63 protein-coding genes (2 of these 63 running past the window's edge) are annotated in these 53701 nt (G+C 63.8%); 41 read left to right on the plus strand and 22 right to left on the minus strand.

Annotated features, from left to right (window positions below; translation table 11 throughout):
• Positions 1–612, minus strand: the start of a protein-coding gene (mutS, locus tag D7325_RS01430) for a DNA mismatch repair protein MutS (protein WP_120993358.1). Its footprint begins 1956 nt before the window's first position; 612 of the gene's 2568 nt are visible here — the first part of the coding sequence; its start codon is at positions 610–612; its stop codon lies beyond the left edge, outside the window.
• A gap of 343 nt (positions 613–955) precedes the next feature.
• On the opposite strand from mutS, the gene D7325_RS19240 reads away from it, so the two are divergent.
• The 5 genes from D7325_RS19240 to recX all read left to right on the plus strand — a co-directional run bounded on the left by D7325_RS19240 (position 956) and on the right by recX (position 3710).
• Positions 956–1273, plus strand: coding sequence for a ZIP family metal transporter (locus D7325_RS19240; RefSeq protein WP_245961986.1), 318 nt, complete (start codon positions 956–958; stop codon positions 1271–1273).
• Positions 1274–1519, plus strand: coding sequence for a ZIP family metal transporter (locus D7325_RS19245; RefSeq protein WP_245961987.1), 246 nt, complete (start codon positions 1274–1276; stop codon positions 1517–1519).
• A 95-nt stretch (positions 1520–1614) separates the two neighbouring features.
• Complete coding sequence (locus tag D7325_RS01440; protein ID WP_120993359.1) at positions 1615–2115, plus strand: CinA family protein; 501 nt, start codon at positions 1615–1617, stop codon at positions 2113–2115.
• Between the two features lie 83 nt (positions 2116–2198).
• The gene (gene recA / locus D7325_RS01445; RefSeq protein WP_120993360.1) at positions 2199–3254 is read left to right on the plus strand and encodes a recombinase RecA; all 1056 of its coding nucleotides are present in this window, start codon (positions 2199–2201) and stop codon (positions 3252–3254) included.
• Between the two features lie 3 nt (positions 3255–3257).
• Positions 3258–3710, plus strand: coding sequence for a recombination regulator RecX (gene recX / locus D7325_RS01450; protein ID WP_120993361.1), 453 nt, complete (start codon positions 3258–3260; stop codon positions 3708–3710).
• A gap of 128 nt (positions 3711–3838) precedes the next feature.
• Here the strand turns inward: recX and D7325_RS01455 are convergent, their stop codons facing one another.
• Positions 3839–4909 (minus strand): LOG family protein, encoded by a 1071-nt coding sequence (locus D7325_RS01455; protein WP_120993362.1) that lies wholly within the window; start codon positions 4907–4909, stop codon positions 3839–3841.
• Between the two features lie 344 nt (positions 4910–5253).
• Complete coding sequence (locus D7325_RS01460) at positions 5254–5655, minus strand: PA3611 family quorum-sensing-regulated virulence factor (RefSeq protein ID WP_120993364.1); 402 nt, start codon at positions 5653–5655, stop codon at positions 5254–5256.
• 123 nt (positions 5656–5778) lie between these two features.
• Here D7325_RS01460 and D7325_RS01465 point away from each other — a divergent pair, with 123 nt between their 5' ends.
• Positions 5779–6510: a tRNA-uridine aminocarboxypropyltransferase gene (locus D7325_RS01465; protein ID WP_120993366.1), complete on the plus strand. Its 732-nt coding sequence runs from the start codon at positions 5779–5781 to the stop codon at positions 6508–6510.
• Here the strand turns inward: D7325_RS01465 and D7325_RS01470 are convergent.
• On the minus strand, positions 6493–7431 hold the full coding sequence (locus tag D7325_RS01470; protein ID WP_120993368.1) for a DMT family transporter: 939 nt from the start codon (positions 7429–7431) through the stop codon (positions 6493–6495). The two genes, D7325_RS01465 and D7325_RS01470, sit on opposite strands and share 18 nt — an antisense overlap.
• Before the next feature lie 221 nt (positions 7432–7652).
• Here D7325_RS01470 and erdR point away from each other — a divergent pair, with 221 nt between their 5' ends.
• On the plus strand, positions 7653–8300 hold the full coding sequence (gene erdR, locus D7325_RS01475) for a response regulator transcription factor ErdR (RefSeq protein WP_120993370.1): 648 nt from the start codon (positions 7653–7655) through the stop codon (positions 8298–8300).
• Positions 8301–8302: 2 nt separating this feature from the next.
• Here the strand turns inward: erdR and D7325_RS01480 are convergent, their stop codons facing one another.
• Entirely contained in the window at positions 8303–9229 is a 927-nt protein-coding gene (locus tag D7325_RS01480; protein ID WP_120993372.1) for a LysR family transcriptional regulator, read from the minus strand.
• A 117-nt stretch (positions 9230–9346) separates the two neighbouring features.
• Between D7325_RS01480 and fpr the strand changes: the two genes are divergently transcribed.
• Positions 9347–10123 carry a ferredoxin-NADP reductase gene (gene fpr / locus D7325_RS01485; protein WP_120993374.1) on the plus strand — a complete coding sequence of 259 codons (777 nt, stop codon included), beginning with the start codon at positions 9347–9349 and terminating at the stop codon, positions 10121–10123.
• Between the two features lie 57 nt (positions 10124–10180).
• Here the strand turns inward: fpr and D7325_RS01490 are convergent, their stop codons facing one another.
• Positions 10181–10669 (minus strand): YchJ family protein, encoded by a 489-nt coding sequence (locus D7325_RS01490; RefSeq protein WP_120993376.1) that lies wholly within the window; start codon positions 10667–10669, stop codon positions 10181–10183.
• Between the two features lie 5 nt (positions 10670–10674).
• Complete coding sequence (locus D7325_RS01495; protein WP_120993377.1) at positions 10675–11172, minus strand: DUF6231 family protein; 498 nt, start codon at positions 11170–11172, stop codon at positions 10675–10677.
• Positions 11173–11301: 129 nt separating this feature from the next.
• Here D7325_RS01495 and D7325_RS01500 point away from each other — a divergent pair, with 129 nt between their 5' ends.
• Positions 11302–11949, plus strand: a complete 648-nt coding sequence (locus D7325_RS01500) for an OmpA family protein (RefSeq protein ID WP_162987979.1) — start codon at positions 11302–11304, stop codon at positions 11947–11949.
• A gap of 45 nt (positions 11950–11994) precedes the next feature.
• On the opposite strand, the gene D7325_RS01505 is transcribed toward D7325_RS01500, so the two are convergent.
• Complete coding sequence (locus D7325_RS01505; protein WP_120993381.1) at positions 11995–12459, minus strand: CopD family protein; 465 nt, start codon at positions 12457–12459, stop codon at positions 11995–11997.
• Between the two features lie 83 nt (positions 12460–12542).
• Here D7325_RS01505 and dinG point away from each other — a divergent pair, with 83 nt between their 5' ends.
• The 4 genes from dinG to pdxH all read left to right on the plus strand — a co-directional run bounded on the left by dinG (position 12543) and on the right by pdxH (position 17443).
• Positions 12543–14687 (plus strand): ATP-dependent DNA helicase DinG, encoded by a 2145-nt coding sequence (gene dinG / locus D7325_RS01510; RefSeq protein ID WP_120993383.1) that lies wholly within the window; start codon positions 12543–12545, stop codon positions 14685–14687.
• 103 nt (positions 14688–14790) lie between these two features.
• On the plus strand, positions 14791–15939 hold the full coding sequence (locus D7325_RS01515) for a serine hydrolase domain-containing protein (RefSeq protein ID WP_120994100.1): 1149 nt from the start codon (positions 14791–14793) through the stop codon (positions 15937–15939).
• 135 nt (positions 15940–16074) lie between these two features.
• A complete protein-coding gene (locus D7325_RS01520; RefSeq protein WP_120993385.1) occupies positions 16075–16707 on the plus strand; it encodes an OmpA family protein in 633 nt (210 codons plus the stop codon).
• Positions 16708–16795: 88 nt separating this feature from the next.
• Positions 16796–17443, plus strand: coding sequence for a pyridoxamine 5'-phosphate oxidase (gene pdxH / locus D7325_RS01525; RefSeq protein WP_120993387.1), 648 nt, complete (start codon positions 16796–16798; stop codon positions 17441–17443).
• On the opposite strand, the gene D7325_RS01530 is transcribed toward pdxH, so the two are convergent.
• The gene (locus D7325_RS01530) at positions 17440–17685 is read right to left on the minus strand and encodes a hypothetical protein (RefSeq protein WP_120993388.1); all 246 of its coding nucleotides are present in this window, start codon (positions 17683–17685) and stop codon (positions 17440–17442) included. The two genes, pdxH and D7325_RS01530, sit on opposite strands and share 4 nt — an antisense overlap.
• Before the next feature lie 150 nt (positions 17686–17835).
• Between D7325_RS01530 and D7325_RS01535 the strand changes: the two genes are divergently transcribed.
• The 8 genes from D7325_RS01535 (at position 17836) to D7325_RS01570 (ending at position 25137) form a co-directional block, all read left to right on the plus strand.
• Complete coding sequence (locus D7325_RS01535) at positions 17836–18297, plus strand: outer membrane lipoprotein (protein ID WP_120993390.1); 462 nt, start codon at positions 17836–17838, stop codon at positions 18295–18297.
• Between the two features lie 192 nt (positions 18298–18489).
• On the plus strand, positions 18490–21288 hold the full coding sequence (locus D7325_RS01540) for a monovalent cation/H+ antiporter subunit A (RefSeq protein WP_120993392.1): 2799 nt from the start codon (positions 18490–18492) through the stop codon (positions 21286–21288).
• Entirely contained in the window at positions 21288–21617 is a 330-nt protein-coding gene (locus D7325_RS01545; RefSeq protein WP_120993394.1) for a Na+/H+ antiporter subunit C, read from the plus strand. Before D7325_RS01540 ends, D7325_RS01545 begins: the two co-directional genes overlap by 1 nt.
• Entirely contained in the window at positions 21614–23113 is a 1500-nt protein-coding gene (locus D7325_RS01550) for a monovalent cation/H+ antiporter subunit D (RefSeq protein ID WP_120993396.1), read from the plus strand. The genes D7325_RS01545 and D7325_RS01550 overlap by 4 nt, the downstream gene beginning before the upstream one ends.
• Positions 23110–23610: a Na+/H+ antiporter subunit E gene (locus D7325_RS01555; RefSeq protein WP_177431767.1), complete on the plus strand. Its 501-nt coding sequence runs from the start codon at positions 23110–23112 to the stop codon at positions 23608–23610. The genes D7325_RS01550 and D7325_RS01555 overlap by 4 nt, the downstream gene beginning before the upstream one ends.
• The gene (locus D7325_RS01560) at positions 23595–23864 is read left to right on the plus strand and encodes a K+/H+ antiporter subunit F (RefSeq protein ID WP_120993398.1); all 270 of its coding nucleotides are present in this window, start codon (positions 23595–23597) and stop codon (positions 23862–23864) included. Before D7325_RS01555 ends, D7325_RS01560 begins: the two co-directional genes overlap by 16 nt.
• A 12-nt stretch (positions 23865–23876) precedes the next feature.
• The gene (locus tag D7325_RS01565; protein ID WP_120993399.1) at positions 23877–24206 is read left to right on the plus strand and encodes a Na+/H+ antiporter subunit G; all 330 of its coding nucleotides are present in this window, start codon (positions 23877–23879) and stop codon (positions 24204–24206) included.
• Between the two features lie 19 nt (positions 24207–24225).
• On the plus strand, positions 24226–25137 hold the full coding sequence (locus D7325_RS01570; protein WP_120993401.1) for a DMT family transporter: 912 nt from the start codon (positions 24226–24228) through the stop codon (positions 25135–25137).
• A gap of 14 nt (positions 25138–25151) precedes the next feature.
• On the opposite strand, the gene D7325_RS01575 is transcribed toward D7325_RS01570, so the two are convergent.
• From D7325_RS01575 to purM, 4 genes are read right to left on the minus strand one after another with little or no spacing between them, the layout of a single operon-like run.
• Positions 25152–25820: a hypothetical protein gene (locus D7325_RS01575; protein ID WP_120993403.1), complete on the minus strand. Its 669-nt coding sequence runs from the start codon at positions 25818–25820 to the stop codon at positions 25152–25154.
• A complete protein-coding gene (locus tag D7325_RS01580) occupies positions 25820–26530 on the minus strand; it encodes a DUF3108 domain-containing protein (protein ID WP_120993406.1) in 711 nt (236 codons plus the stop codon). Before D7325_RS01580 ends, D7325_RS01575 begins: the two co-directional genes overlap by 1 nt.
• Positions 26531–26538: 8 nt before the next feature.
• Positions 26539–27186: a phosphoribosylglycinamide formyltransferase gene (gene purN, locus D7325_RS01585; protein ID WP_120993408.1), complete on the minus strand. Its 648-nt coding sequence runs from the start codon at positions 27184–27186 to the stop codon at positions 26539–26541.
• Positions 27183–28244, minus strand: coding sequence for a phosphoribosylformylglycinamidine cyclo-ligase (purM, locus tag D7325_RS01590; RefSeq protein WP_120993409.1), 1062 nt, complete (start codon positions 28242–28244; stop codon positions 27183–27185). The genes purN and purM overlap by 4 nt, the downstream gene beginning before the upstream one ends.
• A gap of 320 nt (positions 28245–28564) precedes the next feature.
• Between purM and D7325_RS01595 the strand changes: the two genes are divergently transcribed.
• Genes D7325_RS01595 through hda form a run of 4 tightly spaced genes read left to right on the plus strand, consistent with a single transcriptional unit; the run spans position 28565 to position 32005 of the window.
• A complete protein-coding gene (locus D7325_RS01595; RefSeq protein WP_120993411.1) occupies positions 28565–29638 on the plus strand; it encodes a DUF2066 domain-containing protein in 1074 nt (357 codons plus the stop codon).
• A gap of 35 nt (positions 29639–29673) precedes the next feature.
• Positions 29674–30222 carry a CDP-alcohol phosphatidyltransferase family protein gene (locus D7325_RS01600; RefSeq protein WP_120993412.1) on the plus strand — a complete coding sequence of 183 codons (549 nt, stop codon included), beginning with the start codon at positions 29674–29676 and terminating at the stop codon, positions 30220–30222.
• Positions 30213–31304, plus strand: a complete 1092-nt coding sequence (locus D7325_RS01605) for an AI-2E family transporter (protein ID WP_120993414.1) — start codon at positions 30213–30215, stop codon at positions 31302–31304. Before D7325_RS01600 ends, D7325_RS01605 begins: the two co-directional genes overlap by 10 nt.
• Positions 31301–32005, plus strand: coding sequence for a DnaA regulatory inactivator Hda (hda, locus tag D7325_RS01610; RefSeq protein WP_120993416.1), 705 nt, complete (start codon positions 31301–31303; stop codon positions 32003–32005). The genes D7325_RS01605 and hda overlap by 4 nt, the downstream gene beginning before the upstream one ends.
• Before the next feature lie 3 nt (positions 32006–32008).
• Here the strand turns inward: hda and D7325_RS01615 are convergent, their stop codons facing one another.
• The 3 genes from D7325_RS01615 to arsC are packed head-to-tail and all read right to left on the minus strand — an operon-like array spanning position 32009 to position 33364.
• The gene (locus D7325_RS01615; protein WP_120993418.1) at positions 32009–32416 is read right to left on the minus strand and encodes a DUF2069 domain-containing protein; all 408 of its coding nucleotides are present in this window, start codon (positions 32414–32416) and stop codon (positions 32009–32011) included.
• Complete coding sequence (wrbA, locus tag D7325_RS01620; RefSeq protein WP_120993420.1) at positions 32409–33014, minus strand: NAD(P)H:quinone oxidoreductase; 606 nt, start codon at positions 33012–33014, stop codon at positions 32409–32411. The genes D7325_RS01615 and wrbA overlap by 8 nt, the downstream gene beginning before the upstream one ends.
• A complete protein-coding gene (gene arsC / locus D7325_RS01625) occupies positions 33011–33364 on the minus strand; it encodes an arsenate reductase (glutaredoxin) (RefSeq protein WP_120993422.1) in 354 nt (117 codons plus the stop codon). Before arsC ends, wrbA begins: the two co-directional genes overlap by 4 nt.
• A gap of 161 nt (positions 33365–33525) precedes the next feature.
• On the opposite strand from arsC, the gene D7325_RS01630 reads away from it, so the two are divergent.
• The 4 genes from D7325_RS01630 (at position 33526) to D7325_RS01645 (ending at position 37820) form a co-directional block, all read left to right on the plus strand.
• Positions 33526–34746 carry a virulence factor BrkB family protein gene (locus D7325_RS01630; RefSeq protein ID WP_120993424.1) on the plus strand — a complete coding sequence of 407 codons (1221 nt, stop codon included), beginning with the start codon at positions 33526–33528 and terminating at the stop codon, positions 34744–34746.
• A gap of 255 nt (positions 34747–35001) precedes the next feature.
• Complete coding sequence (locus D7325_RS01635; protein WP_120993426.1) at positions 35002–36546, plus strand: catalase; 1545 nt, start codon at positions 35002–35004, stop codon at positions 36544–36546.
• 75 nt (positions 36547–36621) lie between these two features.
• Positions 36622–37173, plus strand: a complete 552-nt coding sequence (locus D7325_RS01640; RefSeq protein WP_120993428.1) for an ankyrin repeat domain-containing protein — start codon at positions 36622–36624, stop codon at positions 37171–37173.
• A 191-nt stretch (positions 37174–37364) separates the two neighbouring features.
• Positions 37365–37820, plus strand: a complete 456-nt coding sequence (locus D7325_RS01645; protein ID WP_120993430.1) for a TlpA family protein disulfide reductase — start codon at positions 37365–37367, stop codon at positions 37818–37820.
• Positions 37821–37827: 7 nt separating this feature from the next.
• Here D7325_RS01645 and D7325_RS01650 read toward each other — a convergent pair whose 3' ends face one another.
• The 4 genes from D7325_RS01650 to D7325_RS01665 all read right to left on the minus strand — a co-directional run bounded on the left by D7325_RS01650 (position 37828) and on the right by D7325_RS01665 (position 42494).
• Positions 37828–38400: a transglycosylase SLT domain-containing protein gene (locus D7325_RS01650; protein WP_120993432.1), complete on the minus strand. Its 573-nt coding sequence runs from the start codon at positions 38398–38400 to the stop codon at positions 37828–37830.
• Positions 38401–38403: 3 nt separating this feature from the next.
• Positions 38404–39360: a hypothetical protein gene (locus D7325_RS01655; protein ID WP_120993434.1), complete on the minus strand. Its 957-nt coding sequence runs from the start codon at positions 39358–39360 to the stop codon at positions 38404–38406.
• Positions 39361–39368: 8 nt separating this feature from the next.
• Positions 39369–41084: a proline--tRNA ligase gene (locus D7325_RS01660; protein ID WP_120993436.1), complete on the minus strand. Its 1716-nt coding sequence runs from the start codon at positions 41082–41084 to the stop codon at positions 39369–39371.
• A gap of 147 nt (positions 41085–41231) precedes the next feature.
• Complete coding sequence (locus D7325_RS01665) at positions 41232–42494, minus strand: OprD family porin (protein ID WP_120993437.1); 1263 nt, start codon at positions 42492–42494, stop codon at positions 41232–41234.
• Positions 42495–42826: 332 nt separating this feature from the next.
• Between D7325_RS01665 and D7325_RS01670 the strand changes: the two genes are divergently transcribed.
• Complete coding sequence (locus tag D7325_RS01670; protein WP_120993439.1) at positions 42827–43246, plus strand: HIT domain-containing protein; 420 nt, start codon at positions 42827–42829, stop codon at positions 43244–43246.
• Positions 43237–43449 (plus strand): SlyX family protein, encoded by a 213-nt coding sequence (locus tag D7325_RS01675; protein ID WP_177431768.1) that lies wholly within the window; start codon positions 43237–43239, stop codon positions 43447–43449. The genes D7325_RS01670 and D7325_RS01675 overlap by 10 nt, the downstream gene beginning before the upstream one ends.
• On the opposite strand, the gene D7325_RS19345 is transcribed toward D7325_RS01675, so the two are convergent.
• Together D7325_RS19345 and D7325_RS01685 are read right to left on the minus strand one after the other, a co-directional pair.
• On the minus strand, positions 43450–44052 hold the full coding sequence (locus D7325_RS19345; RefSeq protein WP_120993441.1) for a cold-shock protein: 603 nt from the start codon (positions 44050–44052) through the stop codon (positions 43450–43452). It abuts the gene before it with no gap.
• A gap of 349 nt (positions 44053–44401) precedes the next feature.
• The gene (locus D7325_RS01685) at positions 44402–44872 is read right to left on the minus strand and encodes a Dps family protein (protein WP_120994106.1); all 471 of its coding nucleotides are present in this window, start codon (positions 44870–44872) and stop codon (positions 44402–44404) included.
• A gap of 244 nt (positions 44873–45116) precedes the next feature.
• On the opposite strand from D7325_RS01685, the gene aspS reads away from it, so the two are divergent.
• The 10 genes from aspS to tolB form a co-directional block, all read left to right on the plus strand.
• Positions 45117–46892 carry an aspartate--tRNA ligase gene (gene aspS / locus D7325_RS01690; RefSeq protein ID WP_120993443.1) on the plus strand — a complete coding sequence of 592 codons (1776 nt, stop codon included), beginning with the start codon at positions 45117–45119 and terminating at the stop codon, positions 46890–46892.
• A gap of 89 nt (positions 46893–46981) precedes the next feature.
• Positions 46982–47725, plus strand: a complete 744-nt coding sequence (locus D7325_RS01695) for a YebC/PmpR family DNA-binding transcriptional regulator (RefSeq protein ID WP_120993445.1) — start codon at positions 46982–46984, stop codon at positions 47723–47725.
• Between the two features lie 67 nt (positions 47726–47792).
• Positions 47793–48317, plus strand: a complete 525-nt coding sequence (gene ruvC, locus D7325_RS01700; RefSeq protein WP_120993447.1) for a crossover junction endodeoxyribonuclease RuvC — start codon at positions 47793–47795, stop codon at positions 48315–48317.
• Between the two features lie 102 nt (positions 48318–48419).
• Positions 48420–49025 carry a Holliday junction branch migration protein RuvA gene (ruvA, locus tag D7325_RS01705; protein WP_120993449.1) on the plus strand — a complete coding sequence of 202 codons (606 nt, stop codon included), beginning with the start codon at positions 48420–48422 and terminating at the stop codon, positions 49023–49025.
• Positions 49026–50075: a Holliday junction branch migration DNA helicase RuvB gene (ruvB, locus tag D7325_RS01710; protein WP_120993451.1), complete on the plus strand. Its 1050-nt coding sequence runs from the start codon at positions 49026–49028 to the stop codon at positions 50073–50075.
• A 53-nt stretch (positions 50076–50128) separates the two neighbouring features.
• On the plus strand, positions 50129–50572 hold the full coding sequence (gene ybgC / locus D7325_RS01715) for a tol-pal system-associated acyl-CoA thioesterase (RefSeq protein WP_120993453.1): 444 nt from the start codon (positions 50129–50131) through the stop codon (positions 50570–50572).
• Between the two features lie 2 nt (positions 50573–50574).
• Positions 50575–51267: a protein TolQ gene (gene tolQ / locus D7325_RS01720; RefSeq protein WP_120993455.1), complete on the plus strand. Its 693-nt coding sequence runs from the start codon at positions 50575–50577 to the stop codon at positions 51265–51267.
• 11 nt (positions 51268–51278) lie between these two features.
• On the plus strand, positions 51279–51731 hold the full coding sequence (gene tolR / locus D7325_RS01725) for a protein TolR (RefSeq protein WP_120993457.1): 453 nt from the start codon (positions 51279–51281) through the stop codon (positions 51729–51731).
• Positions 51728–52729, plus strand: a complete 1002-nt coding sequence (gene tolA / locus D7325_RS01730; protein WP_425452237.1) for a cell envelope integrity protein TolA — start codon at positions 51728–51730, stop codon at positions 52727–52729. Before tolR ends, tolA begins: the two co-directional genes overlap by 4 nt.
• Positions 52726–53701, plus strand: the 5' portion of a protein-coding gene (tolB, locus tag D7325_RS01735; RefSeq protein ID WP_120993459.1) for a Tol-Pal system beta propeller repeat protein TolB. Its footprint extends 323 nt past the window's final position; only the first 976 of its 1299 coding nucleotides appear in the window; it begins with the start codon at positions 52726–52728; its stop codon lies off the right edge, out of view. The genes tolA and tolB overlap by 4 nt, the downstream gene beginning before the upstream one ends.

Below are 53701 nucleotides of genomic sequence, written 5' to 3' on the forward strand. Positions count from 1 at the left end.
GTCGCGGTCGAAATCCCAGGGCGCACGCCGCCGGACGCCGCGGCGCTTGTCGAGCGGCAAGCCCCGCGGCCAGTCATCCGGAATGAGCAGCTCCGCCGGGTTGAGTCGCTCGATCTCGGCCAGCAGGGTCTCCCAGCCCTTGAGTTCCTGGACGCTGAAACGGCCGCTGGTGATGTCCAGCACCGACAGACCGAACAGCCGCTCGTCGCCCAGCACAGCGGTGATCAGGTTGTCGCGACGCTCGTCGAGCAGGGCTTCATCGCTGACCGTGCCCGGCGTGATGATGCGCACCACCTGACGCTCCACCGGTCCCTTGCTGGTGGCCGGATCGCCGATCTGCTCGCAGATCACCACGGACTCGCCGAGCTTCACCAGCCGAGCCAGATACCCCTCCGCCGAATGGAACGGAATGCCCGCCATCGGAATCGCCTTGCCAGCCGATTGGCCGCGAGCGGTCAGGGTGATATCGAGCAGCGCGGCAGCGCGTTTGGCGTCTTCGTAGAAGAGTTCGTAGAAGTCGCCCATGCGGTAGAACATCAGCTGGTCCGGGTGCTCGCGCTTGAGCGCCCAGTATTGCTGCATCATCGGGGTGTGCTGGGAAAGGTCGTCCATTCGGAGAGGCGGGCCGGTTCGGAAAAGTCGCCAATACTACCTGCCCGGACCGCTGTTTTCTCCCATCGTCGGACACGCCTGTCGGTGGCGGCGAACATCTGGCTGCCCTGCGTTTCGTACCTCCTATATGGCGTATGCAGGCTTGCTCGGAGGCGGGAGACGGCGCAGTGGTTGGTTGCGGGTTTGTGTGGGACGTTCGCAGGCGGTGCGCTTCTGGTCGGCGCGATCCTTGGTTATCGGCTGCGCGTACCGGGACGGCTGGTCGCTGCGATCATGGCGTTCGGCAGCGGTGTGCTGATCTCGGCCTTGGCCTTCGAACTGGTTGGCGAGGCGAACGAACCCGGTGGCGGCAACCGCCACCGGGTTTCTGGCGGGTGCATCGATCTACACGCTGGCGAATCTCTATCTGGCGCGACGAGGTGCCCGGCGCCGCAAGCGTTCGGATGACCAGCCGTCGGAAGCGCAACAGACCGGCAGTGGGTTGTCGATTGCGCTCGGTGCCTTGCTCGATGGCATCCCGGAGTCGATGGTGATCGGGCTTGGACTGCTGGACGGCGGGGCGGTGAGCGGTGTCATGGTTGCGGCGATTTTTCTTTCGAATCTGCCCGAGGGGCTGGCGAGTGCCGTGGGCATGAAGCGCGCAGGCCGCTCCGCGCGCTAGGTGCTGGGTGTCTGGGGCGGGATCGCGTTGGCGTCTGGTTTGGCGGCTATAGCGGGAAACCTGCTGTTCGCCGGCAGCTCACCCCAAATCATCGCGGTGACCACGGCCCTGGCCGCCGGTGCGATCCTGGCGATGCTGGTCGATACCATGATTCCCGAAGCCTTCGAGCGGGCTCACAATGCCGCCGGATTGATCACGGCAGTGGGCTTTCTGGTGGCGTTCGCGCTCAGCAGGATCGGGGGCTGAGGCCCGCCATGTGGCCTGGCGAGGCGCTCCTGCCGACCGGGCCTTCCATGTCCGGGCGAATCCGCTAGGGTTTAGCCTCTTCGAGGAGCATCACGATGGACGAAACCACGAGGTTGGCCGAACAACTGGGCGACCGGCTGCGACGGCAAGGCGAGCAGGTGACGACCGCCGAGTCCTGCACGGGCGGGGGCATCGCCGAGGCGATCACCCGGGTGGCCGGAAGTTCGGCCTGGTTCGAAGCCGGCTACGTCACCTATTCGAATGAACAGAAGATGCGGCAGCTCGGCGTGGGCGGCGGCCTGTTCGCCACCGTTGGCGCGGTCAGCCGCGAAGTGGTCGAAGCGATGGCGCGCGGTGCGTTGCAGCACAGCGGGGCACGCTATGCCGTGGCGGTCAGCGGCATCGCCGGGCCGGGCGGCGGCTCGCCAGACAAGCCGGTCGGAACGGTCTGGCTGGCCTGGGCGGACGGCTCTACCCTCCACGCCGAGCGTTGCCGGTTCGCTGGCGATCGCCAGGAGGTGCGCCAGCGCAGCGTCGAGCGGGCACTGCGTGGATTGATCCGATTGACGGCCGGAGAAAATCCGCTCGAGGGCTAGGCGCCGGCGGAATGCCTATGCTCTAATACTGTCTACTTATACAGTTGTTGCGGCCCTGTGGCCCTTGATCAGTGAGGAAACCAATGGACGAGAACAAGAAGCGCGCCTTGGCCGCGGCCCTGGGTCAGATCGAACGTCAGTTCGGCAAGGGTGCGGTCATGCGGATGGGCGATCATGAGCGTCCCGCTATCCCGGCCATTTCCACCGGCTCGCTGGGGCTCGACATCGCGCTCGGTATCGGTGGGCTGCCGAAGGGCCGCATCGTCGAGATCTACGGTCCCGAATCCTCCGGCAAGACCACCATGACGCTGTCGGTGATCGCCGAAGCCCAGAAGCAGGGCGCCACCTGTGCCTTCGTCGATGCCGAACATGCGCTCGATCCGGACTACGCCGGCAAGCTCGGCGTCAATGTCGACGATCTGCTCGTCTCCCAGCCGGATACCGGCGAGCAGGCGCTGGAAATCACCGACATGCTCGTGCGCTCCAACGCGGTCGACGTGATCATCGTCGACTCGGTGGCAGCACTGGTACCGAAGGCCGAGATCGAAGGCGAGATGGGCGATGCCCACGTCGGCCTGCAAGCGCGACTGATGTCGCAGGCCTTGCGCAAGATCACCGGCAACATCAAGAACGCCAACTGCCTGGTCATCTTCATCAACCAGATCCGCATGAAGATCGGCGTCATGTTCGGCAGCCCGGAAACCACCACTGGTGGTAACGCACTGAAGTTCTATGCCTCCGTTCGCCTGGATATCCGCCGTACAGGCGCGGTGAAGGAAGGCGATGAAGTGGTGGGTAGCGAAACCCGCGTCAAGGTGGTGAAGAACAAGGTGGCACCGCCTTTCCGTCAAGCCGAGTTCCAGATTCTCTATGGCAAGGGCATCTACCGGAATGGCGAGATCATCGATCTCGGCGTCCAGGAAGGCCTCGTCGAGAAATCGGGTGCCTGGTACAGCTACCAGGGCAGCAAGATCGGTCAGGGCAAGGCCAACGCGGCCAAGTACCTCGAAGACAACCCCGAAGTGGCTCGTACCATCGAGAACCAGATTCGCGAAAGACTGCTCGTCACTTCAGGTCCTAGCGGCAAGAGCACGGCCAATGCGGCCGTTGTCGACGACATGGCGGACGCCGATCTCTAAGCGATGCCTGCCGTGCTGGACAGCGAGAGCGATATTCGGCGGGCCGCGATGGACCTCCTGGCCCGTCGCGAGCACAGCCGATACGAGTTACAGCGCAAGCTGATCCAGCGCGGCGCCTCACCCGAACACATCGAGACAGCGCTTGACCGACTGGCTGAAGAGGGTTTGCTTTCTGATAGCCGGTACGTGGAAAGCTACGTACGCAGTCGCGCCAATGCAGGCTTTGGCCCGGTTCGCATTCGAGAAGAGCTGCGGCAGCGGGGTATTGCCAGGGACGCTGCAGAGCAGGCGCTTCGCGAGAGCGGCTTCGATTGGGATGAAACGCTGCACCAACTCTGGCAGCGCAAGTTCGCTGGCGAATACCCAGGCGATGCGCGCGAGCATGGTCGCCAAGGGCGCTTCCTGGCTACCCGGGGCTTCTCGATGGAGGCCATAGGGCGGCTGTTGCGTAGATAGGTGCCAGGGTGGCATGACGACCGCAGCTGCGGTTGGCCCTGGCTGGGGTTGCTCGATTACGACTGTCTTCGGCAGGGGCCGGCATTCCTGACGGCCTGCCGGCTAGTCCGCCTTTCTGTTCCAGGGCGTTAACGAAGGCTGCTCGGCTCATTCAGGAAGTCGACGAGTTCCCGCAGTCGACCGTGGTCCCGTCCATTGAAAACGAACTTCAACCGTGGCAGTGGCAGTAGCTCTGGCTCGTCTTGCTCCGTTTCGCCGTTCGGCTGCTGTTCGAAGCTTCCGGTCAGGCACAGATCGGCGAAATGCTCACTGATGTGAGCGAGGGCTGCCTCGCTCAGGGCCTTGTTCATGCGGATGACGAACAGATCCTTCAACCAGCGGGTCGAGTGGAAGTTGCGATAGAAGTCTGCAATTTCCCGCGCCGCTTCGTCGGCGTTGGTCACCAGGCGCATGAGGCGCATGTCGCTTGGCAGGATGTAGCGGTTCTGCTCGAGTTGACGGTGGATGAAGGTGAGCGCCTCCTCCCAGTAGGTGCCGCCGGGCTCGTCCAGCAGGACGATCGGAACCAGAGGGCTTTTGCCGGTCTGTATCAGCGTCAGGACTTCCATGGCTTCGTCCAGCGTGCCGAAGCCACCGGGGCAAAGCACGAGCGCGTCCGCCTCCTTGATGAAAAACAGCTTGCGCACGAAGAAAAAGTGGAACGACAACAGATGGTCGGAGCCATCGACGGTCGGGTTCGCATGCTGCTCGAACGGCAGCGTGATGTTCAGACCAATGCTGTTGTCCAGGCCCGAGCCTTCATGCGCCGCTGCCATGATGCCGCCTCCGGCACCGGTGATGACCATGAAGTCGTAGTGGGCAAGGGTCGCGCCCAGCTGGCGTGCCTGGGCATAGAGCGGGTGCTCGATCGGCGTGCGCGCCGAGCCGAATACGGTGACCTTGCGACGACGCTTGAACTGTTCGAGCCGTGCGAAGGCGGCTTCCATCTCGCGCATCGTCTGGAGCAAGATCTTGGCGTCCCAGCGGCTGCGGTCCGCTTGCGCCATGCGCATGACGGTAATGAGCATTTCCCGGTACAACGGCAGGTTGGCACTGTTACTGGGAACGACCAGGTTCGCCAGTTCATCGACCTTGGCGGCAAGGTCGGCACCGCTGGTCTTGAAATGCCGGGCCAGATAATCATCCGGTTCGAAAGACATACCACTTCTCCTTGGTTTCGCCGCCAACACGCGGTTCGCTGGTCGGGCGTTCGCCGACCTTGCTGGCGGAACAACGTCCCGACCGTCCCGTGGCAGATTGCCTCATTTTCGAAGGGAACGCCTGCCTCTCATGGCGGGGCGGAAAGACTCAGAGTGCATCCGGCCCGCCAGGTTCCGCCGCATGGGCAACGGCGGGCGCATCGTTCATGCGTCGGCCTGGCCGGCTGATCGGAAGCCAGGCTGAGCGTTGCCGGCTGGCGCGATCGAGTCTGGGACGCAGATGACCAGGAGCAGAAGGCGCGATGCCATCGTTGGCAGAAGGCGATCGTCCAGCCCCTGGCCGCTCATTCGCCGGTGCAATCGGCCGTTTCGAATCGCTCGCTGGTGATCGGCCGGTTGCTTTCATATTCCTTGAAGTCGTAGCGCAACGTGGCACCGCGCGCGAGCAACTGGCGATAGCCCTGGTTAGTGCATACGCTGCGCGTCAGCTGTTCGCGGACCAGCGTGGGGTTGTCGCGCATTTTGGCCGCGTGCCTTGGCTGGACATCGATGTGATTGACCAGCTCGTCACCTTCGACCGTGTAGCCGCGGTCGAGCAGGTTTTCGTTGATCGCTCGTGGCGTGCCTTCGCTGCTTTGGCGGGCAACCTGTTCGAGGGTTTGCCGCAGCTCGAAGTCCTTGAGCGATTGCGCCTGGAGCGGCGTCGCTACCAGTGCGGGGGCGAGCATGAGCAGCCATCGATGCATGAGTATCTCCTTCGGGCGGGCCGACGTTCGACCGATGCTGGGTCGCGCGGTTCATTGCTGCGGGGCGCGCGTGCCTGCGCTGGTAGACTGCGCGCCGCTACCCATCCATACGAGCGACATCCCATGCAGCATGCCGTGGCCCGCCTGCGCGACGAGCGCCTGGCCCGTAGTCTGAAGCCCTTCAGCGCGCGGGGTTCGCGTGTCCAGCGATGCGCGGATTGCCGCGTGATGCTCGCCCATTGTTTTTGCCGGCTGAAGCCGCAGCTCGCCTCGCGCGCCGGCTTCTGTCTGCTGATGCATGACGTCGAGATGCTCAAGCCGAGCAATACGGGCTGGCTGATCGCTGATCTGGTGCCATCCACCTATGCGTTCGGCTGGTCTCGAACCGCAGTGGCCCCCGGTCTGCTGTCGCTGCTGAGCGATCCGCAGTGGCAACCCTATGTGGTGTTTCCCGGCGAGTACGCCTCGGCCGAGCGTGTGGTGGAGCGTTGCGCCGAGCCGGAGCCATCTCGCCGCCCGCTGTTCATCCTGCTGGATGCCACCTGGACCGAGGCGCGCAAGATGTTTCGCAAGAGCCCGTATCTGAATGGCGTGCCGGTGCTGAGCCTGTCTCCCGACAGCTTGTCGCGCTATCGCCTGCGCCGGTCGCGGCGCGGCGACCACCTTTGTACCGCCGAAGTGGCGGCTCGCTGTCTCGAGCTGGCCGGTGACCTGCGAGCTGCCGAAGGCCTGGAAGCCTGGCTGGACGTCTTCAGCGACCATTACCTGTGTGCCAAAGACCAGCGCTGGCCCGACCTCGCTGACGCTGCGCACCAGCGGCTGGCCAGGTTCAGCCGGTCAACGGTGCTCGAGTAGCTCCGGAGCCTGTTCGACCGGCGCTTCTCGCAGTCCGGCGGACACCGGTGCACGAGGCCACAGCTGTGCGACGAGCATGCCGCCGAACATCAGCGCGCAACCCAGGTAACCGCGTAGCGTCAGGCTCTCATCGAGGAAGAGGGCGCCGGCAATCGCGGCGAAGACCGCTTCGAGCGACAGAATGATCGCCGCGTGCGACGCGATGGCGTGCCGCTGGGCGACCACCTGGAGCGTGTAGCCCACGCCCACGGCGAACACGCCGCCATAAAGGAGGGCGGGCCCCGCTTGCACAATGGCGCTCCAGACGATGTCTTCCAGCAGCAGGGCAATCAGCAGGCTGACCACGGCGCAGGTGGCGAATTGGAGGAATGCCAGGCGCAGGGCATCGTGCCGGCTGACGAAAAACCCGACCAGGACGACGTGCACCCCCCAGACGAGTGCGCCGGCCAGCTGGATCCAGTCGCCCGAGGCGACGCTGAAGTTCTCGCCGATGCTGAGCATGCCCATGCCGAGCACCGCCATGACGGCGCCCAGCCAGATGCCGGCGCCAGCGCGATGTCCGATCAACAGGCCGAGCAAGGGCACGATGATCACGTAGAGGCCGGTGATGAAGCCCGAATTGGTCACGCTGGTGAACAACAGCCCCACCTGCTGCAGGTTGATGCCGAGCGTGAGGGCCAGCCCCATGCTGAGTCCGCCTACCCAGACGCCCCTGGACATGAACCGCTCGCGTGGCTGTTCGCGACGGGCGCCGAGCATGAGCAAGGGCACCAACACCAGGGCGCCGAGCACGAAGCGCAGACCGGTGAAAAGGAAGGGCCCGATGCTGTCCATGCCCACCCGCTGCGCGACGAAGCCCGAGCCCCAGATCATTGCGGTTATCAGCATCAGGACATCGGCACGCAGAGCTTGGGTGCGCATGATGGGCGATCTCTCGGAGGAAAAAGGCGCAAACTTTGCCTCAAAGCCAGACGCTTGACCACACATCCCCGCGTCGGCATGCTTGCGGCGCTCTCCCTTCTCGGCGGCTGTGAATCCACGGCAGTTCGATGGTCAGCCCGGCTCGTGGCGCCAGCCTCCTGGTCAGGTCGATCGTTCGGCTGGGATCAGGCGGAAGCGTCATAACAAGAAAAGGATCTGCCATGGCTGCTTACGAAATCCTCATCGCCGATGACCACCCCTTGTTTCGCAGTGCACTGCAGCAGGCGCTGACGATCGGCCTCGGGCCGGGCGTCCGGCTGGTCGAAGCCGCGTCGATCGCGGAGCTCGAGGCCTGTCTGGATCGCAGCGGTGCCTGGGATCTCGTGCTGCTCGATCTCAACATGCCTGGCGCCTATGGCTTTTCCGGCCTCGTATTGCTGCGTGGGCAGTATCCGCATATCCCGGTGATGATGATCTCGGCGCAGGAAGAAGCGGCGGTCGTTGCCCGTTCGCGGGAATTCGGTGCCAGCGGCTTCATTCCCAAGTCCAGCTCGCTCGAGACGATCCAGCAGGCCGTACGCAGCGTGCTCGATGGCGATAGCTGGTGGCCCGCCGTCTCGCAGGAATCGGCCGCCATGGATGAGGACACCCGTGCCGCCAGCGCCGGCCTCGCCAGCTTGACCCCACAGCAGTTTCGCGTGTTGACGATGGTCTGCGACGGCCTGCTGAACAAGCAGATCGCTTACGAGCTGAATGTCTCCGAGGCGACGATCAAGGCGCATGTCACCGCCATCTTCCGCAAGCTCGGTGTACGGACCCGTACCCAGGCTGCGCTGCTGCTTCAGCAGCTCGAAGCCATCCCCGGCTGATTTCAGGCAATCGGCGGCAATACGATCTCATCGCTACGGCGCACGCCGGCGGTGAAGGCACGGCATTGATCGATGAAGTCGCGCATGGCCGCTGTCTGGTATTTCAGCCGATGCCAGATGAAATAGAACTGCCGACGTAAATCAAGCTCCGGCGTCTGGATCTGCACCAGGCTGCCCCGCCGGAACGCATCGCGCAGGGCCAGGCGGGAGATGCAGCTGATGCCGAGGCCCGACTCGACCGCACGCTTGATGGCCTCGGTGTGCTCGAGTTCCAGGCGAATGTTCAGTGTATTGGGGTGATGACGCATCGCCTGGTCGAACGTCAGGCGCGTGCCGGAGCCTCGTTCACGCAGTATCCAGGCCTCGCGGGCGAGTTCGTCGACGCTCACTTCGCCGCGGCCGGCCAAGGGATGGTTCGGTGCGCAGAACACCGCCAGCTCATCGGGAACCCACGGATGCACCTCGATATCGTGGTGCTGCCAATCGCCTTCGATCAGACCTAGATCAAGTTCGTGGTGCGCTACCTGATGCACGATGTGCGCCGTGTTGTGCACGTGCAACTTCACTCGGCATTCGGGATGGCGCTGCATGAACCCGCCGATCAGCAAGGTCGCCAGGTAGTTGCCGACGGTCAGGGTGGCGCCGACATCGAGCGAGCCGAAGCCACTACGGCCGCCGAGCAGCTCCTCGATCGCCTTGGCCTGATCGAGCAGGGCCACCGCCTGGGGCAGCAGTTGCCGGCCAAGGGCGTTGAGCGACAGCCGCTTTCCCGCGCGGTCGAACAGGCGGCAATCCGATTGCCGCTCCAGTTCGGCCAGTGAGGTGCTCGCCGCCGACTGGGACAGCGAAAGACATTCCGCCGCGCGGGAGACGCTTTCCTGCTTGGCGATCGCGACGAAGACTTGCAGCTGTCTGAGCGTGAAATGCATATCGATATAACCGATTTAGGATATTTTCATAATTCAATTAACAGATAAACCCGGCCACTATAGACTGCGCACACGCAGCCTGTAACCGGGCGCAATTCAAATGAGGAAAAAGTTGGAATGAGCAACCTGAACGTCGAGCGGGTTCTGAGTGTGCACCACTGGAACGACACCCTGTTCAGCTTCAAGACCACGCGCAATCCCGGGTTGCGATTCGAAAATGGCCAGTTCGTGATGATCGGTCTAGAAGCGGGCGGCCGTCCGCTGATGCGTGCCTATTCCATCGCCAGCCCGAACTGGGAAGAGCATCTCGAGTTCTTCAGCATCAAGGTGCCGGACGGTCCGCTGACCTCGCGCCTGCAGCATCTGAAGGAAGGTGACGAGCTGATGATCAGCCGCAAGCCGACCGGTACGCTCATCCTTGGCGACCTGCTGCCGGGCAAGCACCTGTACCTGCTGAGCACGGGCACGGGCCTCGCACCGTTCATGAGTGTCATCCAGGACCCGGAAACCTACGAGCGTTTCGAAAAGGTGATCCTGGTGCACGGCGTGCGCTACGTCAGTGAGGTCGCTTACGAGCAGTTCATCACCGAGGCGCTGCCGCAGAACGAGTTCTTTGGCGATGCGGTGAAGGAAAAGCTCATCTACTACCCGACCGTCACCCGCGAGCCTTTCCGCAACCAGGGCCGCCTCACCGACCTGATGCGCAGCGGCAAGCTGTTTTCCGACATCGGCCTGCCGCCGATCAATCCGCAGGACGACCGCGCCATGATTTGCGGCAGCCCCAGCATGCTCGACGAGACCAGCCAGGTGCTGGACAGCTTCGGTCTGAAGATTTCGCCGCGCATGGGCGAGCCGGGCGACTACCTGATCGAGCGGGCCTTCGTCGAGAAATAAGCCGGATCGTGCCGAACTGAAGGGCTGCCGTACGGCGGCCCTTTTCGTTTCAGGGGTTCAGAGCAGCGGCGCGCAGCATTTCTTGAACTTCAGCCCGCCGCCGCAGGGGCAGGGATCGTTGCGGCCGGCGGCCAGGCCAACGCTCGGATCGATGAAATACCAGCGGCCGTCGCGCTGCACGAAGGCGGAGCGTTCTTCGTGCGCATGCTCGCCGGTGGCGTCGTGCCAGCGAGCCGTGAAGCGCACCAGTGCATGTTCGGGCTTACCGCCGAGTACGGCGTCTTCGTGCACGTCAAGACCGAGCCAGGTGCTGTCCAGGCTCCAGCGAAGCATGGCCTCGGTATCCAGGGCGTTCTGCTGGACCGGCAGTGTCGTTGCCTTGAGGTAGTCGATTTTCCCCAGCACGTAGGCGCTATAGCGCGATCGCATCAGCGTCTGGGCGCTGGGTGCGGGCGTCCCGGCGTGGTAGCGCCCGCAGCATTGACTGAGGCTGTCGCCGCTTCCACAAGGACAGGGTGAGTGATCGATCGGGTCGTTCGCCGTCATGGGAGTCACCACCAGTACTTGCCGAAATGCTCGGGATTGGCCCAGAACCTGGCATTCAGCCAGTCCGGAACCTGCTTGTATTGCAGCAGGTCGTAGGTGAAGAGGGTCAGGACCTGATCGTCACGCTGAAAGTGTTCGCTGGCCTGCAAGGCGAGGGCGTAGAAGTCCGTTGGATGCCAGTCGCAGGCGCGCATGTCCACCAGTACGGCCATTCGGCTGGCATTGAGGTTGCGAATGCCGCCGAGCAGTTCGAGGCCGTCGCGTTTGGTGACGTGCTCCAGGCAGTCGGCCACCAGTGCGAGATCGAAGCGCTGGCGGGTGACTTGCGATGGCAGCGGTACGCTGGATACCTGTTCGACGTAACAGTCCGGGTTTGCCTGGAGGTATGCGCGCACTGCGGGCATTTCGCTCTTTCCGATGGCTAGCAGTCGGGCAGGAGCCTGTTGTTCCAGCAGGGCCGCGAGGGCTTGCTGCGGGGAGCGTGAAAGGGTGTTGTCGATCAAGAGCCGATCCTCGTCTGAGAGTCAGAGACTAGCGTGCAGCGTGGAGGTGGCCTAGTCCTGATGCATCCAGAGCCGGCGTCTGGCGATACGAAGTGGCGGTTCTGGCCGATCCCAACTGGAGGTTAAACAATGAGTACCTTACGGACAGCAGTACCCGTTATTGTCATGACAACCGTGCTCAGCGGCTGCGCAGGCGTACAGAAGCAGGATTGGCCTACTTGCGCCGCGGTCGGTGGTGTGGGTGGCGCGGCGCTCGGTGCGATCGAAAGCTCGACCTACGCAGGCTACGGCGCACTGATCGGCGCGGGTGTCGCGGCGGCCTATTGCTGGGCCAACGGCACCGAGCAGCAGCAAGTCGAAAGCGTCGCGGTCGTCGAGGAAGTGACCGCTGTCGTGCCTGTTCAGGAGCCCGAACCGGCGGCTGAACCGGTCCGTGTCGAGCTTGATGTCCTGTTCGACTTCGACAGCGCGCGCGTCCGCGAAGAAAGCTACGCGGAGATCCAGAACGTCACGGACTTCATGAAGCAGTACCCCGACACCAGCACCGTGGTCGAAGGGCATACCGACGCCATCGGCACTGACGCCTATAACCAGCGTCTGTCGGAACGTCGTGCCGATTCGGTTCGCGACGTCATGGTCCAGCAGTATGGCATCGACGGTAATCGTATCCGTACGGTGGGTTATGGCGAATCCCGTCCGATCGCAGACAACTCGACCGATGCGGGCCGCCAGCTGAACCGCCGCGTTGAGGCTGCCGTCGAAGCGACGCCTCAGTAAGCGATCGACCGCGAAGGAAAGGCCGGGTCACCCGGCCTTTTTCGTTTAGAACATCGGTCGCGCGGCGGCCAGCGTGACCACCGCCAGCCCGATCGAGAGGTTGATTCCGACCAAGCGCCGGATACGGGCCAGATCGGCGCCGGCTTCGGGCCAGCGTTCGGCCGTCGTATTGCGCTTGAGCTGTGGCAGATTGAGCAGACGGACCCGCAGGAACAGCGCCAGCATCACCAGATAGAGCCCCGCCATGATGTGCACGTAGCGAGGCGCACCCGCGAACCCATCGAAGCGCATGTGCAGCAGGCCGATCCCGGTTACCGCCAATACGGCGACAGCGACCCATACCCAGAAGAAGAACCGATCGAAGGTGGCCACCCAGAGGCGAAGGCGCTCGGGCGCCTCGAGGGTGGCGCCTGCCGCTTGTCGCAGCACCATCCAGGCGAAGAACATGCCGCCGACCCAGACCAGGGCGGCGAGGACATGCAGGGCGTAGGGCAGGGCATACAGCGTCATGGGAAAACTCCGGTGGCGATGAGGGAAACGCGCGCTATGATAGCCGGCCCCTTCGATGTACTGAAAATCCATACAGTCCGCTCATGCTCAGCACCGAACTCAAAAGCCAGATTCAGGGTGCCTATACCCGCTTCCTCGAGGCAAAGGGACTCAAGCCCCGGTATGGCCAACGCCTGATGATTGCCGAAGTCGCCAAGGTGCTGGGCAGCATCGAGGCGGATGCCGAAGGACGTCGCGAAGGCGAGCCGGCGGTCGTGGCGATCGAGGCGGGAACCGGGACAGGCAAGACCGTCGCCTACAGCCTGGCGGCCATCCCGGCAGCGAAAGCCGCCGGCAAGCGGCTGGTGATCGCTACGGCCACGGTCGCGCTACAGGAGCAGATCGTCCACAAGGATCTGCCGGACATCATCCGCAACAGCGGGCTCACCTTCAGCTTCGCGCTCGCCAAGGGGCGCGGGCGTTATCTGTGTCTGTCGCGCCTGGACATGCTGCTTCAGGAAGGCGAAGCGCAACAGGCCACGGCCCAGCTGTTCGAAGAGGACGGATTTCGCCTGGACCTCGACGAGGCCAGCCACAAGCTCTTCACGCAGATGATCGAGCGGCTGGCAGGCAATCGCTGGGACGGGGACCGCGACAGCTGGCCCGAGGCGATCGAGGATACCGACTGGTCCCGGCTGACCATCGATCATAGTCAGTGCACCAACCGGCACTGCCCGAACTTTCAGCAGTGCGCCTTCTACCGGGCGCGCGAAGGCATGACCAAGGTGGATGTGATCGTCACCAATCACGACATGGTCCTCGCCGATCTCGCGCTTGGCGGCGGAGCGGTGCTGCCGGACCCGCGCGAGACGCTGTACGTATTCGATGAAGGGCACCACCTGCCCGACAAGGCGATCGGGCATTTCGCGCACTTTCTTCGCCTGCGCTCGACGGCCGACTGGCTTGGTCAGGTCGAGAAGAACCTGGCCAAGCTGCTGGCGCAGCATCCGCTGCCGGGCGAGCTGGGGCGCCTGATCGAGGGCGTACCGGAGCTGGCCAGGGAACTGCGCACACAGCAGCAGTTCCTCTTCAGCGCCTGCGAGCAGGTGGCCGATTTCAAAGCGAGCGAAGACATGGAGGGCCGTGAGCGACCGCGCCATCGGTTTGTCGGTGGCGTCGTCCCGGAGCATCTGCGGGAGCTCGGGACCGAAGCGAAGAAGGGCTTCGCCCGCCTGACCGATGTGTTCACGCGGCTGACCGAATTGCTCAAGCAGGCCATGGATGGCGAAGCCGGGGTCGGCATTGCCTCGCAGCAGGCGGAAGAGTGGTACCCGTTGTTCGGCAGCCTGCTGTCGCGCGCGCAGGCCGGCTGGGAATTGTGGACTGCCTTCACCGTCGAGGACCCGGACGACAGCCCGCCGATGGCGCGCTGGCTCACGCTGGCCGAAAGCGGCGCGCTCTACGACATCGAGGTCAATGCCAGCCCGATTCTTGCGGCCGAAACCCTGCGCCGCAATCTCTGGAACGTTGCCTATGGCGCACTCGTCACCTCGGCGACCCTGACGGCGCTGAGCAGTTTCGATCGTTTTCGCATGCGCGTCGGGCTGCCCAAGGCGGCAGTGACGGCGGTGGTTCCGAGCCCCTTCCAGCATGCCGATGCCGGACTTCTGCAGGTGCCGGACCTGCGTGCCGATCCACGCGACGCTCCGGCTCACACCGCGGCGATCGTTCGTGAGTTGCCGGGGCTGGTCGAAGGCGCTCGCGGCACGCTGGTGCTGTTCTCGTCGCGTCGCCAGATGCAGGACGTGTTCGATGGTCTCGAGCGCGAGTGGCGCCGCCGAGTGCTGATCCAGGGCAATCTCTCCAAGCAGGAGACGCTTATCAAGCACAAGGCGCGCGTGGACGATGGCGAGCCAAGCGTGCTGTTCGGCCTGGCCAGCTTCGCCGAAGGCGTCGACCTGCCGGGCGCCTATTGCGAGCACGTGGTGATCGCCAAAATCCCGTTCGCGGTCCCGGACGACCCGGTCGAAGCGGCGCTGGCGGAGTGGATCGAAGCACGCGGCGGCAACCCCTTCATGGAAATCGCCGTGCCGGACGCTTCGCTCAGGCTGATCCAGGCCTGCGGGCGGCTGCTGCGAACCGAGCAGGATCGCGGCACCATCACCTTGCTCGATCGCCGCGTGGTGACCCAGCGGTACGGCAAGGCCATCCTCAACGCGCTGCCGCCGTTTCGCCGGCATATCGCCTGAGATTTTTCCGGTTGATGGTGCCGGAACCGACCGATACGGCAGTTCCCTTGCCTGATCGGAATTGAAACAATGCCGCCTTTGCAGACCAACCAAGGTGGCGCGCGTGCAGATCCAGGGACATTTCGACCTTCGCTTCGAGGCGGTCAAGGCGCTCTTCGAGCAACAGCTGACTGACGGGCAATTCCGCGGTGCGGCCGTCTGCGTGCAGATCGGCGGCGAAACCGTGCTCGACCTCTGGGGCGGCATGGCGGACAACGAAGGGCAGCAACCCTGGCAGCAGGACACGCTCGTCAATCTGTTTTCCTGCACCAAGACCTTCGCGGCGGTCGCGATCCTGCAGCTGGTCGAATCGGGAAAAATGGGGCTCGATGAGCCGGTCGCCAATGTCTGGCCGGAATTCGGCGCCCACGGCAAAGGCGGCATTACGTTGCGCCATCTGCTGAGCCATCAGGCTGGGCTGCCGGCAATTCGCGCGCCGTTGCCGCCGGAGGCGCTTTATGACTGGGATCGCATGGTTGCAGCCCTCGCTGCCGAAGAGCCCTGGTGGGCGCCGGGCCAAGCGCATGGCTACGCGGCCATCACCTATGGCTGGCTGATCGGCGAGCTTCTGCGCCGCGTCGACGGTCGCGAAGCGGGCGAGGCGATCGTGGCGCGTACCGCCCGTCCGCTCGGCCTCGATTTCCATCTGGGCCTGGCCGATAGCGAGTTCGAGCGTGTGGGCTACCTCACACGGATGAAGAACAATTTCGGCGACGATGCGGCCAAGCGGCTGTTCGTGGCGTTGACCAGCGAACCTGGCTCGATGACGGCCCTGGCCTTCACCAACCCGCCGTCGGTGATGAACAGTGCGAACAAGCCTGAATGGCGGCGTATGGCGCAGCCGGCGGCCAACGGGCACGGTAATGCCCGCTCGCTGGCGGGTTTCTACGCCGGCCTGCTCGACGGACGCTTGCTCGGTGACGCCATGCTCGAGGAGATGACCAAGGAGCATTGCGTGGGTGTCGACAAGACCCTGCTGACTCGGACGCGCTTCGCGCTGGGCTGCTGGCGCGACCAGCCGGAGGTGCCCAACGCGACCTTCGCCATGGGGCCGCGGGCATTCGGTCACCCGGGTGCGGGTGGTTGCATCGGTTTTGCCGACCCGGAACGTGAGCTGTCGTTCGGCTTCGTGACCAACACCTTGGGCCCGTATGTGCTGATGGATCCTCGCGCCCAGGCGCTCGCACGTGCGGTCAGCGCCTGCGTGGGTTGAACCGTTCATCGCTTAAAGAAACGATTGCGTTGCGAAATAAGGACTTGCGTCCAGAATTTCACACTAAACCTGAAGACGTGCCGCTAATTGCGGCTGGATAATCCAACTACATTCCATTAACGGACGACGTTGCACATGAAGCTGCTCAAGAGCGCCACCTTGATTCTTTGCATGACCGTTTCCGGTTGTAGCCTTAACGACAAGCAGGAAACCGCCGAAGTCCCCAAGCTGCCGGAGCCGGTCGCCGCCAAGGTCGACGCAGCCTGGCTTGATGCTTACGAGACCAAGCTGCGGGCCGCGCTCGAAGACAGCAAATTTGAAGTGGAGCGTCGTGACGACACCCTTATCGTGACGGCACCTGCCGATGCAACCTTCAACCCGGACCGGCCGGGCATGCTGTTGCCCGTCACCCTGGGGCCGATCAGTCGTGTCGCCAAGCTGGTGGAGAACGATCTGGAGGCGGCCGTGCTGGTACTGGGCCATGCCGACAGCACCGGTGGCGACGAGGCCAACCGTGTGCTGAGTCGCGAGCGGGCCGGCGCCGTCGCTGCCATTTTCCGCCTGAGTGGGTTGAAGCGGGACCGTCTGGTGATCAAGGGGCTCGGCTCCGATATGCCGCGCGCGGCGAACGACACCGCTGAAGGCCGCGCCAAGAACCGGCGAGTCGAAATGGTGCTCACCGCTCAGGCCGTCCTGCCGGCCTTGGCGGCCCAGTATGCCCAACCGGTGCCGGCCACTCAGGTCGTCGCCGCCAAGACCGAGGAGTGACCATCGCGGCACCGAGCCCTTGTCCTGAATCAAGCGCTCGGTGCCGTTCGGCACTATGCTTGGCCGCATCTTCACGGGAGGCCACGCGATGTCACACACCCTGGCGGACATGCGCCGCGACTACATCCGGGACGGGCTGGTCGAAGCCGATGCGCCCGAAGAGCCCATGACCCTGTTCGGCCGGTGGTTCGAGCAGGCGATCGCCGTCGAGCAACCTCCGGTAGAACCTAACGCGATGACCTTGGCGACGGTCGATGGGCGCGGCCGGCCGCATTGCCGCGTGCTCCTGCTCAAGGGCATCGATGAGCGCGGATTCACCTTCTTCACCAACTACGAGAGCGCCAAGGGCGAGCAGCTCGGGGCTTGTCCCTTCGCCGCCATGACCTTTTTCTGGCCCGCGCTGGAGCGTCAGGTCCGCATCGAGGGAAGTGTCGAACGCCTGAGCGACAGTGAGTCGGACGCCTATTACCGTGTCCGTCCGATGGGCAGTCGGCTCGGCGCGTGGGCGTCGCCCCAGAGCCGGGTCATCGCCGATCGTGCCGAGCTGGAGCGACGTCTGTCCGAGGTCGAACAGCGATTCGCGGGCAGCGACCCCTCGCGCCCGCCGCACTGGGGAGGCTACCGCGTGGTACCGGAGGCGATCGAATTCTGGCAAGGCCGCTCCAGCCGTCTGCATGATCGACTCGTGTACCGCTGCGCAGAAGACGGTTGGCGCCGGGAGCGCCTTGCGCCCTAGATCTGGCGGCTCGCCTCGTAGCTGTCGGCTTCTCGCTTCAACCAGTCGGGCAGCGCGCGCCGTGCGATTTTCTGGCGCCGGGCTTCGCCAAGCCGCTCCAGCATCCAGGCGCGCTTGGCCTTGTCCGTGCCGCCGAGGGACAGCGCCAGATCCCGGTCCGCCCAGCGCCTGAAGCGAACGAACAACCAGCCATGGAAGACCAGGCCGGCGAGCGTCGTGACGACAACGATGAAGTAGTCCATGTGGCTCCTGCGATAGGCCGTCGTGCGATGCGGTAACGGCTCGCGTAAAGTGTGGTCCGTTGATTTAGGCGGATGCTGAACCAGGGCGGTGGCGATGCCAAGCGCCAGCAGGCTCTGGCGCGGTCCGGGACTTTTGCAGGAGATACGGTGATGCGCAAATCCTTACTCGTGGCTTCAATGACGACGCTTGCACTGCTCAGCGGTGGTTGCACGTCCAACCTGACCGGGGATACCTATTCCCGCGACGAAGCCCGGACCGTGCAGACGGTTCGCTATGGCACGGTGGAATCGCTGCGTCCGGTGCAGATCGAGGGCACCAAGACGCCGATCGGCACAGGGGCCGGCGCCGTGATCGGCGGGATCGCCGGCAGTGGCGTAGGCGGCGGACGGGGCAGTGCGGTCGCAGCAGTCATCGGCGCGGTCGCCGGTGGCATGCTGGGTTCGGCGGCGGAAGAGGGCATCACGCGCGCCCAGGGCGTCGAAATCACCGTCCGCGAGGATGATGGCAACATGCGCGCCTATGTGCAGGAAGTGGAGCCCAACCAGGTCTTCCGCGTCGGCCAGCGCGTCCGGATCCTCACCGTGGACGGCACCAGCCGCGTAGCGCCCTAGCGCGCCCTGGCGATACCGGGCTTCCCCTCGTCCGGCCTCGTCTGATTTGTTTTCAAAATGCATACGGGCATGACGGTTGCCCGATTGATATGGATAATCGGCCGCCAGCAAGGCCCAACATAGGGTCTATCGAGGCCGGCTGGCCCGGAGTGGAAACATGCCGCTGGACTGGCGGCTCTGAGGGGTTCCGACATGGCGCTTGCGCTGATCATCGCTCTGCCATTCATTGGTGCTGTGCTGCCGTTGCTGCTCGAGCGCTACGGCCGCTCGGCCTGCGCGTTCGGTGCCGGAGTGGGGCCGCTGGTGGCCTTGATCATGGTGCTCGGGCGCTGGGAGCCGGTGTTCGATGGCCAGGCCGAGATCGTGACGCTCCCGTGGTTGCCCGAGCTGGGGTTGAATCTCAGCCTGCGGCTGGATGGCTTGGGCTTTCTGTTCGCGCTGATGATCCTCGGCATCGGTTTGCTGGTCATCCTCTATGCGCGCTACTACCTCGCCAAGACCGAGCCGATGGGGCGCTTCTTCGCCTACTTCCTGATGTTCATGGGCTCGATGCTGGGCCTAGTCCTGTCGGAAAACCTCCTGCTGATGCTGATGTTCTGGGAACTGACGAGCCTGTCGTCGTTTCTGTTGATCGGCTTCTGGGGGCACCAGTCCGATGCGCGTCGCGGCGCGCGCATGTCGCTGGCCATCACCGGTGGCGGTGGGCTGGCGCTGCTGGCTGGCATCCTGCTGCTGGGCAATATCGTCGGCAGCTTCGAGCTGTCGGACGTCATCGCCGCGGGTGGAACGATTCGCGCGCACGCGCTGTATCCCGTGACGCTGATCCTGATTCTGCTGGGTGCGTTCACCAAGTCGGCACAGTTCCCGTTCCATTTCTGGTTGCCGCAGGCGATGGCGGCGCCGACGCCGGTATCGGCGTTCCTGCACTCGGCGACCATGGTCAAGGCCGGTGTGTTTCTGCTGGCGCGCCTCTACCCGGCGCTGTCCGATTCGGAGTGGTGGTTCTACCTCGTCAGCCTGACCGGCCTGGCAACCTTGCTGGTCGGCGCGGTGATGGCGCTCTTCCAGCATGACCTCAAGGGACTGCTGGCCTATTCGACGATCAGTCACCTCGGCCTGATCACCCTCCTGTTCGGTCTCGATTCACCGCAGGGGGCGGTGGCCGGGATCTTCCACATCATCAACCACGCCACCTTCAAGGCCTCGCTGTTCATGGCGGCCGGCATCATCGATCACGAGACCGGTACTCGCGACATGCGGCGCATCAACGGCATGTGGCGCTTCATGCCGCACACGGCGGTGCTGGCCATCGTCGCATCGCTGGCGATGGCCGGCGTGCCGCTGCTCAATGGCTTTCTCAGCAAGGAAATGTTCTTCGCCGAGACGCTCGAACAGCACCTGCTCGGCAGCTTCTACTGGGCGATTCCGGTCGCGGCGACGATCGCGGGCGTATTCTCGGTCGCCTACTCGCTGCGCTTCATCCACGACGTGTTCTTCAACGGCGATCCGATCGATCTGCCCAAGTACCCGCCGCACGAGCCGGCCCGCTACATGAAGATCCCGGTCGAGATCCTGGTGCTGATCTGCCTGCTCGTCGGGATGTTGCCGGTCTACACGGTCGCGCCGCTGCTCGATGCGGCGGTCTTCGCCAGCCTCAACGGGGTGGTGCCTCCCTACAGCCTGGCGATTTGGCATGGGCTGTCGCTGCCGCTGTACATGAGCCTGATAGCGCTTGGCGGCGGGATCCTGGTCTATTCGGCGCGTAAATGGCTGTTCCGCTGGTACGACGGCTTGCCGTCGGTCGATTCGCTGCACATGTTCGAGCGGGTGGTGAGCGCGTTGTCGGCCGGCGCTGCGTTCGTCTCGCAGCTGCTCGAGAACCGGTCTCAGCAGCGCTACCTGACCTTGCTGCTGCTCAGCACGCTGATTCCGGTGGTGGTGGCGCTGGCTCCGCTCGATTCGCTCACCGGCACCGTGGCGCTCTCGCCGCTCGATCCCTTCACGGTGGCAGGCATGGCGATTCTGGCGGTCACCTCGATACTGACTGTCATTTTTCATCGCATCCGACTGGTCGCGCTGATGATTCTGAGCGGGGCGGGCCTGATGGTGGCCTTGGCCTTCGCACGTTTTTCGGCGCCGGACCTGGCGCTGACCCAGTTGTCGGTCGAGATGGTCAGCATGATCCTGCTGATGCTGGTGCTGTTCTTCATTCCTGACCGTACACCTGCGGAATCGAGCAGCCTGCGCGGCACCCGCGACCTGTTGCTGGCCGGCGGCATGGGAACGCTCGTCGCCATCCTGGCCTATGCCGTCATGACGCGTCCGTACGACAGCATCGCGTCGTTCTTTCTCGAGAACAGCGTGCCGGGCGGTGGCGGCAAGAACGTGGTGAACGTCATTCTGGTCGACTTCCGCGGCTTCGATACGCTGGGCGAGATCAGCGTACTGGCCATCGCGGCGGTAGGCATCGCGGCGATGTTGAAGGGGCTGCGGTTGCCGCATCCGATCTTTGACTACATGGGCCGTCCGTGGTCGCGGGACAGCCACCCGATGATCCTCGGGGTGCTGGCGCGTCTGCTGTTGCCGATGGCGCTCATGGTGTCCGCGTTCATCTTCCTGCGGGGGCACAACCTGCCGGGCGGAGGCTTCATCGCCGGGCTGATAACCGCCGTCGCCTTGATCGCCCAGTACATTTCGCTCGGCTCGGCCTGGAGCGAGGCTCGCAAGCCCTTCGCCTATCCGGCGTTGGCCGGGGCCGGGGTGATGACCGCTGGGTTGACGGGCCTGGGGAGCTGGGCATTCGGCCGGCCGTTCCTCACCTCGGCATTCGGTCACTTCCACTTGCCGGTCGCTGGCGACTTCGAACTGGCGACCGCCATGCTCTTCGATCTCGGCGTGTACCTGACGGTCGTGGGCGCAACGATGCTGATGCTCGCCAGCCTCGGGCCGCTCGGCCGAGGCACCGAGACTGCTGCCAAGGAGATCCACTGATGGAAGCGTTCTATGCGGGGACGCTGGGCGTGATGGTTGCCAGCGGCGTCTACCTCTTGCTGCGCGCCCGGGTCTTTCCCGTGGTGATGGGGCTGACGCTCATCTCGTATGCGGTGAACCTGTTCATTTTCTCGATGGGCCGGCTGGGCACCGACACCGTTGCGGTCGTCGGCAGCAGCGAGACGATGGGTGATCCGTTGCCGCAGGCGCTGGTGCTGACGGCCATCGTCATCGGCTTCGCCATGACGGCTTTCACGGTGGTGCTGGCCTTGCGCAGCATGGGGGAGGTCGGGACCGATCATGTCGACGGCCAGGAGCCGCGCGCATGAACCATGGCTTGATCCTGCCGATCCTGCTGCCCCTGTTCACCGGCAGCGCGCTGTTGTTGATGCGAGGGGCGAGTCTGCCGGTGCAACGGGGCTTGTCCTTGCTGGCCAGCTGGGCGCTGTTGCCCCTGGCGATCTGGCTCGCGCTCCTCGCCGGAGACGGCGAGCTGCGGCTCTATGTGCTGGGCGACTGGCAGCCACCGTTCGGCATCGTTCTGCTGCTCGACCGCCTCAGCGCGGTGATGCTGATCATCACCGCACTGCTGGCCGGCTTCTCGGTGCTCTATGCCTCGCGCGGCGACGATGAGCGCGGCGCGGATTTCCATGCCCTGTTCCAGTTCCAGCTGGTCGGCATCAACGGCGCCTTCCTGACCGGCGATCTGTTCAACCTGTTCGTCTTCTTCGAAATCCTGCTGATTTCCTCCTACGCCCTGCTGCTGCATGGCCAGGGGCCTGATCGCGTCAGGGCAGGGCTGCATTACGTCGTGCTGAATCTGGTCGGCTCGTCGCTGTTCCTCCTCGGCGTAAGCGTTCTTTATGGCCTGACCGGCACCCTCAACATGGCCGATCTGGCGATCCGGGTCGCTGCCGCGCCGGCAGAGGATGCCCCGTTGTTGCGGGCCGCGGGCTTCCTGTTGCTGGTGGTTTTCGGCCTCAAGGCCGCGATCATTCCGCTGCACACCTGGCTGCCAAGTGCCTACTCCGCCGCCTCGGCACCGGTCGCGGCGCTGTTCGCGATCATGACCAAGATCGGGCTGTACGCCATTCTGCGCGTCTTCACCCTGATTTTCGGCGGTACCGGGCCGCTCGACGGCATGATCGACGACTGGATCTGGCCGTTGGCCCTGGCAACCCTGGCGATCGGCGCATTCGGTGCGCTCGCGGCGCGCGACCTGCGAATGCTCCTGGCGCATTTGGTGATCGTCTCGGTGGGTACGCTGCTTGCCGGCTTTGCCCTGGGCAGCGCGGCCGCGCTGTCGGCATCGCTGTACTACCTGATCCACAGTTCGCTGGTCTCGGGCGGCCTGTTCCTGCTGGCCGATCTCATCGTGCGCCAGCGGGGGGCCACCCAGGCGACCCTGCGGTCGGCGCCGGCATTGCGCCAGCCCTTGCTCCTGGGAGCGATGTTCTTCGCGGCGGCCGTGTCGGTCTCGGGCCTTCCACCGTTCTCCGGCTTCATCGGCAAGGTGATGCTGATGCGCTCGGCGGTCGATGGCCCGGATATCGCTTGGCTATGGGCTGTCCTGCTGACCGGCGGGTTGGCCATGCTCATTGCCCTGAGCCGCGCGGGCAGCCTCGTCTTCTGGCGCGCCAATGAAGACGAACCGCTGCGCGAGCGCGCCGATCCGGTCCGCCTGCTGGCCTGCCTCGGTCTGTTGTCGGCAAGCCTGCTGATGGTCGTCTATGCCGGGCCGCTTCAGGGCTATCTTCAGGCGACCGCCGACCAGTTGCTCGATCTCGGCCCCTATCTGCGGCTGATTCCAGGAGGTGGCGCATGATGGCTCGCCTGTTGCCGCATCCCGCACTCAGCGTGGTATTGCTGCTGCTGTGGCTCTTGCTCAACAACACGCTGAATCCGGGCCATATCCTGCTGGGTGGCGCGCTCGGCGTCATCATTCCGGCCTGCATGCGCAATTTCGTCATGCCGGTGCCGAAGGTCAAGCAACGTATCGGGCTGATGCGTTTCACCGTGCGTGTGCTAGTGGACATCGTGATGGCCAATTTCCACGTGGCCAAGCTGGTGCTCGGCCCGACCCGGCGGCTCTCGCCGGCGTTCGTCGAGATTCCGGTGTCGATCACCGATGATTTCGTGCTGACGGTACTGACCAGCGTCGTGTCGCTGACGCCCGGAACCGTCTCGGCCGATGTCAGCGATGACCGGCGGCGGATTCTCGTGCACACGCTGGATGCGCCCGATCCGGATGCGCTCGTCGCCGAGATCAAGACCCGCTACGAAGCCCCTCTGCTGGAGATCTTCGAATGCTCGACTACGTGATACCGATCTGCCTGGCGCTGCTCGGCGGCGCGGCCATTCTCAACGTGGCACGGCTGATCATGGGGCCGTCGGTACCTGACCGGGTGCTGGCGCTGGATACCTTCTACATCAACGCGCTGGCGGTGATCATCCTGTTCGGCATCTGGCTCAAGACCGACCTGTTCTTCGAGGCGGCGTTGCTGATTGCCGTGATGGGCTTCGTCGGCACCATCGCGGCGGCCAAGCATCTGCTCAGCGGCGACATCATCGATTGAGGAGCGACGAGCATGCCAATCTGGATCGAAGTGGCGGTAAGCCTGTTTCTGTTGTTCGGCAGCCTGTTCGCGCTGGTCGGGGCGATCGGGCTGTTTCGCCTGCCGGATTTCTTCACCCGCCTGCACGGGCCGACCAAGGCCACCACGCTGGGGGTCGGCGCCATCGTGCTGGGCTCGATGATCTTCTTCAGCAGCCGTGGCGACGGGCTCAGCCTGCATGAGCTGTTGATCATGGTGTTCCTGTTCATCACGGCTCCGGTGAGCGCCCACATGCTCGCCAAGGCCGCCATGCAGCAGCGCTTGCCGCGCGTCGACCGTACCCGAGGCGAGCCTTGGGAGTGACCGGTCGGCCACCGGCACCATGACGGACCGGATCGGCTACGGCGCAACCGCATCGCTCGTGCTGGCGATGGCCCTGTGGGGCAGCGCCTTCATCGGACTGAAGATCGCCTTCGAGGAAATCCCACCGCTTTGGGTCATCTTCGGTCGGATGCTGTTCGGCAGCCTGGTATTCCTCCTGGCCTGGCGTTGGCGCGGCTCGATCGACTACCGCAAGGGCGACTGGGCGTACCTGCTGGCGCTCGCCGTGTGCGAGCCCTGTCTGTACTTCGTTTTCGAGGCGCTGGCGCTGGAGCGTACCAGCGCCTCCCAGGCGGGGATGATCACGGCGCTGCTGCCCTTGATGGTCGCCGTGGGGGCGTTTCTCTTCCTGCGCGAGCGGATAAGTCGGACGATGATCGGCGGCTTCGCCCTGGCACTGGTCGGCGCGGTCTGGCTGAGCCTCGCGGGCGATGCGAACGAACATGCGCCGGCGCCGCTGGCCGGCAATCTGCTGGAATTTCTGGCGATGGTGTGCGGGACGGGCTACATGCTGCTCGTCAAGCACCTGGCGAATCGCTATTCCGCCTTTTTGCTGACGGCGATGCAGGCGTTCATCGGCACGCTGTTCTTCCTGCCGCTGGCGCTCTGGTTCGAACCGTTGCCGGCCGACGTGAGCCTCACCGGCTGGCTGACGGTCCTGTACCTGGGCGTGGTGGTCACGGTAGGCGCCTACGGCCTGTACAACCACGGGCTTTCTCGGATGCCCGCCAGCCGGGCATCGGGGTTCATCAACCTGATACCGGTGTTCACGCTGGTATTCGCCTGGCTGCTCCTGGACGAGCGGCTCAACGCCACTCAGGTGATGGCGGCGGGGTTGGTATTCGCCGGGGTGCTCTTGAGTCAGCTCTGCTCGCGACCGCCAGCGCCGCCGCCATCGGTCGTGCTTGACTGAAGCGGCCGTCGACGTCAGTTGGCGTTGGCGGTACCGGTGAAGGCGCAGCCCTGCTGGGTGCGCCCATCCACCCGCAGCGTGGCCGTCATGTGATAGCGCCGGGCGCCGGTGGCCTCGACACAGTCGCCGGGGGCGAGCCACAGCTCGATCCGCTGCCCGTTCGCTTCGGTGGTGATGCTGGCGCTTCCGCCCGGCAACTGTTCAACCAGGACCGGCAGCGCGACGGCCGGCTGATCGGGTTGTTGCAGCAACAGACCGTCGGCGCTGACGGTCGCGCGCCATCGCGGATCGGTGCCTTCGGCCTGGAACAGCGTGCTCGGAGCCAGCGCATCGCAGCCCTCCGGGTCGCTCGGGGCGAGGCGGAAAATGCGCTGCGGCTGGAAGGTCCCCGCACGGCCATCGATCACCAGCTGCCCGCCCAGGTCGGCGAACGACCGGGTTCCCGGCGGCAATGCCTCGATGGCATGCGCCACGGACGGGGTGTCGCTCGGTAGCAAGGTGAGCGCGTCCGGCTTCCCGCATGGCTGGAAGCGCAGCGAGCCTTCGGCCTGCACGATGTGCCCCTGAATACGGTCCCCCGCCGATTCGACGGGCAGGGGCTCGGTCGCGAATAGCTGGCAGCCGGCGATGGCCGGCGCCAGGCCCATCAACAGGATCGGGCGGAAAAGCGGCAGGCCCGGCATCAGTTGCCCTTTACCGGACGGCCATCGACGGAGCCTTCCTCGAGCATGATTTCGTACTGCTTGCCGTCATTTTCGACCTGGTGCAAACGCACCAGCAGGTAGCCCCAGTCCTTGGCGAACCAGAGGATCGTCTCGCGCTTGCTTTGCGTCGGGTCGCGGACGCGCTCGACCTTGATCGCATCCAGCCGGCCGGCCTTGGTGTTGACCTCTTCCTCGCCGAGCACGCGGAAATCGTAGGTTTCGATCTCGTCGCCATCGAGAACCTGGTAGCTCATGGCGGTCTCGCCGGCGGCAACGTCGTGCTGCAGCGCAAGCTGGTAGGTCGACTTGTCGAGCAGGCCCCGGTTGAGCGGCAGGGAAATGGGATCGCCCCGATCGCTGCCGACGACCTGCTTGGCTTGCCAGTCGAAGCGTTGCTCGACCACCTTGCCCTTGCCCAGCCCCGAGCGTTCGAAGCGGTAGGTCTGCGGCAGGAAGGTATCGCCATCGACCTTGAACGTGCTGGTTTCGTTGAGGCTGGCGACCAGCATCGAAGCCTCGAAGGCGAGTTCCCAGCGACCATCATCCAGCGCCTTCAGGCGCCGCTCGGCGGTGCCGCTGACCGGGAGCTGCTTCCAGTCCGCCGTGTAGCTGGCGGAAAAGGGCTTGAGCTCCAGGGCCTGTGCCGGGACCGCTAGAAGGGCGAACAAGAGCATCAGGACGCTACGCATGGAATCTCCTAAAAGCGAAGAGGAAAGCCTGTTTCGGGCAATGGCTGGCCGTCGAGCATCGCGCGACCGCCCTGCAGGCGCAAGCGGCCCTCGCCGAACCAGCGCACCGCCAGCGGGTAGATGCGGTGCTCGGCGGCATGGATGCGCTGCGCCAGCCGCTCAACGTCATCGGCCGGCTCCACGGCGACGGTGGCCTGCACGACGACCGGCCCGCCATCCAGCTCCTCGGTGACGAAGTGGACGCTGCAACCGTGCTCGGCGTCGCCGGCCTCGAGTACGCGGCGATGCGTGTCGAGGCCCTTGTAGCGCGGCAGCAGCGACGGGTGAATGTTTAGCAGCCGGCCCTCGTAGTGGCGGACGAACGCCGGCGTGAGGATGCGCATGAAGCCTGCCAGCACCACCAGGCCCGGCGCATGGGCGTCGATGGCCTCCATCAGCGCGGTATCGAAAGCCGCGCGATCGGCAAAGTGGCCATGCTCCAGCACCCGTGTTTCGATGCCGGCCTGCTGCGCGCGCTGCAGACCGTAGGCATCGCCGCGGTTGGAGATGACGGCACGGATGCGCGACGGACTGCTGGCCTCCTGCTGATCGATCAGCGCCTGAAGATTGCTGCCCGACCCGGAAATCAGGACGACGACGTTACAGGGCTCGCTCATCCGTGCTGCTTCAGGTTGTTCAGGACAACACGCTCCGCATCGGCGGTGGCGGTTGCGATCTGGCCGATGAGCCAGGGTTGTTCGCCGGCCTCGCGCAGCGCCGCCAGGGCGGCGTCGACATGCTGTTCGGCTACGCAGATGACCATGCCGACGCCGCAGTTGAGCACCCGGTGCATTTCCACTTCATCGACGTTGCCCTGCGCCTGTAGCCAGTCGAATACAGCCGGACGCGTCCAGCTCGCGACGTCGAGCACCGCCTGGGTCCCGTCGGGCAATACGCGCGGGATGTTGTCGAGCAGCCCGCCGCCGGTGATGTGTGCCATCGCCTTGACCGCGCCGGTTTTGCGGATCAGCTCCAGCAGCGGCTTGACGTAGATGCGCGTGGGCGCCATCAGCAGCTCGGCCAGCGGCTTCCCATCGAGCTGGGTGCGCTCGATGTCCGCGCCCGAGACCTCAAGGATTTTGCGAATCAGCGAATAGCCGTTGGAATGCGGGCCGGACGAGGGAAGGGCGATCAGCCGGTCGCCGGCCTGCACGGTCGAGCCATCGATGATCTCGTCCTTTTCCACCACGCCGACGCAGAAGCCGGCCAGGTCGTAGTCTTCTCCTTCGTACATGCCCGGCATTTCGGCGGTCTCGCCGCCGACCAGGGCGCAGCCGGCCAGCTCGCAGCCGGCGCCGATACCGGTGACGACCTGCGCCGCGACATCCACATTGAGCTTGCCGGTGGCGTAGTAGTCGAGGAAGAACAGCGGCTCGGCGCCGCAGACCACCAGATCGTTGACACACATGGCCACCAGATCGATGCCGATGCTGTCGTGCCGGTCCAGGTTCAATGCCAGTCGCAGCTTGGTGCCTACGCCGTCGGTGCCGGACACCAGCACCGGCTTGCGGTAGCCGGCCGGGATTTCGCACAGCGCGCCAAAGCCACCCAGGCCGCCCATCACCTCCGGACGCGCGGTCCGCCGAGCGACACCCTTGATGCGTTCGACGAGCGCTTCGCCTGCATCGATGTCGACACCGGCGTCCTTGTAGCTGATGGAGGGTTGCTTGCTCATGAGGACAGGCCTGTATTGGGAATAGAAGAAGGATGCGGGCGAGTCGGCGGTGCCTGTGCCGTCGATGGCGGCGAGCGGCCGTCGCGTCCGCATGGCCGCGGATGGGCCACGCAAGGCGCGCGATTTTATCAGGGATGCCCCGGACCGCCTATCCCGGCCCCGCCGTGGCAGGCGAAACGACGCTTCGTCGAAGTGGTCTGTTAGGCGACAGGGGCCGCCGATGGATGGCCCGAAGTTGCCGCCTGTCGGGCGGCTGTTTAAGGTATTAGCCCTTTTCTCCTGCCGACGTGCTCTGCCGCGTGGCACCCCGAGGATTCGCCATGCGCCCGATCGTTCGCTTGCTGATGCTGTGCTGCCTTGTCCTGGCGCAGCCTGTGGCCGCCGAGCCGCTGGAAGACCTTTACCTGGTTCGCCAGCCCATCGATAGCCAGCAGCCGGCTGATCGTGAAGCGGCTCTGCAGCGTGCGTTAGATACGCTGATCATCCGCCTGACCGGCGATCCGCAGGTGGTGGAGTCATCGAACCTGGCTGCCGTGCGTGCCGAGCCCAAGCAGCTGGTGCGCCAGTTCGGCTACGAGGGCGATGTGCTGGTGGCCAACTTCGATGCGACGAGCGTCCAGCGCGCCTTGCGGGACGCTGGCATCGCGACCTGGGGCGAGAACCGGCCGTCGCTGCTGGTCTGGTGGCTGGCCGAATCGGCGGAAGGAACGAGCCTGATCGGTGACGGACAGGGCGGCGCGGACATGCTGCGCAGCGCCGCTCAACACCGTGGGCTGCCGGTGCAGATTCCGCTGGCGGACCTGCAGGAACAGCTCGCGGTGACCCGGGATGCGATCGAGCGCGCCGAACCCTCGGCCTTCGCCGAGTCGTCGGAACGCTACGATGCCGACGCCCTGCTGACCGTATTGGCGCGCGAGGAAGGCGAGGGCTGGCAGGCCCGTTGGCATGTCTGGCTGGGCGACCAGCACGGCGAGGGGCAGGCGACCGGTACCAGCCAAGAGGCACTCGCCGATGCGGTGATGCTGGCGGTGCAGCGCTATCTCGCGCCTCGCTTCGTCGGGGTCGAGGGTGAGCTTTCATCGGTGACGCTGAAGGTGGAGGGCGCGAATCTCGCCCGCTTCGCAGAGCTGGACGAACTTCTCCAGCCGCTGGGTGCGCAGCTGCATCAGGTGAGCGGTGATGAGCTGATCTACCGACTCGAAGCCCGGCCGGAACAGCTACAGGCGCAGTTGGAGCTGATCGGTTTGCAGCCGTTGCCGGACGAAGTGCCGGAGCCATCGCCCTTGGTGACCCAGCCGGGGGGCGCGGCGATTGGAGCGCCGATCGAAGCGGCGATTGAAGCGCCGACCGAAGCGCCGGCCACCGAGGGCCTGGTGCTGCGCTACGGCTGGTAGGCCTGTCGGCTTGCTGTTCGCCCCTGCCAGACCTTATGCGCCATCTACCCAACCTGCTGACCGGCGTCCGTCTGTTGCTGGTCGTGCCCATCGCCTGGCTGGTCATCGACGGAGCCTACCAGCCGGCCCTCGGGTTGTTCGTGATCGCTGGCCTCAGCGATGCGCTCGATGGATTCCTGGCTCGGCGGTTCGGCTGGGGCAGTTCGCTGGGCGCGGTACTCGATCCGCTCGCGGACAAGGCGTTGCTGATCGTGATCTACCTGTGCCTGACGGTGGGCGGCTGGATACCGGCCTGGCTAGCCACCCTGGTGCTGTTGCGTGACGTCGTCATCGTTCTCGGCGCGGCGTGCTATCGCCTCGTGACCGGTTCGCTGGAGATGCGGCCAAGCATATTCGGTAAGCTGTCGACCCTGCTGCAGCTGGCACTCGTCGCGGGCGTGATGGCCGACGCGGCCTTCGGCGTTCTGCCGGCGGCGCTGCACCTCGTTCTGATCACGGTCGTGGCCGTCATGACGGCCATCAGCGGGTTGCACTATGTGCTTAGGTGGACCCTCGCTTACAGGAGTTTCAAGGCATGCCCGTGACCATCGCCTCCCGCTGGCCCTGGATCGTCGCCGCGTTGATCGCCGGCTGGCTGATCTACCTGCTCAATCCGATCTTGTCGCCATTCCTGGTGGGCATCCTGCTGGCCTACCTGGGCGATCCGCTGGTCGACCGCTTCGAGCGCTGGGGCATGCCGCGGACCCTCGGCGTCGTGGCCGTGTTCGCGCTGTTCGCAATGCTCTGCTTGCTGTGCCTGCTGGTGCTGGTGCCCATGCTGGGTCGGCAGCTGGTAAGGCTGTACCAACTGGCGCCGTTGGCGCTCGACTGGCTGCAACACGGCTTGCTGCCCTGGGCTCAGGTGCAGCTCGGGCTGGAACCCGATTTCTGGCGCTTCGACCGCTTGAAAGCGGCCGTGACGGATAACCTGGGCGGCACCACGGATCTGCTGGGCGTGGTGCTGGCCCGGGCAACGGCGTCCGGGCTTGCCTTGCTCGCGTGGCTGGGCAATGCCCTGCTGGTTCCGGTGGTTTGCTTCTATCTGCTGCGTGACTGGGACCTGATCATGACGCGGCTGCGCAATTTGCTCCCGCGTCGGCGCGAAGCGAGGGTGGTCGGCCTGCTGGGCGAATGCCATGAGGTCATCGGCGCGTTTCTGCGCGGGCAACTGCTGGTGATGCTGGCGCTTGCCGTGATCTACGCCGCGGGCCTGTCGTTGCTCAGGCTGGAGCTGGGTTTGCTGATCGGCCTGATCGCGGGCCTTGCGAGCATCGTTCCCTACATGGGGTTCATCGTCGGAATCGGGGCGGCGGCGGTGGCTGCGCTGTTCCAGTTCGGGCTGGATCTCTACGCACTGTTTGGCGTCGCGGCCGTGTTCACGCTCGGACAACTGCTCGAGGGCATGCTGCTGACCCCTTGGCTGGTCGGCGATCGCATCGGTCTGCATCCGGTTGCGGTCATTTTCGCGGTGCTGGCCGGTGGGCAGCTGTTCGGCCTGACCGGCGTGCTGCTCGCCTTGCCGGTCGCCGCGGTGATCATGGTCTTGCTTCGCCATGCGCATGAGCTTTATCGCCTGTCGGACCTCTACCAGGCAGAGCGACCCGCGTTGCCGGAGCAGGAACCATGAATCCGGTGCAGTTGCCGTTGGGCGTGCGGATGAGGGATGACGCCACCTTCGCCAATTTCTATCCCGGCGCCAACGCGGCGGCCCTTGGTTATGTCGAGCGGCTTTGCGAGCCGGATGCGGCCTGGGCCGATCAGCTCATCTACCTGTGGGGCAAGGCCGGGGTCGGGCGCAGCCATCTGCTGCAAGCGGCCTGTTTGCGAATCGAGGAGCGCGGGCTGCGGGCGATCTATCTGCCGCTCGGCGAGCTGGCCGCGCATGGCACGCAGCTGCTGGATGACCTGGAAGGCAGCGATCTGGTGTGTCTCGATGACCTCGACACGGTGGCCGGCGAGCCGCACTGGGAAGAGGCCTTGTTCCATCTGTTCAATCGCCTGCGCGACAGCGGCAGGCGCTTGCTGCTGGCGGCCCGCTGCGCGCCGCGAGAGCTGCCGATCCAGCTCGCCGACCTGCAATCGCGTCTGACGCTGGCGCTGGTGTTCCAGCTGAAGGAGCTGTCCGAAGAGGACAAGCTGCGCGCCTTGCAACTGCGCGCGTCCCGGCGTGGCCTCAACCTGTCCGACGACGTCGGGCGTTTCATCCTGACCCGGGGTGCGCGCAGCATGAGCGCGCTGTTCGGACTGCTCGACGAGCTTGACCACGCCTCGCTTCAGGCGCAGCGCAAGCTCACCATTCCCTTTCTCAAGGAAACCCTCGGCTGGTAGCTGTCAGGCTTCCCCGGCGAGACGGCGCTGATACTGGTAGCCCCAGCGGGTGTACATCAAGGCTGCGCAGAACAGCACGAATGACACGATGGACTGCGCCCAGCCATATGCCGTCCGTGACGGATCGATGGCAGCCAGTACGCCCTGGATGAAGTAGAGATTGACGATAAAGCACGTCCAGGCGTGCGCGCGCGGGCTGCCGGAAAGGATGCCGGGCGCCACCAGCAGGAGGGGTACGAGTTGAATGCTCAGCACCACCCAGGTGCGCGCGCCATGCAGGTCGGCGATCAGGTTCCAGCCGATCACGATCACGGCCAGCAGCAGGAAGCAGAAAAGACTGATAGCGCGGCTGGCTTTCACGCGCGGTGCCAGCCAGTCGGTGGAGGGCAGGGGTTTGGGTTTTCTAGCCACGGCTGACCTCGAGTTGGCGCGTTGTGTCGGCAAGCCGCTTGCCCAGGGCGCGGCAGAGTGCAATCTCATGCTCGTCGAGCGGCCGCTTGCCGTCGGCACCGGCATGGTGGCTTGCACCGTAGGGCGTGCCGCCGCCCTTGGTTTCCAGCAGTGCACTCTCGCTGTACGGCAGGCCCAGCACCAGCATCCCGTGATGAAGCAAGGGCAGGAGCATCGACAGCAGCGTACTCTCCTGGCCGCCATGCAGGCTGGCGGTGGAGGTGAAGACCGCGGCCGGCTTGCCGACCAGCTCGCCGGTCAGCCAGAGGCTGCTCGTGCCGTCGAGAAAGTACTTGAGCGGCGCCGCCATGTTGCCGAAGCGGGTGGGACTGCCGAGCGCCAGGCCGGCGCAATGGCGTAGGTCGTCCAGCGTGGCATAGGGGGCGCCCTGTTCGGGGATGGCCGGTGCGACGGCCTCGCAATCTGCCGACACGGCAGGCACCGTCCTTAACCGTGCTTCCAGCCCGCCCTGCTCGATGCCGCGTGCGATATGTCGCGCCATGTCGGCCGTCGCGCCGTGACGGCTGTAATACAGCACCAGGATATACGGCGCACTCATCGCAGCAGCTCCAGCACCCGCTCAGGCGGTCGGCCGATGACGGCGTTGTCCCCGACGACGAGGATCGGGCGCTCGATGAGTTTAGGATGCGTGGCCATGGCGGCTAGCAGCTCCTCGTCGGAGAGGGATGGGTTGGCCAGCCCAAGGCTGGCGTACTCCGGCTCGCCCGTTCTCAGCAGGCCGCGCGGCGCAATGCCGAGCTTGCCGACGAGTTCACGCAGTTCCTCGACCGTCGGCGGTGTCTCCAGGTAGCGCACCACATGCGGGGTGTGCCCCTGCGTCTCCAGCAAATCCAGCGCCCCGCGCGATTTGGAACAGCGGGGGTTGTGGTAGAGCAGCAGCTCGGTCATGTTCGGTCTCCAGTCGGAAGGTCGGCTATTCTACCCCGCGGCCGGCTCGGCCCAGAACCGTGCCGGCCGCCTGTGGTCCAGTGAGCCAGCATCGTCCGGTTTCGGCTGGGCGGTACGGCTCGGGGCAGGTGGCCTGCCCATCAATCGGACAAGGAGAGGGCATGCCTGAACGTGTCGGGAAGTTTCTGGATTTCTGCCTGTTTCTGATGCGCCGATTCCTCGCCGACCAGGGCCCGCACAGCGCGGCGGCACTGACCTACACGACGCTGTTCGCGGTCGTCCCGATGATGACGGTAACCTTCGCGATGCTGGCCGCCATACCGGCCTTCCAGGGCGTTGGCGAACAGATCCAGGCCTATATCTTCCGCAACTTCATTCCTTCGACCGGCGCGACCATCCAGGAGTACCTCACCGCATTCATCTCCCAGGCGCGCCAACTGACCTGGATTGGCGTGGGCTTCCTGATCGTCACGGCATTCATGATGCTGCTGACCATCGAGAAGGCGTTCAACCTGATCTGGCGGGTGCGCCAGCCGCGTCGCGGCATGTCGAGCTTCCTGCTGTACTGGGCGATCCTGAGCCTGGGGCCGCTGTTGCTAGGCGCGGGTTTCGCCGTCAGCACCTACATCACCTCGTTGTCGCTGATTTCCGGCCCGCATGCGCTGCTGGGAGTGGGCATGGTGTTGAAGGTGATGCCGCTGCTGCTGAGCATCGCCGCCTTCACGCTCATTTATGCCGCAGTGCCCAACACCCGGGTGCCGCTGCGCCATGCGCTGGCCGGTGGCAGCTTCACCGCCGTTCTGCTCGAGGCGGCGAGGCAGGCGTTCGGCCTGTATGTCTCGTATTTTCCGAGCTACCAGCTGATCTACGGTGCCTTCGCCACCGTGCCGTTGTTCCTGTTGTGGATCTATCTCTCCTGGCTCATCGTGCTTTTCGGGGCTGAACTGGTCTGTGGGCTGTCGTCGTCTCAGCATTGGCGCAGTCGCCGGTTGCCCCGGCTCATTGTGGTGCTGATCGTGCTGCGCATCCTCTATGAGAACCAGCGGGCAGGACGGGAGATTCGGCTGCGGCACGTTCACCAGGCTGGCTGGAGCCTGCCGGAGGACGAATGGGACGAAATCCTAGAATTTCTGGAACGCGAGAAGCTCGTCTGTCGAACCAGCAACGGCTGGGTGCTCTGCCGCGACCTCGGCGAATACAGTCTGGACCAGCTGCTGCGAAACAATCCCTGGCCCTTGACCCGGCTCGACCAGCTTCCCGAGCATTTGGAAGAGCCCTGGTACCCCACGTTCCGTCGCTCGCTCGAGCTGCTCGGACAAGAACAGGCCAGCCTGTTTGGCGGAAGTCTGGCGGACTGGTTGAAGGCCGGTACGGCTGACTAGCTGATCCTTCTCATGGCGCAAGCCAGCCGGTACTCGCGTTCGCTATTGCCGCGTCTGTGCCAATCGCCGTGATTCTAAAAGCGCGGCCTACAGCGATGCCAACCCACCTCGCGTGCGTGAACCGCACTTACGTGGCCGACAACCAGAAACTCTCTATCGCGCCGCTTCGCTTATTCAATTTAGGCAGGGCGATACCCGCTTCTACTCTCCTCTCGCGTTTCCGGACGCAACCAAAAACGAGATGAGGACGACTAGATGAATCGCTTCGTGACAGGCGCCTTGCCTGCCCGCACGTTGTTGAGCGTGCTTTGTGCCAGCCTGCTATCGCTTTCAGTCCATGCAACCCCGCTGACCCGCGACAACGGTGCGGCGGTGGGCAACAACCAGAACTCGCAGACGGCCGGACCCAATGGCCCGACCCTGCTGCAGGACGCCCAGTTGCTGCAGAAATTGCAGCGCTTCGATCGTGAACGCGTGCCGGAGCGTGTCGTGCATGCGCGGGGTACCGGTGCGCATGGCGAGTTCACTTCGACCGCCGATATCTCCGATCTGACCATCGCCAAGGTGTTCAAGAAGGGCGCTACCACGCCGGTCTTCGTGCGCTTCTCGGCCGTGACCAACAACAGCCATTCGCCGGAAACCCTTCGCGACCCGCGCGGCTTCGCCACCAAGTTCTATACGGCCGATGGCAACTGGGATCTGGTCGGCAACAACTTCCCGACCTTCTTCATCCGCGACGCCATCAAATTCCCGGACATGGTTCACGCGTTCAAGACGGACCCGCGCACCAACCTGGATGACGATAGTCGCCGGATGGATTTCCTGTCCCACCATCCGGAATCGATCCGTACCCTGACGATGCTGTACTCCAACTACGGCACGCCCGTCGGCTACCGGTTCATGGATGGCAGCAGCGTGCACGCCTACAAGCTCATCAATGACGAAGGCCAGGTGCATTACGTCAAGTTCAGCTGGAAATCGCAGCAAGGCATCAAGAACCTCGGTCCGAAAGAGGTTCAGCTCATGCAGGGTCGTGATTACAGCCACATGACGCGCGACCTGATCACCGCCATCGATAAGGGCGACTACCCCAAGTGGGACCTGTATCTGCAGGTGGTCGAACCGCAAGACCTGGCGAAGTTCGAGTTCGATCCGCTGGATGCGACCAAGATCTGGCCCGAGTCGCTCGTCCCTGCGCAGAAAATTGGCACCATGGTACTGAACCGTAACCCGGACAACGTCTTCCAGGAGACCGAGCAGGTCGCCATGGCGCCGTCCAACCTGGTGCCCGGCATCGAGCCGTCTGAAGACCGCCTGTTGCAGGGGCGTCTGTTTGCGTACGCCGATACCCAGATGTACCGCATCGGCGCCAACCATATGAGCCTGCCGATCAATCGGCCCAAGGTTCCGGTCAGCAACGGCAACCAGGACGGTCAGCTCAACGGCGGCCACACCACGACCAGCGTGAACTATCAGCCGAGCCGTCGCATGAATCGCGAGGAAGACGCCCGCGGTGTATACAGCCAGTTGACCCTTTCAGGGACCACGCAGCAGGCACCCATCTACCGCACGCAAGATTTCAAGCAGACCGGCGAGCTGTTCCGCTCCTTCACCTCCAAGGAACAGAAGGACCTGATCAACACCCTGGGTGGCGAACTGGCGAAGACCGACGACGAGGCGCGCCACCATCTGTTGTCGTTCTTCTACAAAGCCGACACGGCGTACGGCGAAGGTCTGACCAAGGTTGCCAACGGCGATCTGAAGCGGGTCAAGGCACTGGCTGCCGAGTTGCAGGACTGATAGCACCGGGCCGTCGCCACGCACGACGGCCCACCGACCCGGGCTTGCCTGGGTCGCTTTCTTCAGGAGCCGATCATGAAACGCCTCTTTCTACTGGCGCTGCTGCTCGGTAGCGGGCATGCGCTCGCCGAATCGGCGCGGGATTCCGTCCCTGCCGCCGAGTCCGAGCAGGTCCAGCGCCAGTTACGTGTCTATTTCTTCAATGCCGCGCGCTTTGGCGATAACGAGGTTCTCGACGAGTTCATACGCGCGGGCTACGACCTGAACACCACCGACGACAAGGGCTACACCGCCTTGATCCTGGCCGCCTACAACGGTCGCGCCGACACGGTGGAGCGCCTGCTCGCCGCGGGTGCCGATGCCTGCGCAGAAGACAAGCGCGGCAATACCGCCCTCATGGGGGCGATCTTCAAGGGCGAGCTGCGCATCGCCAAGCGCTTGCTGGCAACTGCATGCGACCCCAACCAGCGCAACAAGGCCGGGCAAACGCCCGCGATGTATGCCGCACTGTTTCAGCGCCAGATGCTTCTGCAGGCCTTGCGTGAAAAGGGGGCCGACCTGAGCGCGAAGGACCCTCTCGGCAACGACGCCGCAAGCCTGGCTCGGGGTGAGATTCGTACCCGCTGACGCTGGGTATCTCCTGCGGTACCTTGCTCGGCCGCCCGGCGCGGAATGGTATCCACAGGTCTCTAGATTGCCAGTCTGCGCGTGCCATACTCGACCCCACGCGGCTCGCGGATCAGGTCTGGCGCACTGCCGCGGTGATCCGGGCCGATCACCACCAGGCCGCGACCATTGGGTTCTAAGCGAGGACACACATGCATATCCGCCTTGGCAAGGTTATGGCCACGCTGGTTCTGGCGGCGCTTGCCGGCTGTGGCCAGCCGGACTGGGGGCTCGACCATCGCGGCGAGCCGATTGCGAGTGAGACGCTGCAGGGACGGTGGAAGGTCCTGAACTATTGGGCGGAGTGGTGCGGGCCGTGCCGTACGGAAATACCGGAGCTGAACGCGCTGGCGGCAAGCGCGGATGATGTGCTCGTCCTGGGGGTCAACTTCGACGGGTTAACAGGTCAGGACCTCGCAACCGCTGTCGAGGCCATGGATATCGATTTCAGCGTCTTGCAACAGGACCCGGCCCCGCAGCTCGGCATCGAGCGTAGCGCGGTGTTGCCGGTGACCTACCTGATAGACGGCGCCGGCAAGGTCCGAGAGACGCTGGTTGGCGAACAGACCGAGGCGGGCATCCGGGCACGCCTGGCGGCGCTCGAGTGACCGGTCGCTACGGCTTCACGTACCAGTAGTCCTGCCAGAAGCCGATGACCTTGGCCGGGTAATGGTGCTTGCCGAGGCTGCCGTTGTAGCGCGCGAGGGCGCGGTTGATGTCGCCGCGCTCCTTCTTCAGGTAATAGCTGAGGATGGTGCAGCCGTATCGCAGGTTGGTGGCGTTGTCCGTCAGGTTGTCCTGCGGACGGCCGAGTTCGCTCTTCCAAAACGGCATGACTTGCATGAGGCCTTGCGCGCCCACGCTCGACAGCGCGAAGCGATCGAAGTGGCTTTCAGCATGGATGAGCGCGATGACGAGATCGGGGCGAAGGCCGGCCAGGCTGGCCTCGCGATGGACCTGGCGCAGCAGTGTCAGGCGTTGCTCCGGATCCTCGATGAACCGCGCCAGGCGCGTCGACATGTCCAGAAGCCAGACCTCGGCGTCGAAGCGATCCTCGAAGCTGTCGGCCTGCGCGACCGTTCGGGTCAGCAGGTCGCGCAGTTCAGGTTCTGGCGCCTGACGTAGCGATGCCCAGGCCGGAGCGGTCGATAACGCAAGCAAGAGAACGGCAAGCGGCAGTGCACGCATGACTCAGTCGTCGTTCGCCCCGGAATCGGCTGCCAGGCGACCGGCCTTTTGCATCAGCTTGTTCAGGAATTCCTGCTGAAGCTCCGGGTCGTTGCGCGTCAGTTCGATGAGGCTTTGCTCCAGCTCGCTGGCTTCCGCTTCGAAGCCCAGCTGCGACAGTCGCTCGACCCGGAAGACCCACTGATCGACATCGTCGTCTTCCAGGTCTTCGAACACCAGGTCGTGCGCCTCGTCGAGCTTGCTGCGCAGCTCGCGGCTGACCAGCAGGGCGGTCTGCGCCGTCGTGGCGTCCTGGGGGTCGATGACCGAGAGCGTCAGCTTGCCGATCTGCTCGGCATTCTGCTCGCTGAACGGGCCGTCGAGCAGATTCAGGCGAAGCACACCGTTGCGGTCGGTGGTCATCTCGTAGGTTTCGCCGCCTGCCATGACGGTTACCGGCCGCTCGGCCCAGGGAAGGCTGGTGTACTCGAGCCTGACGTCATGGCGCTGTTCATCCAGGTTGGCCAGATTCTGCTCCGAGCGGCCATTGGACTCGACGTTCAGAAAGGGATTGAGCCCTGCGAAGCCGTAACTGATCCAATCCCGCGTGGCGCGCTCCGGCAGGCTGCCCAGTAGCGCGACATTCAGGACGTTGGCACCGATGCCCGCCACAACCGCAACGGCGCCGAGCGGAATTTCATACAGCTCTCGCCACGGCTGGTAAGGGGTGTAGCGATCGTATCGACGGGTGACTTCGTAATCGGTCACTTCGAATGTCTTCTGGTCGATAATGCGCACGCGGCGCTGCGGGAGCTCCATCACCGCCGGCTCGCCCGCTTCGATGCGAAGGCTGTGTTCGACCAGTTTCCGCTCGGCGCGGGCTTCCTGCTCACTGCGCTGGGGCAAGTGGTTCGCACAGCCGCTGACCAGGATCAGGGCTGCGCAGGCGGTGGTTACAAGACGCAGATGGGGTCGTGGCATGGCATCGATCAGTGGCTGTTGCGGCGAGCGATCAGTGCAGCGACGTCGGTGAGCGCGACAGCGCTCGCCGAGTCGGCGCGCCGATGCCGGTATTCGACCTGACCTTCGGCCAGGCCTCGTTCGCTGACCACGATGCGGTGCGGAATGCCGATCAACTCCATGTCGGCGAACTTGACGCCCGGGCTGGTCTTTTTGTCGCGATCATCGAGCAGGACTTCGTACCCGGCAGCGCTGAGCTCGGCATACAGCTGGTCGGCAGCGCGTCGCACTTCCTCGTGCTCGTACTTCATCGGCACGATCGCTACCTGGAAGGGTGCCAGCGCGTCGGGCCAGAGGATGCCGCGCTCGTCGTGATTCTGCTCGATTGCCGCGGCGACTACGCGGGAGACGCCGATGCCGTAGCAGCCCATCACCAGCGTGACCGGCTTGCCGCCTTCCCCGAGAACGCTGCAGTTCATGGCTTCGCTGTACTTGGTGCCCAACTGGAAGATATGACCGACCTCGATGCCGCGCTTGATGTGCAGCGTGCCCTGGCCATCCGGGCTCGGATCGCCTGCGACTACGTTGCGCAGGTCGGCGACGGCCGGCAGGGGAAGGTCGCGCTCCCAGTTGAGCCCGAAATAGTGCTGCCCGTCGACGTTGGCGCCGGCGCTGAAGTCGCTCATCAGCGCGACCGAGCGATCGACGATGCAGGGGATCGGCAGATTGAGTGGGCCCAGCGATCCAGGCCCGGCGCCGATGGCGGCGCGGATCTCGGCTTCCGATGCGAAGCTCAGCGGGCTGGCCACCTGCTCCAGGTTGGCCGCCTTGATTTCGTTCAGTTCGTGGTCGCCGCGGACAAGCAGGGCAACGAGGGTGCCTTCTTCGGCGCCGTGCACGACCAGCGTCTTGACGGTGCGCTCGATGGGAACGCCATAACGTTCGACCAGCTCGGCGATGGTTTTCGCATCTGGCGTGGCGGTCTGGCGGAGCGCTTCGCGCGCGGGCGCTCGTTCGGTTTCCCGCGGGATCGCTTCGGCCTTCTCGATATTGGCGGCGTAGTCGGAGCTATCGCTGAATGCGATATTGTCTTCGCCGGAGTCGGCCAGCACGTGAAATTCATGGGAGCCGGTGCCGCCTATTGATCCGGTGTCCGCCTGTACGGGACGAAAATCGAGGCCCAGGCGCGTGAAGATGTTGCAGTAGGCCTGGTGCATCCGGTCATAGGTTTCCTGCAGCGATGCCTGGTCCAGGTGGAAGGAGTAGGCATCCTTCATGATGAATTCGCGACCGCGCATCAGGCCGAACCGGGGGCGAATCTCGTCCCGGAACTTGGTCTGGATCTGGTAGAAGTTGATCGGCAACTGCTTGTAGCTGTTCAACTCGTTGCGGCAGAGATCGGTGATGACTTCCTCGTGAGTCGGCCCTACGCAAAATTCGCGATCGTGCCGGTCCTTCAGGCGCAACAGTTCAGGACCGTACTGCACCCAGCGGCCGGACTCCTGCCATAGCTCGGCAGGCTGGATCGCCGGCATCAGCACTTCGAGTGCGCCGGCTGCATTCATCTCGTCACGCACGATGGCTTCGGCCTTGCGCAGCACCCGCAGGCCCATCGGCAACCAGGTATACAGCCCCGAGGCGAGCTTGCGGATCATGCCGGCCCGCAGGAGCAGTTGGTGGCTGATGACTACTGCATCGGAGGGGGTTTCTTTCAGCGTCGAGAGCAGGTACTGACTGGTGCGCATGGTCGGCCGTTATGTCGTGCTTGCTGGCGGGGAGGTCGGGCATTGTACGGCGCAGCCAATAGGACGTACAGGCACGGGACGGCCGGGCTGTCGCGTGAAAAAAGAAGCCCGGCACTTGGCCGGGCTTCTTTGAATCGCCGAACCGTATTACATGATGCTCAGTGGGTACTGAACGATCAGGCGGACGTCGGTCAGGTCGTTGCCGTTGATCGGCTCGTAGTCAGAGTCAGACCAGTACTTGGCATGACGCAGGCGCAGGGAGAGGTCCTTGGCAGGGCCTTCCTGAACCACGTACTTGGCTTCGACGTCCCACTCGCGCTCTTCGCCTTCACCGGTCGGCGTGGAAATGTCGTAGCCAGTCAGGTAGCGAGTCATGAAGCTAAGACCCGGCACGCCGTAACTGGCCATGTTCAGGTCGTAACGGACCTGCCAGGACTTTTCGTCTTCACCGTTGAAGTCCGAATACTGAACGGAGTTGGCCAGCCAAACGGTGCCGCCACCATCTACGCCGTAGTAGTAGCCGAGGCCATCGAAGCCGCCGTGAGACTGCTGGTACGCCAGCGTCACGGTGTGCGCATCGAAGGAGTACGCGCCGGACAAGCTCCAGATGGTGTTGTCTTCTTCGCTGCCGGTGTTGGTGAACTCCTGCTCGTACTCGCTCTGATAGATGTTGAAGTCGAATGCGAGGGACTGCGACTCTGCCAGTGGTACCGCGTAGTTCAGATTGCCGTAGTACTTCTGGAATGCGTCTTCGACGTCGGAGTAGTACAGCGAGGTCGACAGGTTGTCGGAGATGCCATAGGTACCGCCGATCAGTGCCAGGCTATCGAGGCCAACGCTGTCGTGGTTTGTTTCAGCTTGGGCATTCAGACCGGTGAAGTAACCGACGTTTAGCTCAAGATTCTCGATTTCGGAACTAGTGATCAAACCGCCTTCCGCAGTTTCCGGAAGCAGACGGCTGTCATCGGTGCTGAACACAGGCAATGCGACGAACTGGTCGCCCACTTTCAAAACGCTGTTGGAAACCCGGAACTTGATCGCTGCGCCGGCTTCGGAGTAATCATCCTGAGGTCGGCCCTCGCTGTCCCTAGGGAACAAGCCATTGCCGGCTCGCCCGCGGCCACTGTCTAGCTTCACGCCAAGCAATCCAATGGCGTCAACGCCGACCCCAACAGTGCCCTGGGTAAAACCAGATTCATAGGTACCAATAAAACCCAGGCCCCAAGCTTCGCGATAGCTTTGGCCTGCATCGCCGCGGAAATCGCGGTTCATGTAAAGGCTGCGGGTAAGGATGTTCAGCTTGCTGTCGTCGACGAATCCATTGGACTCGGACTGCTGGCTTGCGACGGCCATCTGAGTTGTGCCGGCCGCTACGGCCAGGGCGATGACACTCCACTTCATCACTTGCATCGAGGTTGCTCCATCGGTTTTGAAATAGTTGCGAGCTTTCGCTGAAAGAACGCGTTTTTTATTCTCGGGCGGGATTTTACACGCCACCCCAGGGCCCGGCGTCAACAATAAACCGCTTTTTTCCAGGGCTTTCCACCAGATTTGTCCGTTCTGTCAGCGAAATCCGCTCGGCATCATCGGCTTCCCGGTTCCAAGCGGGGTCGCAGGTCCCAAGCAAGTTTCATGCACGGCCAGAGGTTGCGAGGTACGCATCATCCAAGGGTAGCCGCTGGCGCTGATATCGCGAGAGCGCTGGGTTATCCTTGCGGCGTTCTGATTCGTGAGTTGACGCCATGTTCGAGCTCGATGCCCGCCTTGCCGGGGATACCCATGCAATGGGCGATCTGCCTCTGTCCCGCCTGCTGTTGATGAACGATGCGCGCTATCCGTGGTTCATTTTGGTGCCGCGCCGTGAGGAAATCAGCGAAGTGTTCCAGTTGGATGCGCCCGATCGCGAGGCGCTCTGGAACGAAACCGTGCAGCTGTCCGAGGGCGTCAAGGACGCTTTTGGGGCGCACAAGATGAATGTCGCAACGCTGGGCAACGTGGTGAGTCAGTTGCACGTTCATGTGGTCGCGCGACGCCGGGAGGATGCCGTATGGCCCGATCCGGTCTGGGGACGGCCGCCGGCTGTGCCCTATGACCAGGCTCAGGTCGAGGCGATCAAGGAACGCCTCAGGGTGGTGCTGGGATCGTGCGTGGCATGGACATGAGCGACGACGCACGCTTCGAGGCGCTGGAAATCCGGCTCGCCTTTCAGGAGGACACGCTTCAGGCGTTGAACGATGTCATCGTCGCTCAGCAGCAGGTCATCGAGCGGCTGGAGCGCCAGTTGCTCATGCTGGCCAAGCGGCAGGAGGACCTGTCCGGACAGATCGCGGCAGCGGACGAACAAGCGCCCCCGCCGCACTATTGATCAATCGATCTCGATGACGTCTTCGGCCTGCAAGCCCTTCTCGCGCGCAGTGACGGAAAACTCCACGCGTTGGCCTTCGTTCAATACTCGATGGCCCTCGCCGCGAATCGCTCGGAAGTGGACGAACACGTCGTCGCCCGAGTCGCGAGAAATGAAGCCGAAGCCCTTCGAGGTATTGAACCACTTGACCGTGCCGGTCTCGCGCGCGTGTGTCGTGGTGGCTGCGGCGGGCTTGCGACGTGTGCGAGGTGCCGCTGCAACGGCAGCTGGCTTGGGCATGAAGATGGACAGTGCGACGGCCGCGGCGGCCAGAAGCAGCGCGGCATAGCAGGCGATCAGGCTGGATACGTCATCGAATGCCAGCAGCGCCACAGACTGAAGCACGGCGGCTGCGATCAACGACAGCGATGCGATCAGGTGGCTGGTGGCTGGTTTCGTGCGATTGGACGGGAGGGTCTGGGTGAACTGCAGATTCAGCAGGCCCATCAGGGCAAGGCTGGCCGATTCGAAAGGCAGCGCGACGAGATGTGGGGCGGTCAGGCTGCTGACGGCAGCGATGAGCAAGGCCACAAGGCCAATGGACAGGTGTGCAACTTTCAACATTGTTGAGAACACTCGGTAATGAAAACGCTCCGCTGAGGTGCGGGTCGATCATCGACCGCATTTGTCAGCGGGCGCGTATTTAACAGCAATGAACCGACTGCCTCAAATGAGAGGGTGCGACAACAGAGAGATGTAGCCGCACCCTTGCAGGCCGTGTGAAACGTCGCGAGCGGTCGCGAGCGAAAGTTAGGCCAGGACCGTGCGTCTTCGAAAAACAGGCGGGGAGGCGGGCTGGGCTTGCACTCGCGTTTACGAGTGGTAGATGAGCGTTCCAGCTGAGCTTCCATCCGGCCTGCTTTCCAAATGCGGCGTAACCGAGCGGGGTTTTACGCGGCCTGCTTGCTCCGGCTCAGGCCGCCAGCAGGCTGCGTAGCATCCAGGCGGTCTTCTCGTGTACCTGCATGCGCTGGGTCAGCAGGTCGGCCGTCGGTTCGTCGCTGACCTTGTCGAGCAGCGGGAAGATGCTGCGCGCCGTTCTGACCACGGCCTCCTGGCCCTGGACGAGTTGCTTGATCATGTCCTCAGCAGCGGGCACGCCGTCCGCCTCCTTGATGGAGGAAAGGCGGGAGTATTCGGCGTAGGTTCCGGGTGCGTATTGGCCCAAGGCGCGAATTCGCTCGGCAATCTGATCGACGGCCAATGCCAGTTCGGTGTACTGCTGCTCGAACATGGCGTGCAGCGTGTTGAACATGGGGCCCGTTACGTTCCAGTGAAAATTGTGCGTTTTCAGGTAGAGGGTGTAGGTGTCCGCCAGTAGCCGCGAAAGGCCCTCCGCAATGGCTTTGCGGTCCTGTTCCTCGATGCCGATGTTGATGTCCATGCCATTCTCCTCGTTTGGAATCCATCCACTGTTATGCCAGAAATGCGGCGTGAAGTGGATGGTCATGACGTCGCTGACGTATCGCTTCTGGGAAGCCATCCGGCGGGCAGAGTTCCATGTCTACCGGGCGGAAGGCCGATCGATGCGCGCTGGCTGATTTGCCAGGGCGAAGCGGCTATACTCCCGCGCTTGTTCCAGGCGGCCCGCGTGCCGCGAGAATTCGAAACGGGAAGCGACCACCATCATGATGCGCAGCCACTATTGCGGCCAGTTGAACGAAAGCCTGGATGGCCAGGAGATCACTCTTTGCGGTTGGGTCCATCGTCGCCGTGACCACGGCGGAGTCATCTTTCTGGATATCCGCGACCGTGAGGGCCTGGCCCAGGTGGTGTTCGACCCGGATCGTGCCGACACCTTCGCCAAGGCCGATCGGGTACGCAGCGAATATGTGGTCAAGGTGACCGGCAAGGTTCGGCTGCGTCCGGCGGGTGCGGTCAATCCGAACATGGCTTCCGGCGCCATCGAGGTGCTTGGCTATGAGCTTGAGGTGCTGAACCAGGCCGAAACGCCCCCGTTCCCGCTCGATGAATATTCCGATGTCGGCGAGGAAACCCGGCTCCGTTATCGTTTCATCGACCTGAGACGGCCGGAAATGGCGGCCAAGCTGAAGCTGCGTTCGCGCATTACATCGAGCATTCGGCGCTACCTCGATGAAAACGGCTTCCTGGACGTGGAAACGCCCATCCTGACCCGCGCCACGCCCGAAGGCGCCCGTGACTATCTGGTGCCGAGCCGCACCCATCCCGGCAGCTTCTTCGCACTGCCGCAATCTCCGCAGCTGTTCAAGCAGTTGCTGATGGTGGCCGGCTTCGACCGCTACTACCAGATCGCCAAGTGCTTCCGCGACGAGGATCTACGGGCGGACCGCCAGCCGGAATTCACCCAGATCGACATCGAAACCAGCTTCCTCGACGAGAGCGACATCATCGCGATCACCGAGAAGATGGTCAGGCAACTGTTCAAGGAAGTGCTGGATCTGGAGTTTGGTGAATTCCCGCACATGCCGTTCGAGGAAGCCATGCGTCGCTATGGTTCGGACAAGCCGGACCTGCGCATCCCGCTGGAGCTGGTGGACGTCGCCGACCAGTTGCAGGAAGTGGAATTCAAGGTGTTCAGCGGCCCGGCCAAGGACCCGAAGGGGCGCGTGGCGGCCCTGCGCGTGCCGGGTGCGGCGAGCATGCCGCGCAGCCAGATCGACGACTACACCAAGTTCGTCGGCATCTATGGCGCCAAGGGGCTCGCCTACATCAAGGTGAACGAGCGTGCCAAGGGCGTGGACGGATTGCAGTCGCCGATCGTGAAGTTCATTCCGCCGGCGAACCTGGAGATCATCCTCGATCGCGTCGGGGCTCAGGACGGCGATATCGTCTTCTTCGGCGCCGACAAGGCCAAGATCGTATCCGAGGCGCTGGGCGCGCTGCGCATCCGGCTCGGCCACGATCTGAAACTGCTGACGTGCGAGTGGGCGCCCCTGTGGGTCGTGGACTTCCCGATGTTCGAGGAGAACGACGACGGCTCGCTGAGCGCGCTGCACCACCCGTTCACCTCGCCCAAGTGCTCGCCGCAGGAGCTGGAGGCCAACCCGGCCGCCGCACTCTCGCGCGCCTACGACATGGTGCTCAACGGCACCGAGCTCGGGGGCGGCTCCATCCGTATCCATGACAAGGCGATGCAGCAGGCCGTCTTCCGTGTGCTCGGCATCAGCGAAGAAGAGCAGACGGAGAAGTTCGGCTTCCTGCTCGATGCGCTCAAGTATGGCGCACCGCCGCATGGCGGCCTGGCGTTCGGTCTTGATCGGCTGGTGATGCTGATGACCGGCGCGCAATCGATCCGCGAGGTCATCGCCTTCCCGAAAACGCAAAGCGCCGCCGACGTCATGACGCAAGCGCCGGGCGCGGTCGACGCCAAGGCGCTGAGGGAGCTGCATATTCGCCTGCGCGAACAGCCCAAGGCGGAATAACCAATCAGTCAGGCACGAGCCTTCGTCATGGCGCATCGTCGTCATCCGCACGAAGGCCGACTTCATCAGCAGAAGAGACGGAGTGAGTTATGGCCGGTCATTCCAAATGGGCCAACATCAAGCACCGCAAAGAGCGGCAGGATGCCAAGAAAGGCAAGATTTTCACCAAGCTGATTCGTGAGCTGACGGTCGCCGCCAAGCATGGCGGCGGCATCCCGGCGGACAATCCTCGTCTGCGTCTTGCCGTCGACAAGGCCCTGACCGCCAACATGACGCGCGACACCATCGATCGGGCGATCGCGCGGGGTGCCGGTTCGAGCGATGCGGACAACATGGAGGAGCTCAGCTACGAGGGCTACGCGCCCAGCGGCGTGGCCGTCTATGTCGAGGCGATGACCGACAACCGTAACCGCACGGCGGCAGAAGTGCGCCATGTGTTCAGCAAGTGCGGCGGCAACCTGGGTACCGATGGTTCGGTCGCCTACCTGTTCGAGCGCAAGGGTCAGCTGAGCTTCGCACCGGGTGTCAACGAAGAGGCGTTGATGGATGCGGCGCTTGAAGCCGGCGCCGATGACATCGTCACGAACGATGATGGCTCGATCGACGTCTTCACCTCGTTCGCCGACTACATCGCGGTGAACGAAGCGTTGAACGAGGCGGGTTTCAAGCCGGAAGCGTCCGAGATCGCGATGATCCCGTCGATGACGGCGACGTTGGATCTCGAGACCGCGCAGAAGGTGCTGAAGCTGATCGACATGCTCGAAGACCTCGACGATGTCCAGAACGTCTATTCCAACGCCGACATTCCCGACGATGTGATGGAGCAGCTCTGAATACGGGCGGTTATCGGGCTGGCGCCGCTTGTGAATCATGCGGCCAGGCGCATCGGAGGTTGAAGTCGTGACGCTGGTATTGGGCATCGATCCCGGCTCGCGCATCACGGGTTACGGCGTCGTCCGCGATACGGGCCGAGGGTGCGAATACGTGGCCTCCGGGTGCATCCGAACCGGTAGCGGTGAACTGCGTGATCGTTTGCAGGCGGTCTACCGTGGCGTCTGTGAAGTCATCCGCTTGCATGGGCCGGTCACCATGGGCATCGAGCAGGTCTTCATGGCCCGCAATCCCGACTCGGCGCTCAAGCTCGGCCAGGCACGGGGCGCTGCGATCGTTGCGGCGGCCGAGCAGGGGCTCGAGGTGTACGAGTACACCGCATCGCAGGTGAAGCAGGCGATAGCTGGTACCGGGGCGGCAGACAAGCAGCAGGTCCAGATGATGGTCATGCATCTGCTCAAGCTGATCCAGAAGCCGCAGATCGATGCGTCCGATGCCCTCGCGATCGCGCTGTGTCATGCCCATCATCAGCAAAGCCTGGTGCCTCATGGGCTGTTGGGTGCCCGACGTCGCAGTGGGCGTTTGCGTCTTTGATGTACCTTCGTTCGAGTCGCCCGGAGCTGCCGGCCCGGCGAGCTATCAAGTTCCTGGCCGGTGTCCGGCCGCCCCTGTTTCGAGATTAGAGAGCACACTTTCGTGATAGGACGCTTGCGCGGCATTCTGGCGGAGAAGCAGCCGCCCCATCTGGTTATCGATCTTCAAGGCGTCGGTTACGAGGTCGAGGTCCCCATGACCACGCTGTACCGCCTGCCAAGCGTCGGCGAACCGGTGACGCTCCATACTCATCTGGTGGTACGCGAGGATGCTCATCTGCTCTACGGCTTTTTCGAAAAGCGCGAGCGGGAGCTGTTTCGTGAGCTGATCCGACTCAACGGCGTCGGGCCCAAGCTGGCGCTCGCGTTGATGTCGGGCCTGGAGGTCGATGAGCTGGTCCGCTGCGTCCAAGCGCAGGACACCAAGGTGCTGGTGAAGATACCCGGGGTCGGCAAGAAGACCGCCGAACGCCTGCTCGTGGAGCTCAAGGACCGTTTCAAGGCGTGGGAGACGATGCCGTCCATCGCTACGCTGGTAGTGGAACCTCGCCCCGGTGTGGCAGTCTCTAGCGCCGAAAACGATGCCGTCAGCGCGCTCATCGCGTTGGGTTTCAAGCCACAGGAGGCCAGTCGCGCCGTGTCCGCCGTCCAGGAAGAAGGCTTGAGCAGCGAAGAGCTGATTCGTCGCTCGCTCAAGGGAATGGTCTAAGTGATCGAAGCCGATCGTCTCATCACGGCCGGGCCGCGGGAACGTGAAGAGCAGCTTGACCGCGCCATTCGTCCGCTCAGGCTTGCGGACTACATCGGCCAGCCCGCCGTGCGCGAGCAGATGGACCTGTTCATCCGTGCTGCCAAAGGCCGCGGCGAGGCGTTGGACCATACCTTGATCTTCGGGCCGCCGGGGCTCGGCAAGACCACGCTGGCCAACATCGTGGCGACCGAGATGGGCGTGTCCATAAAGAGCACCTCGGGGCCCGTCCTCGAGCGCCCTGGCGACCTGGCTGCGCTGCTCACCAATCTCGAAGCGGGCGATGTGCTCTTCGTCGATGAGATTCATCGGCTCTCGCCGGTGGTGGAGGAAGTGCTCTATCCGGCAATGGAAGACTTCCAGCTGGACATCATGATCGGCGAGGGACCCGCCGCCCGTTCGATCAAGCTCGATCTGCCACCGTTCACGCTCATCGGTGCCACGACCCGCGCCGGTATGCTGACCAATCCGCTGCGCGACCGCTTCGGTATCGTTCAGCGCCTGGAGTTCTATTCGATCGACGACCTTGCGACCATCGTCAGCCGCTCTGCGGGCATTCTCGGGTTGCCGATCGAATCGCATGGCGCCTACGAGATCGCGCGTCGAGCCCGCGGTACGCCGCGTATCGCCAACCGTCTCTTGCGGCGCGTCCGGGATTTCGCCGAAGTGCGGGGAACCGGAGAAATAACGCGCGAAATCGCCGACCAGGCCCTGAATATGCTGGATGTCGATGAGCGCGGCTTCGATCACCAGGACCGTCGCTTGCTGCTGACGTTGATCGAGAAGTTCGATGGCGGCCCGGTGGGCGTCGACAGCCTGGCGGCGGCCATCAGCGAAGAGCGTCATACCATCGAGGATGTCCTGGAGCCCTACCTCATCCAGCAGGGTTTCATGATGCGCACGCCGCGCGGCCGGGTGGTGACGCGTCATGCCTACCTGCATTTCGGTCTGAACCTGCCCGGGCGGCTGGTTGGGCCGAGCGCCGACCTGTTCGATCAAGCGCCGCAGTGAGGCAAATATTGTTCTTCCCGCCGATTGGCAAGTACCCGGCCGAGCACTAGAGTATGCGCGCGCAAACCCAAGCTGAGCCGTTCGAGCATCATTGTCGTGTCTATTACGAGGACACCGATGCCGGCGGCATCGTCTACTACGTCAATTACCTCAAGTTCATGGAACGGGCTCGCACCGAATATTTGCGGCACCTGGGTTTTGCCCAATCGCAATTGGCCGGTGAGGACCTGCTATTCGTCGTGCATTCGAGCGAGGCGCGGTACCTGGCGCCGGCGCGGCTGGATGACGAACTCGCGGTAACGGCACAGGTCACCGAGCTGAACCGTGCCAGCCTGCGCTTCAGCCAGCAGGTACGCCGTATGCGTGACGACGCCGTGCTTTGCGAGGGCCGTTTCACCGTTGCGTGCGTACGTACAGACAGTCTCAAACCCCGAGCCATCCCGGTGTCGCTGCGAGCGGCTTTCGCAGTCTCGGGTCTACCCCCTGCAGGAGAGTAAGCGTGGAAGCCAACGTCGATCACATGTCCATGTGGAGCCTGGTCAGCAACGCCAGCTTCGTCGTTCAACTGGTGATGTTGTTGCTGGTAGCCGCGTCGGTCGCTTCGTGGATTCTCATTTTTCAGCGCGGCAACATGCTGCGGGCTGCCAAGCGTGCGCTCGATGCGTTCGAGGAGCGCTTCTGGTCGGGTATCGATCTGTCGAAGCTCTATCGCCAAGCCGGCAGCAATCCCGATCCTGACTCGGGCGTGGAGCAAATCTTTCGGGCCGGCTTCAAGGAATTCTCGCGGCTTCGGCAGCAACCAGGCGTAGACCCTGACGCCGTCATGGATGGCGTCAATCGCGCCATGAGGGTCGCCATTTCTCGCGAAGAGGAAAAGCTCGAAACCCATTTGCCGTTCTTGGCCACGGTCGGCTCGACCAGCCCGTATATCGGTCTTTTCGGGACGGTCTGGGGCATCATGAATTCGTTCAGGGGCTTGGCTCAGGTGCAGCAGGCCACCTTGGCAACCGTTGCGCCAGGCATTGCCGAGGCCTTGATCGCGACCGCCATCGGGCTTTTCGCCGCCATTCCGGCGGTCATTGCGTATAACCGCTTTTCGGCCCGCGGTGAGTTGCTCATCGGCCGCTATTACACCTTCGCCGACGAATTCCAGGCGATCCTCCACCGTAAAGTCCACACTTCCGACGATTGAGGCGTTGGCCCATGGCCAGAATCCGCAACAGACGCAAACCGGTCGCCGAAATGAACGTCGTGCCCTACATCGACGTGATGCTGGTATTGCTGGTGATCTTCATGGTGACGGCTCCCATGCTCAATCAGGGGGTCAAGGTCGACCTGCCCCAGGTCAGCAGCGACGTCCTTCCGCAGGACAACGATGCCCAGATACTGACGATTTCCATCAAGGCCGATAAGACCTACTACTGGAATGTCGGAACCGAAGTCGATACCGAGACGCAGCAGGAAACGGCCGTTTCGCTCGAGGAACTGGTGCAGGCGGCGAGGGCGATCGTTTCGCAGAACCGGTCGCAGGGTAAGCAGATCCAGGTGTTCGTGCGAGGGGACAAGACGGTGGACTACGGCGCCGTCATGGCGGTCATGGGCGGTCTGCAGCAGGCCGACGTCGGCAATGTCGGGTTGATTACCGAGGCGCCATGATGCAGCACGAAGAGCGTCCGGCCTCACAGCGATTGTTCTGGCCGACCGTGTTGGCGGTGGGCCTGCATGTGCTCATCTTCGGCATGCTGTTCGTCAGTTTCGCCATGACACCGGAGCTGCCCCCGGCTCGGCCAGTGGTTCAGGCGACCCTTTACCAGCTCAAGTCGCAAAGCCAGGCGACGACCCAGACCAACCAGAAGATCGCAGGCGAGCAGAAGAAGACATCTGCCCCGACGCACGAAACGGAACAGCTGGAGCAAAAGAAGGCAGAAGAGCGACGTGTTGCCGAAGCGCGCGAGGCCGAGCGCAAGGCGGCGGAACAAAAGAAGGTTGCTGAGGCTCGAAAGGCGGAGCAGGCGGCCGCTGCCAAGAAGGCCGAACAGGCGAAGAAGGCTGAAGAACAGAAGAAGGCGGCCATAGCCAAGAAGCAGGCCGAGGAAGCAGCGAAGAAGAAGGCTGCAGAGGACGCCAAGAAGAAGGCCGCTGAGGAAGCGAAAAAGAAGAAAGCCGCGGAAGAGGCGAAGAAGGCCGCCGCTGCCGAGGCCGCCAAGAAGAAAGCCGCCGAAGAGGCGAAAAAGAAGAAGGCGGCCGAAGAGGCCCGCCGCAAGGCGTTGGAGGAGAAAAAAGCCCAGGCACTTGCCGAGTTGCTCTCCGAGGACACCGGGTATCAGCAGGCGATGGCCGACGAAGTTGGCGATCAGGTGGCGGGCAATCTAGACGACCTCATCGTGCGCTTGGTCAGCGAGCAATGGCGTCGCCCCCCCTCCGCGCGCAATGGCATGACCGTCGAGGTGCTCATCGAGATGCTGCCCGACGGCACTATTACCAACGCGACGGTCACCCGCTCCAACGGCGACAAGCCCTTCGATAATTCGGCGGTCGCTGCGGTTCGTAGCGTGGGGCGTATCGCCGAGATGCAGCAGTTGGACCGGGCTACGTTCGACCGCCTCTACCGGCAACGGCGCGTCATCTTCAAACCAGAGGATTTGAGCTTGTGAACATTGTGATTCGTTTCGTACTGCTGGTTCTGGCGCTGGGCGCAAGCACGGTCCAGGCGGCGGACCCGTTGATCATTTCGGGCGGTAATGACCGGGCGGTACCGATCGCCGTGGTGCCTTTCGGCTGGCAAGGCGGAACCGTGTTACCCGAGAACATGGCCGAAATCATCGGCAACGATCTGCGTAACTCGGGTTTCTTCGAGCCGATACCAAGGCAGAACATGATCAGCCTGCCGACGCGAGCGAGCGAGATCATTTACCGCGACTGGAAAGCACTGGGCGCGCAGTATCTGATGGTGGGCAGCATTCAGCCCAGCGGTGGTCGCCTGCAAGCTCAGTTCGCCGTCTTCAACGTCGCGACCGAGCAGCAAGTGATGAGCGGGACGGTGGGCGGCACGCCCGACCAGCTGCGGGACATGGCGCATTACGCGGCCGATCAGGCGTTCGAGGCGCTCACCGGCATTCGCGGTGCGTTCTCGACTCGACTGCTCTATGTCACGGCCGAGCGTCTGGGCGCCAACAACACGCGCTATACCTTGCAGCGTTCGGATTACGACGGTGCGCGTGCGGTCACCCTGCTGCAATCGCGCGAGCCCATCCTGTCGCCCTCCTATTCACCTGATGGTGAGCGCATCGCCTATGTTTCGTTCGAGCAGCGCCGGCCGCGTATTTTCGTTCAATACGTGAACACGGGGCGCCGGGAACAGGTCACCAACTTCGAAGGGTTGAACGGCGCTCCAGCCTGGTCGCCGGATGGCAACCGTCTGGCTTTCGTCCTTTCGAAGGACGGCAATCCGGAAATCTACGTGATGGATTTGGCGTCTCGTCAGATGAAGCGTGTAACCAATCACTTTGGTATCGACACCGAACCTTACTGGGGTAAAGACGGCCAGACGATCTATTTCACGTCGGACCGCGCCGGCAAACCACAGATCTATAAGTTGAATATCGCCAGTGGCGCCGTTGAGCGAG

The sequence above is a fragment of the Stutzerimonas urumqiensis genome, assembly GCF_003640395.1.
In the GTDB taxonomy this organism is placed as follows: Bacteria; Pseudomonadota; Gammaproteobacteria; order Pseudomonadales; family Pseudomonadaceae; genus Stutzerimonas; species Stutzerimonas urumqiensis.

What these genes read in the sequence shown, in the direction of transcription:
- fpr (WP_120993374.1), top strand. Translation starts at nt 9,347, where the DNA reads ATGAGCAACCTGAACGTCGAGCGGGTTCTGAGTGTGCACCACTGGAAC.
- D7325_RS01455 (WP_120993362.1), bottom strand. Translation starts at nt 4,909, where the DNA reads ATGTCTTTCGAACCGGATGATTATCTGGCCCGGCATTTCAAGACCAGC.
- recA (WP_120993360.1), top strand. Translation starts at nt 2,199, where the DNA reads ATGGACGAGAACAAGAAGCGCGCCTTGGCCGCGGCCCTGGGTCAGATC.
- D7325_RS01650 (WP_120993432.1), bottom strand. Translation starts at nt 38,400, where the DNA reads ATGCGTGCACTGCCGCTTGCCGTTCTCTTGCTTGCGTTATCGACCGCT.
- D7325_RS01640 (WP_120993428.1), top strand. Translation starts at nt 36,622, where the DNA reads ATGAAACGCCTCTTTCTACTGGCGCTGCTGCTCGGTAGCGGGCATGCG.
- pdxH (WP_120993387.1), top strand. Translation starts at nt 16,796, where the DNA reads ATGTCACACACCCTGGCGGACATGCGCCGCGACTACATCCGGGACGGG.
- D7325_RS01550 (WP_120993396.1), top strand. Translation starts at nt 21,614, where the DNA reads ATGAACCATGGCTTGATCCTGCCGATCCTGCTGCCCCTGTTCACCGGC.
- tolR (WP_120993457.1), top strand. Translation starts at nt 51,279, where the DNA reads ATGGCCAGAATCCGCAACAGACGCAAACCGGTCGCCGAAATGAACGTC.
- D7325_RS01530 (WP_120993388.1), bottom strand. Translation starts at nt 17,685, where the DNA reads ATGGACTACTTCATCGTTGTCGTCACGACGCTCGCCGGCCTGGTCTTC.
- D7325_RS01440 (WP_120993359.1), top strand. Translation starts at nt 1,615, where the DNA reads ATGGACGAAACCACGAGGTTGGCCGAACAACTGGGCGACCGGCTGCGA.
- D7325_RS01460 (WP_120993364.1), bottom strand. Translation starts at nt 5,655, where the DNA reads ATGCATCGATGGCTGCTCATGCTCGCCCCCGCACTGGTAGCGACGCCG.
- D7325_RS01630 (WP_120993424.1), top strand. Translation starts at nt 33,526, where the DNA reads ATGCCTGAACGTGTCGGGAAGTTTCTGGATTTCTGCCTGTTTCTGATG.
- D7325_RS01545 (WP_120993394.1), top strand. Translation starts at nt 21,288, where the DNA reads ATGGAAGCGTTCTATGCGGGGACGCTGGGCGTGATGGTTGCCAGCGGC.
- dinG (WP_120993383.1), top strand. Translation starts at nt 12,543, where the DNA reads ATGCTCAGCACCGAACTCAAAAGCCAGATTCAGGGTGCCTATACCCGC.
- aspS (WP_120993443.1), top strand. Translation starts at nt 45,117, where the DNA reads ATGATGCGCAGCCACTATTGCGGCCAGTTGAACGAAAGCCTGGATGGC.
- D7325_RS01565 (WP_120993399.1), top strand. Translation starts at nt 23,877, where the DNA reads ATGCCAATCTGGATCGAAGTGGCGGTAAGCCTGTTTCTGTTGTTCGGC.
- D7325_RS01570 (WP_120993401.1), top strand. Translation starts at nt 24,226, where the DNA reads ATGACGGACCGGATCGGCTACGGCGCAACCGCATCGCTCGTGCTGGCG.
- D7325_RS01555 (WP_177431767.1), top strand. Translation starts at nt 23,110, where the DNA reads ATGATGGCTCGCCTGTTGCCGCATCCCGCACTCAGCGTGGTATTGCTG.
- wrbA (WP_120993420.1), bottom strand. Translation starts at nt 33,014, where the DNA reads ATGAGTGCGCCGTATATCCTGGTGCTGTATTACAGCCGTCACGGCGCG.
- D7325_RS01605 (WP_120993414.1), top strand. Translation starts at nt 30,213, where the DNA reads ATGCCCGTGACCATCGCCTCCCGCTGGCCCTGGATCGTCGCCGCGTTG.
- D7325_RS01645 (WP_120993430.1), top strand. Translation starts at nt 37,365, where the DNA reads ATGCATATCCGCCTTGGCAAGGTTATGGCCACGCTGGTTCTGGCGGCG.
- hda (WP_120993416.1), top strand. Translation starts at nt 31,301, where the DNA reads ATGAATCCGGTGCAGTTGCCGTTGGGCGTGCGGATGAGGGATGACGCC.
- D7325_RS01535 (WP_120993390.1), top strand. Translation starts at nt 17,836, where the DNA reads ATGCGCAAATCCTTACTCGTGGCTTCAATGACGACGCTTGCACTGCTC.
- D7325_RS01540 (WP_120993392.1), top strand. Translation starts at nt 18,490, where the DNA reads ATGGCGCTTGCGCTGATCATCGCTCTGCCATTCATTGGTGCTGTGCTG.
- erdR (WP_120993370.1), top strand. Translation starts at nt 7,653, where the DNA reads ATGGCTGCTTACGAAATCCTCATCGCCGATGACCACCCCTTGTTTCGC.
- arsC (WP_120993422.1), bottom strand. Translation starts at nt 33,364, where the DNA reads ATGACCGAGCTGCTGCTCTACCACAACCCCCGCTGTTCCAAATCGCGC.
- D7325_RS01685 (WP_120994106.1), bottom strand. Translation starts at nt 44,872, where the DNA reads ATGGACATCAACATCGGCATCGAGGAACAGGACCGCAAAGCCATTGCG.
- D7325_RS01635 (WP_120993426.1), top strand. Translation starts at nt 35,002, where the DNA reads ATGAATCGCTTCGTGACAGGCGCCTTGCCTGCCCGCACGTTGTTGAGC.
- D7325_RS01670 (WP_120993439.1), top strand. Translation starts at nt 42,827, where the DNA reads ATGTTCGAGCTCGATGCCCGCCTTGCCGGGGATACCCATGCAATGGGC.
- D7325_RS01595 (WP_120993411.1), top strand. Translation starts at nt 28,565, where the DNA reads ATGCGCCCGATCGTTCGCTTGCTGATGCTGTGCTGCCTTGTCCTGGCG.
- D7325_RS01580 (WP_120993406.1), bottom strand. Translation starts at nt 26,530, where the DNA reads ATGCGTAGCGTCCTGATGCTCTTGTTCGCCCTTCTAGCGGTCCCGGCA.
- D7325_RS01490 (WP_120993376.1), bottom strand. Translation starts at nt 10,669, where the DNA reads ATGACGGCGAACGACCCGATCGATCACTCACCCTGTCCTTGTGGAAGC.
- recX (WP_120993361.1), top strand. Translation starts at nt 3,258, where the DNA reads ATGCCTGCCGTGCTGGACAGCGAGAGCGATATTCGGCGGGCCGCGATG.
- D7325_RS01695 (WP_120993445.1), top strand. Translation starts at nt 46,982, where the DNA reads ATGGCCGGTCATTCCAAATGGGCCAACATCAAGCACCGCAAAGAGCGG.
- D7325_RS01655 (WP_120993434.1), bottom strand. Translation starts at nt 39,360, where the DNA reads ATGCCACGACCCCATCTGCGTCTTGTAACCACCGCCTGCGCAGCCCTG.
- D7325_RS01665 (WP_120993437.1), bottom strand. Translation starts at nt 42,494, where the DNA reads ATGCAAGTGATGAAGTGGAGTGTCATCGCCCTGGCCGTAGCGGCCGGC.
- D7325_RS01660 (WP_120993436.1), bottom strand. Translation starts at nt 41,084, where the DNA reads ATGCGCACCAGTCAGTACCTGCTCTCGACGCTGAAAGAAACCCCCTCC.
- D7325_RS01575 (WP_120993403.1), bottom strand. Translation starts at nt 25,820, where the DNA reads ATGCCGGGCCTGCCGCTTTTCCGCCCGATCCTGTTGATGGGCCTGGCG.
- D7325_RS01675 (WP_177431768.1), top strand. Translation starts at nt 43,237, where the DNA reads ATGGACATGAGCGACGACGCACGCTTCGAGGCGCTGGAAATCCGGCTC.
- purM (WP_120993409.1), bottom strand. Translation starts at nt 28,244, where the DNA reads ATGAGCAAGCAACCCTCCATCAGCTACAAGGACGCCGGTGTCGACATC.
- D7325_RS01520 (WP_120993385.1), top strand. Translation starts at nt 16,075, where the DNA reads ATGAAGCTGCTCAAGAGCGCCACCTTGATTCTTTGCATGACCGTTTCC.
- D7325_RS01500 (WP_162987979.1), top strand. Translation starts at nt 11,302, where the DNA reads ATGAGTACCTTACGGACAGCAGTACCCGTTATTGTCATGACAACCGTG.
- ybgC (WP_120993453.1), top strand. Translation starts at nt 50,129, where the DNA reads ATGCGCGCGCAAACCCAAGCTGAGCCGTTCGAGCATCATTGTCGTGTC.
- D7325_RS01480 (WP_120993372.1), bottom strand. Translation starts at nt 9,229, where the DNA reads ATGCATTTCACGCTCAGACAGCTGCAAGTCTTCGTCGCGATCGCCAAG.
- tolA (WP_425452237.1), top strand. Translation starts at nt 51,728, where the DNA reads ATGATGCAGCACGAAGAGCGTCCGGCCTCACAGCGATTGTTCTGGCCG.
- D7325_RS01600 (WP_120993412.1), top strand. Translation starts at nt 29,674, where the DNA reads ATGCGCCATCTACCCAACCTGCTGACCGGCGTCCGTCTGTTGCTGGTC.
- D7325_RS01465 (WP_120993366.1), top strand. Translation starts at nt 5,779, where the DNA reads ATGCAGCATGCCGTGGCCCGCCTGCGCGACGAGCGCCTGGCCCGTAGT.
- D7325_RS01470 (WP_120993368.1), bottom strand. Translation starts at nt 7,431, where the DNA reads ATGCGCACCCAAGCTCTGCGTGCCGATGTCCTGATGCTGATAACCGCA.
- D7325_RS01505 (WP_120993381.1), bottom strand. Translation starts at nt 12,459, where the DNA reads ATGACGCTGTATGCCCTGCCCTACGCCCTGCATGTCCTCGCCGCCCTG.
- D7325_RS01560 (WP_120993398.1), top strand. Translation starts at nt 23,595, where the DNA reads ATGCTCGACTACGTGATACCGATCTGCCTGGCGCTGCTCGGCGGCGCG.
- D7325_RS19345 (WP_120993441.1), bottom strand. Translation starts at nt 44,052, where the DNA reads ATGTTGAAAGTTGCACACCTGTCCATTGGCCTTGTGGCCTTGCTCATC.
- purN (WP_120993408.1), bottom strand. Translation starts at nt 27,186, where the DNA reads ATGAGCGAGCCCTGTAACGTCGTCGTCCTGATTTCCGGGTCGGGCAGC.